Genomic DNA, 57492 nt, shown 5'->3' on the forward strand with positions numbered 1-57492 from the left:
TCTGGTCCTGGAACCCCAACTCCGGTGACACGGGCGGAATCCTGAAGGACGACTGGGCGACCGTGGACACGGTGAAGGACGGGTATCTGGCGAGCGTCAAAGCTCCGCTGTTTCCGAGTGCCGGTACGGGCGGTGGCGGCGGCGGCTCTCCGGGGCCGGCCGCCTGCAGCGCCGCGTACACCGTCAGCAGCGACTGGGGGAGCGGGTTCAACGCCGGGGTGAAGGTCACCAACACGGGGACGAGCGCGATCAGCTCCTGGAAGGTGACCTGGACCTGGAGCGGGGCCCAGCAGGTGACGAACATGTGGAACGCGTCGTACACCCAGAGCGGTTCGACCGTGACGGCCGTGAACGCCTCCCACAACGGTGCGATCGCGGCGGGCGGTTCGGCCGACTTCGGGTTCGGGGGCGCACCCGGGGGCGGAGGTGTGCCGAGCGTGACGTGCACGGCGGCATGAACAAAGGGGCGCCCGGTGTCTGCCGGGCGCCTCCGTCGCCGTACTCGGATGGTTCAGCCGCGCACCGGCACGATCTGGTGGATCCGGCGTGGTTTGGGGGCGTCGAGCATGCTGACGCTGTTGTAGCGGCGGCCCCGGGAGAAGAGCACGGGAGCGGCGACGAAAGTGACGAAGATCGAGACGACGCTGACGGGGAACAGGGTCGGCAGCGACTGGCCCTCGGGCAGCGTCTTGCTGCCCTCGTGGATGACGTAGCCGAATGCCGCGAAGAAGAGGGGCACGCACACGGCGGCCAGGACCAGCAGGACGGTGGCGGTCCGGCGGGTGCGGGCCTCGTCGCGGACCTCGGCCAGCAGGGAGGCGTCGCACTGGGGGCAGGCCAGTTCCACGGTGTGCTTGCCGGACTGCGGCCGGCGTACCCGGAAGAAGTGGTCCCGCCAGGTGATGCGACGGGTCCGGGTGAGGAAGCCGGTCGTCCGGTCGCTGAGGATGTGGCGCACCGCGACCTGCACGGTGCCCGCTATCGGTCTGTTCATGCCACCGCCGTACCCAATGAAGAGGGCCCCGTCACCGACAGGGCCCTGCAACAAGCTGTTGGAACGACGGGGTTTACAACCGGCGTCTACAGCTTCTCGATCACGTAGTCGATGCACTTCGTCAGCGCCTCGACGTCCGCCGGGTCGACCGCCGGGAACATCGCGACACGGAGCTGGTTGCGGCCGAGCTTGCGGTAGGGCTCGGTGTCGACGATGCCGTTGGCGCGCAGGACCTTGGCGACGGCGGCCGCGTCGACCTCGTCGGTGAAGTCGATCGTCCCGATGACCTGGGAGCGCTTGGCCGGGTCGGCGACGAAGGGGCTGGCGTACTTGATGTCCTCGGCCCAGCCGTAGAGCGTGCGCGAGGAGGTCGCCGTGCGGCGCACCGACCAGTCGAGGCCGCCCTGGCCGTTGAGCCACTCCAGCTGCTGGTTCAGCAGGAAGAGGGTGGCGAGGGCCGGGGTGTTGTACGTCTGGTTCTTGCGGGAGTTGTCGATCGCCGTCGGCAGGCTGAAGAACTCCGGGACGTGGCGGCCGGACGCGTGGATGCGCTCGGCGCGCTCGATCGCGGCCGGGGAGAAGACGCCGATCCACAGGCCGCCGTCGGAGGCGAAGGACTTCTGCGGGGCGAAGTAGTAGACGTCGGTCTCGGCGATGTCGACCGGGAGGCCGCCGGCGCCGGAGGTGGCGTCGACCAGGACCAGCGCGCCCTCGTCCGCGCCCGCCACCCGCTTGATGGGCATGGCGACACCGGTGGAGGTCTCGTTGTGGGTGAAGGCGTAGACGTCCACGCCCGCCTCGGCCTCCGGCTGCGGGTGCGTGCCGGGGTCGCTCGCGATGACGGTGGGCTCGGCCAGCCAGGGGGCGAGCTTGGCGGCCTTCGCGAACTTCGAGGAGAACTCGCCGAAGTTGAGGTGCTGCGACTTGTTCTCGATCAGGCCGTGGGTCGCGACGTCCCAGAAGGCCGTCGAGCCGCCGTTGCCGAGGATCACCTCGTAGCCCTCGGGGAGCGAGAACAGCTCGGAGATGCCCTCGCGCACCTTGCCGACCAGGTTCTTCACCGGAGCCTGGCGGTGGGACGTGCCGAGGAGGGAGGTACCGGTCGCGGCCAGCGCGTCCAGCGCTTCCGTCCGCACCTTGGAGGGGCCCGCGCCGAAACGTCCGTCGGCGGGCTTGATGTCAGCGGGAATCTGGATCTCAGCCACGCAGTGAGGTTAGCCGTTTCGGGAAACGTGGGTGAAACGTGGTCCGTCGGATGAGACGGCGTGTCCACCGGGGTTTCAGCGGCTGCGCCCCGAGGGGTGGGTGCGGTCGTGGCGCGGCTGCGGGTGGGTGGGGGCTGGTCGCGCCCGCGCGGCGGAGCCGCATATCGGGACAGCCCCGCGCCCCTTGGGGGCTGCCGCCCCCAGAGCCCCGCTGGTTTGCTGGGGGTATGAGCGATCTCGAGGCTGCGCTGCGTGCTGTCGTCCGGGGTGAGGTGGGCTTCGACGTCACATCCCGGGCGTTGACGACCATGGACGCGTCCAACTACCGGCGTGTCCCTGTGGGGGTGGTGGCCCCGAGAGACGCGGACGACGTGGCCGCCGTACTGGAGGTCTGTCGAGCGCACGGCGTGCCCGTCGTACCGCGCGGCGGCGGTACCTCCATCGCCGGGCAGGCCACCGGTACCGGCGTCGTGTTGGACTTCACCCGGCATATGAACCGGATCGTGTCCCTGGACCCCGAGACCCGTACCGCCGTCGTCCAGCCGGGGCTCGTCCTGGACCGGTTGCAGGAGGCCGCCGCCCCGCACGGGCTCCGCTTCGGCCCCGACCCCTCCACGCACAGCCGCTGCACGCTCGGCGGGATGATCGGCAACAACTCGTGCGGCTCGCACTCGGTGGCGTGGGGGACGACCGCGGACAGTGTGCGGGAGCTCGATGTGCTCGGCGCGCGCGGCGAGCGGCTGCGGCTCGGTCCGGGGTGGGCCGGGGCGCCGGACAGGCTGCGGGCGCTGGTGGAGGGGGAGTTGGCGCGGCTGCGGACCGGGTTTCCCGAGCTGCCCCGCCGTATCTCCGGGTATGCGCTGGATGCCCTGCTGCCCGAGAAGGGCGCGGATGTCGCCCGTTCCTTCTGCGGGAGCGAGGGCACGCTCGGGGTGCTCACGGAAGCCGTCGTACGGCTCGTGGAGGCACCGGGTGCGCGTGCGCTGGCCGTGCTGGCCTACGCCGACGAGAGCGCCGCCGCCGAGGCCGCGGCCGGGCTGCTGCCGTACGGGCCGCTGACGGTGGAGGGGATGGGGGCGGATCTGGTGCCGTCCACGGCCGGGCTGCCGCGGGGCGGCGCCTGGCTGTTCGTGGAGACGGGAGGGGAGACCGGGGCGGAGGCTCGCGCGCGTGCGGAGGCGGTCGTGCGGGCCGCCGATGTCGTCGACTCGCTCGTCATCACCGATCCGGCCGGGCAGCGGGCGTTGTGGCGGATCCGGGAGGACGCCAGTGGTACGGCCACGCGGATGCCCGACGGGAGCGAGGCCTGGCCGGGGTGGGAGGACTGCGCGGTCCCGCCCCCGCGGCTCGGCTCGTACCTGCGCGACTTCAGGCGGCTGCTGACCTCCCACGGGCTGCGCGGCACTCCGTACGGGCACTTCGGGGACGGCTGCATCCACGTCCGTATCGACTTCGACCTGCTGAGCGAGGCGGGCGTCGGCCGTTTCCGGCGCTTCTCGGAGGAGCTCGCGGACGTGGTCGTGGCGCACGGCGGATCGCTGTCCGGGGAGCACGGGGACGGACAGGCGCGGGCGGAACTGCTTCCGAAGATGTACGGCGAGGACATGGTCGCCCTCTTCGGGCGCGTGAAGGGCGTCTGGGATCCGGACGGCCTCCTCAACCCCGGCATGCTGGTCCGTCCGGCTCCGCTGGACGCGAACCTCCGCTTCTCGGTCCTGCCCCGGGAACCGGTCGACGTGGCCTTCGGGTACCCGTCGGACGGCGGCGACTTCTCGGCGGCGGTGCGGCGCTGCGTGGGCGTCGCCAAGTGCCGTACGACATCCGCGTCCGGCGGGTCCGTCATGTGCCCGTCCTTCCGGGCGACCGGCGAGGAGCAGCACTCCACGCGCGGGCGTGCCCGGCTGCTGCACGAGATGCTGGCCGGTGAGGTCGTCACCGACGGCTGGCGGTCGGTGGAGGTGCGGGACGCGCTCGACCTGTGCCTGTCCTGCAAGGGGTGCCGGTCCGACTGCCCGGTCGAGGTCGACATGGCCACGTACAAGGCGGAGTTCCTGCACCACCACTACGCGGGGCGGCGCCGCCCGGCCGCGCACTACAGCATGGGCCGGCTGCCGGTGTGGCTGCGGCTGGTCGACCGCACACGCTCCGCCCGGCTGGTCAACTTCCTCGCCTCCGTGGGCCCGTTGGCGGCGCTCGCCAAGCGGCTGGGCGGGATCGCGCCCGAGCGGGAGCTTCCGCGGCTGGCTTCGGAGACGTTCAGCCGCTGGTGGCGGCGCAGGACCAGGGAACAGCTCCGGGAAACGGCGGCCCAGTGGAAGGGGACGGGCGGGCCGCCCGACCGACTGGACGAGGGCGCCCTGGCCGGAGGCGAGGCCGACGTCATCGAATCCGCCGACTCCGAGACCGACGTCATCGAATCCGCCGACTCCGAAGCCGACGTCATCGAATCCGGCGACTCCGAAGCCGGCGAAACCGAATCCGACGACTTCCCGCCCTTCGTCGCCCTCTGGCCCGACACCTTCACCGAGTACCTCGCACCCGAGGTCGGCAAGGCGGCCCTGCGGGTGCTGGAGGCGGCCGGGATGTCGGTGATGCAGACGCCGCGGATGAAGGGGAAGGTCGAAGGGTCCGACGACTACCAGGAGTGGGGGTACAGCGTGAACCTCCTGACGAGCCGCCGTGCCCGCGTCTGCTGTGGGCTGACGTACCTCTCGACGGGCCAACTCGACCAGGCCCGCAAGGTGTTGCGCCGCACCCTGGACCTGCTGAGCCTGTTCCTGGACCCCAGGCTGGGCGACCATGCCCCGGCCTTCGTCGTCCTGGAGCCGAGCTGCGCGGCGGCGCTGCGCACGGACCTGCCGGAGCTGCTGCACGACGACCCGCGTGCCGCCCGCCTCGCCGCCTCGGTCATGACCTTCGCGGAGGCGCTGGAGCGGTACGCCCCCGACTGGGTGCCGCCCGCCCTTAACCGCGCGGTCACCGGCCAGACCCACTGCCACCAGCACGCCGTCCTCGGGGACGGCGCGGAGCGCCGTCTGCGGGAAGCGGCGGGACTCACGGGAGAGCTGGCGGGCGGGTGCTGCGGTCTCGCGGGCAACTTCGGCTTCGAGAAGGGCCATTACGAGGTGTCGGCGGCCTGCGCCGAGGACCAGTTGCTGCCCGCGGTACGCGGCGCGGCGGACGGGACGGTCGTCCTGGCGGACGGCTTCTCCTGCCGGACGCAGTTGGAGCAGCTGGCGGGGGCCCGGGGGAGGCATCTGGCGGAGGTGCTGGCGGAGGCGCTGGAAGAAGGCCCGCCGGCGCATCCCTGAAATCCGCCGGTTTTATAAGCCGGTTCTCAGGTTCATAAGCGAACTCTCAGGCTCGGCGGCCGCACTCAGGTTTTACCCAGGTTTTCACAGCTCTTGCTTGCCGCCGAGTCGCCGACTTTGCCGTTCTTTGGGTTTCGGGGCGTGTAGGTTCTTCGATGTCGGGTTCCGGACGCGGAATTCAGCAATACCGGCATCACAAGTACAGTGCGAATCAAGGAGTCGGAAATGAGCCTCAAGAAGCTCGCCCCGCTGCCCCCGAAGCCCAAGAACAAGCAGCTTCCCCCGCCGCCCCCGCCGAAGCCGAAGAAGAAGCACCCCAAGCCCCCGGTCCCGAAGCCGATCCCCGGCGGCGACGACCACTGAGTGCTCTGAAGAGGGCCGACGTCAGCCGTCGGCCCTCTTCATTCGTTGGATTCCACGGCGGAATTCCTGTGGGCGGGTACGGAATGGAGGGGGACGGGATGAAGGGGGCGGGATGGTCATGCGTGAAGGCGAAGTGAATTCCTCGTCTGGCCATGAGGGGGATGACGAAGAGGATGAATTCGAATACGGCACCCCCGCCATTCCCGCCCGCACCGCATTCCGCCGTTTCTGGCCGCTGACCAGGGGCCTCAGAAAGTGGCTGCTGCTCGTCTGGGCCTGCACGGTCCTCGCCGCACTCGCCGAGACCGAGGCCATCCTCGTCTTCAGTGACCTCACCGACAACGCCCTGCAGAAGGGTTCGCCGGCCGCGTTCTGGACGCCGGCCGTGAAGTGGCTGGGCGTGGCGGTGGTGGGCGCGGTCGTCGCGTACGCCGGCAACTCCCTCGCCGCCTGGATCACCGAGCGCTTCGTGATGAGACTGCGTGACCATGTCTTCGACCACGTACAGAAGCTGCCGCCGCACTTCTTCCAGAACCACCGCCAGGGCGATCTGCTGTCCCGTCTGACCAGCGACGTGGAGTCGATCGAGACGATGGTCGTCTCCGGGCTGGTCGGCGCGGCCTCCGCCGCCTTCTCCGCCCTCTTCTACGCGGCTGCCGCCTTCTGGCTGCGCTGGGACCTGGCCGCCGCCACCTTCGTCCTCGCCCCCCTCTTCTGGCTGGCCGCCCGCCGCTTCTCCGGTTCCATCAAGGACGTGTCGAGGCAGGGCCGGGTCGCCGACGGCGCGATCACCTCGGTCGTGGAGGAATCCCTTTCCAACATCGTCCTCACCCAGGCCTACGACCGCCGCGACGCCGAGCGCCGGCGCCTCGGCGAGGAGGCGAACGCCTGGTTCCGCGCCTCCGTCCGCTCCACCCGCCTCAACGAGGCCTACGAGCAGCTCGTGGCGGTCATCGAGACGGTGTGCGTCCTCGCGGTGATCGGCATCGGCGCCTGGGAGATCTCCACGGGCCGGATGACCCTGGGCCAGCTGCTCGCCTTCGCGGCCTTCCTCGGCTACCTCTACCCGCCGGTCCGGGGCCTGGCCCAGCTCGGCCTGACGGTCACCGCGGCCACGGCGGGCGCGGAACGCCTGATCGAGATCCTCGACGTACGCCCGTCCGTCGAGGACCCCCGGCACGGCGGCACCGACATCGGCCGCCCCGACGGCACGGTCGAGGTCCGCGACGTCGGCTTCACCTACCCCGGCGCCGACACCCTCGCCCTCCAGGGCCTGTCCTTCAAGGTCGACCCCGGCGAACTGGTGATCGTCACCGGCCCGAGCGGCGCGGGCAAGTCGACGGTCTCGAAACTGCTGCTGCGGTTCTACGACCCCGACGCCGGGGACGTACTCCTGGACGGCGTGCCGGTCCGCGACCTCCCCCTCGCCCGCCTGCGCGAGTACGTCACCCTCCTCCCGCAGGAGACCCTCGTCCTGCACGACACCGTCCGCGCCAACATCGCCTGCGGCCGCGCCGGCGCCAGCGAGCAGGCGATCGAGGAGGCGGCGCGGGCGGCCGACGCGCACGAGTTCATCCTGCGGCTCCCCGAGGGCTACGACACCAAGGTCGACCCCAACTCGGCGCGGCTCTCCGGCGGTCAGCTGCAACGCCTCGCCATCGCCCGCGCGATCCTGCGCGACGCCCCGGTCCTGGTCCTCGACGAACCGACGACGGGCCTCGACGCGATGGCCGCCCGCCGCGTGGTGAAGCCCCTGCGCCGCCTGATGGCGGGCCGTACGACCATCATGATCACCCACGACCTCAACCTCGCCCCCGACGCCGACCGCATCCTGGTCGTCGACCACGGCCGGATCGTCGAGACCGGCCGGCACGAGGAACTCCTGGCGCGCGGCGGGGCGTACGCACGCCTCCACCGCTCCCAGAACAACGCCGTGACGGACACGGCGGAGCTGCGGTTGCCGCTGTTCGCGGAAGGAACGGAAGGATTCGCCGAGGCCCCGGCGGCCGTCGGGCAGGCTGCGTACGGCTACCAGGCGTACGAGGGGCAGCAGGCGTACGAGGGGCAGCAGGGGCAGCAGGGGTACGAGGGGCACGAGGGGTACGGATCGTACGGGGCGTGGCAGGGGCCGTCGTACGCCCACGACCAGTACGTCAACGCGGCGGTCCCCACCACGCTCCCCGACGGCCGCCCCCTCTTCCGTGACGAGGAGCCCTGGCCCGGCATCTGAGGCCGCACTGTCCACCATTCAGGACAGCTGCAAAACGGGTTCACACGCCTGACCGAGTCCACTACCCTGGACCTGGCAGTGCATCACGATGAACAAGTCGTGAACCCCGAGCCGAGCACCTGGACCGCCCGTGACCACCCCGAGCACGACCACGACCACGACCACCAACACCTCACCGGCAGCGGTGCACTCCCCGACCGCCCCGCACCGCCGGGGCTCCCTCGGTCCGGTCGGCCTGGTCCTGGCCGGTGGTGTGTCCGTGCAGTTCGGCGCCGCGCTGGCGGTGAACCTGATGCCGCGGGCGGGCGCGCTCGGCGTGGTCACCCTGCGCCTTCTCGCTGCGGCCGTCGTCCTGCTGTTGGTCTGCCGCCCCCGGCTGCGCGGCCACTCGCGCACCGACTGGGGCACGGTGATCGCCTTCGGTATCACGCTGGGCGCGATGAACGGCCTCTTCTACCAGGCGGTCGCGCGCATCCCGCTCGGCCCGGCGGTCACCCTGGAGGTCCTCGGCCCGCTCGCCCTGTCGGTCCTGGCCTCGCGCCGCGCGGTCAACGTCGTCTGGGCCGGACTCGCCCTGGCCGGCGTCTTCCTGCTCGGCGGCGGAGGCTTCGACGGCCTCGACCCGGCCGGTGTCGCCTTCGCGTTGGGCGCGGGCGCCATGTGGGCGGCGTACATCGTGTTCAGTGCGCGGACGGGCCGACGGTTCCCGCAGGCGGACGGGCTGGCGCTGGCCATGGCGGTCGGGGCGCTGCTGATGCTGCCGCTGGGCATCGCCGAATCCGGGGCGAAGCTCATCGACCCGACGACGGTCGCACTGGGCTCGGCGGTGGCCGTCATGTCCTCGGTGCTCCCGTACACCCTGGAACTCCTGGCCCTGCGCACCCTCCCCGCCTCCACCTTCGCGATCATGATGAGCCTGGAGCCGGCCCTCGCCGCGACCGCCGGCTTCCTCATCCTGGGCCAGTCCCTCTCCACCTGGCAGGCCGCCGCGATCGCCCTGGTCATCGCGGCGAGCATGGGGGCGGTGCGGACGCAGGTGGGGCGGGGGAAGGCGCCGGTGCCGGAGGCCTGACGGCCAGGTGCCAGGGGCCCGACGGCCGGGGCCGGATGCGTTCAGGCGGCGGGCTTCTCCCAGACCGACACGTGCTGTCGGCTGTCGCTGGTGAAGGGGTCGCGGGTCCAGCCGTCCCAGCGGTCGCGCAGCCGCATCCCGGCCAGCCGGGCCATGAGGTCGAGCTCCGAGGGCCAGACGTAGCGGAAGGGCACGGCGAGATACGAACCGTGGCCCTCCCCGTCGACCCGCACATGATGCGAGCTCATCGACTGGGTGGCGACGTCGTAGAGGTCGAACCCGAGCCGTCCGTCTCCCACGTGGAACGGTACGGCGTTCTGTCCGGGCGGCAGCCGGCGCAGATCCGGGACGCCGACCTCGACGACGAAGCAGCCGCCGGGTTCCAGATGCTCGGCGACATTGCGGAAGCAGTCGACCTGGGCGTCCTGCGAGGTCAGGTTCATGATCGTGTTGAAGACGAGGTAGGCCAGCGAGAACCGGCCCTCCGCCTTGGCCGTCGCGAAGTCCCCGATCGTCACGGCGATCCCGTCACCCCCGGGCTTGGCCCGCATCCGCTCGACCATCGCCCGGGACATGTCGATGCCGTGCACGTCCACACCGCGCCGCGCGAGCGGCAGAGCGACACGTCCCGTCCCGATGCCGAGTTCGAGCGCCCGCCCGTTCCCACTCCCGGCAAGCTCCGCCAGCAGCTCGACCGCCGGATCCAGCCGGTCCGCCGTGAACATCTCCGCCGACGACTCGTCGTACCCCGCCGCGACGGACTCCCCGAAGTAACCGTCCTCATCGATCACCGGAGGACCGTACTGCGGGGGCGGTGGGCGGCGCGCCTCAATTTCAGCGGTCCGCTTTCAGTCGTCCGCTTTCAGCGATTCACGGTCAGCAATTCGCGCTGTAACGGACACAACCGGCGGCGGGGAGTGGTCGTGGTCCCACTCCCGCTGCGCGGCCGTCAGCGCTCCGCCGGCCAGGAGGGCCACCAACAGGTGCGTGATCACGGTCCAGCGGGCACGGAAGACACCCGCGACAACTGCCAGGACGAGTACGGCGATCAGCAGGGCCCGTAAACGCTCCATGTGCGCGAGACCGGCCGCGTCGATCCGCGCCCGGTCGCCCTGCGCCGCCCATACCTCCAGGCCGTAGCCGTATATCCAGTCCAGCACGAGCCACCCGGCCTCCAGGAGGAACAGGGGAATCGCGAGGGCGAGGTCCACGCCCAGCCGTGTTCTGCGCGACCAGGGGCGCAGACGGCGGTCCGGGGCTACGAGGGTGTCGGTCATGGGTGCAGCGTGGCGCGCCGGGTGGTGGCGCGCATGAGCACCCGTACTCAGCCGCGAGGATTCTCGGCGGCACCTCGGACGAAGGCGGCGGGGGTGAGGGTGAGGGCCCCGGCGGAGGGGTTCTCGGAGTCGCGGACGGCTATGCGGGGGGTGAGGTCGGCGACCTCGACGCAATCACCTCCGGTGTCGCCGCTGTGGGACGACTTACGCCAGCGGGCTCCGGTCAGGTCCTGGCTGTTGTGCATACAGAACACGATCGAGCCGAGCGCCGCCTGGGTCAGCCCCCCCTGCCTCCCGAGCGCGCCGTAGCTCGTAGCCGTAGTACTCCAGCGGCGACGCACTGGGATCAAGTTCGCGGATATGCACGGCGACCACCTCCGCTCACCGAGGGTAGCTATATGAACACGTACAGATCCCGTTCTGTGGAATACAAATTAATGCAAGCACGCTTGCTTGTTTCTGAACCCCCTGCCATGCTCGCCCCATGGCCGACCCGACGCCCGTCATCGACGACCTGCGTGCGGAGAGCGAGGAACTCGACCGGCTCGTGGCCGAGTTGAGCCCGGAGCAATGGGCGCTCGCGACCCCCGCACCAGGCTGGACCATCGCCCACCAGATCGCCCACCTCGCCTGGACCGACCACTCCTCCGTGCTGGCCGTGACCGACCAGGACGCTTTCGCCCGTGAGGTCGAGAAGGCGCTGACCGCGCCCGGGGACTTCGTGGACAACGGCGCGGAGGAGGGGGCGGGGAAGCCGCCCGAGCAGCTGCTCGCGGACTGGCGGGCCGGGCGTCGGGCTCTGGCGGACGCCCTGCGGTTGGCGCCGACGGGAGCGCGTTTCCCCTGGTACGGCCCCCCTATGTCGGTCGCCTCCATGGCCACCGCCCGTCTCATGGAGACCTGGGCGCACGCCGGGGACGTGGCGGACGCGCTGGGCGTGGCACGCACGCCCACCGACCGGCTCCGGCACATCGCCCGCCTCGGCGTCCGCACCCGCGACTTCGCCTTCGGCGTGCACGGACTGCCCGTGCCGTTCGAGGAGTTCCGTGTCGAACTGACCGCCCCGAGCGGTGAGTTGTGGGTGTACGGGCCTGAGGACGCCGACGACCGCGTCACCGGCCCCGCCCTCGACTTCTGCCTCCTGGTCACCCAGCGAGCCCACCGCTCCGACCTGGCTCTGCAGGCGACCGGCCCCGACGCCGACCGCTGGCTGGACATCGCCCAGGCCTTCGCGGGCCCGCCCGGTGACGGACGTCCGCCGAAGGGGGGCAGCGCATGACGACCCTCCGCATCGGCAACGCCTCCGGCTTCTACGGCGACCGTTTCGACGCCGTGCACGAGATGCTCACCGGCGGCGAACTCGACGTCCTCACCGGCGACTACCTCGCCGAACTCACCATGCTGATCCTGGGCCGGGACCGGCTGAAGGACCCCGCCGCCGGATACGCCCGCACCTTCCTGCGCCAGCTGGAGGCGTGCCTCGGGCTCGCGCACGAGCGCGGCGTCCGCATCGTCAGCAACGCGGGCGGCCTCAACCCGGCCGGACTCGCCGACGCCGTACGGCAGTTGGCCGACCGTCTCGGCCTTCCCGTCCGCGTCGCCCACGTCGAGGGCGACGACCTCACCACCGCCCACCCCGGCAGCCTCGCCGCCCACGCCTACCTCGGCGGCTTCGGGATCAGCGAGTGCCTGCGGGCGGGCGCCGACGTCGTCGTGACCGGGCGCGTCACGGACGCCGCGCTGGTCACCGGGCCCGCCGCCGCCCACTTCGGCTGGGGGGCGGGAGAGCACGACCGGCTCGCGGGCGCCGTCGTCGCCGGGCACGTACTGGAGTGCGGGACGCAGGCGACCGGCGGCAACTACGCCTTCTTCCAGGAGCGGGCGGCCGATGTCCGGCGGCCCGGCTTCCCGCTCGCCGAGATCCACGAGGACGGCACCTCCGTCATCACCAAACACCCCGGCACCGGCGGCTTCGTCGACGTCGGCACGGTCACCGCGCAGCTGCTGTACGAGACGGCCGGCGCCCGGTACGCGGGACCGGACGTGACGGCCCGCCTGGACACCATCCGCCTCGCCCAGGACGGCCCCGACCGCGTCCGCATCGAGGGCGTGCGCGGCGAGGCCCCGCCCCCCACCCTGAAGGTCGGCCTCAACCGGCTCGGCGGCTTCCGCAACGAGGTCGTCTTCGTCCTCACCGGCCTGGACATCGAGGCCAAGGCCGCGCTCGTGCGGGAGCAGATGGAGCCGGCGGTGAGCAAAGTCACCGACGCACGCTGGGAGTTGGCCCGTACCGACCGGCCCGACGCGGCCACGGAGGAGACGGCGAGTGCGTTGCTGCGGCTCGTGGTGCGGGACCCGGACGAGGGCGTGGTCGGGCGGGCGTTGAGCGGAGCCGCCGTCGAGCTGGCGCTGGCAAGCTACCCCGGCTTCCATGTGCTGGCGCCACCCGGGAAGGGCGCACCTTATGGGGTCTTCGAGGATGTGTACGTCCCCCATGGTGTCGTCGACCATGTGGCGGTCCTCCACGACGGGCGCCGGGTTCCGGTGGCCCCGGCCCACGACACCCTCGTACTCGACGATCTACCGGAGCCGCCACTGCCGCAGCCGCTGCCGCCGGGACCCGTCCGGCGTGCCCCGCTCGGCCTGGTCGCCGGTGCCCGCAGCGGAGACAAGGGCGGAAACGCCAACGTCGGCGTCTGGGCCCGGACCGACGAGGCCTGGCGGTGGCTCGCCCACGAGCTGACGGTGGACCGTTTCCGTGAGCTGCTGCCCGAGGTGCGCGACCTGCCCGTCACCCGCCACGTCCTGCCGAATCTCCGCGCCCTCAACTTCGTCGTCGAGGGCGTTCTCGGCGCGGGCGTCGCCGCCCAGCACCGTTTCGACCCGCAGGCCAAGGCCCTCGGTGAATGGCTGCGCTCCCGCCACCTGGACGTCCCGGAGGCCCTGCTGTGACGATTCTGCCGACCACCCTGGACACCACCGGCCCGGACTACCGGGCCCACCGCGAGGCCATGCTCGCCAAGCTCGCCGACCTCGACGCCGAGCACGCCAAGGCCCTCGCGGGCGGCGGTGAGAAGTACGTGGCCAGGCACCGCAAGCGCGGCAAGCTCCTGGCCCGCGAGCGCATCGAACTGCTCCTCGACCCGGACACGCCCTTCCTGGAACTGTCGCCGCTCGCCGCCTGGGGCAGCGAGTACGCGGTGGGCGCCTCGCTGGTCACCGGTATCGGAGTCGTCGAGGGCGTGGAGTGCCTGATCACCGCCAACGACCCGACCGTACGCGGCGGCGCCAGCAACCCCTGGTCGCTGAAGAAGGCCCTGCGCGCCAACGACATCGCGCTCGCCAACCGCCTGCCCTGCATCAGCCTGGTCGAGTCGGGCGGCGCCGATCTGCCCTCCCAGAAGGAGATCTTCATCCCCGGGGGCGCCATCTTCAGGGACCTGACGAGGCTGTCGGCGGCCGGAATCCCCACCATCGCCGTCGTCTTCGGGAACTCGACCGCCGGAGGCGCGTACATCCCCGGCATGTCCGACCACGTGATCATGGTCAAGGAACGCGCGAAGGTCTTCCTCGGCGGTCCGCCCCTGGTGAAGATGGCGACCGGCGAGGAGAGCGACGACGAGTCGCTCGGCGGCGCCGAGATGCACGCGCGCGTGTCGGGCCTCGCGGACTACTTCGCCGTCGACGAACCGGACGCGCTGCGCCAGGCCCGACGGGTCGTCGCCCGGCTCAACCACCGCAAGGCGTACGGCGATCCAGGACCCGCCGAGCCCCCCAAGTACGACGAGGACGAGCTGCTGGGCATCGTCCCGGGGGACCTGAAGACCCCCTTCGACCCGCGCGAGGTCATCGCCCGGATCGTCGACGCCTCCGACTTCGACGAGTTCAAGCCGTTGTACGGGACCAGCCTGACCACCGGCTGGGCCACGCTCCACGGCTATCCCGTGGGGGTGCTGGCGAACGCCCAAGGGGTGCTGTTCAGCGAGGAGTCGCAGAAGGCCGCCCAGTTCATCCAGCTGGCAAACCAGCGCGACATCCCGCTCCTCTTCCTCCACAACACCACCGGCTACATGGTCGGCAAGGAGTACGAGCAGGGCGGCATCATCAAACACGGCGCGATGATGATCAACGCGGTCTCCAATTCGAAGGTGCCCCATCTGTCCGTGCTGATGGGCGCCTCGTACGGCGCCGGTCACTACGGCATGTGCGGCCGCGCCTACGACCCCCGCTTCCTGTTCGCCTGGCCCAGCGCCAAGTCGGCCGTCATGGGCCCGCAGCAGCTCGCCGGCGTCCTCTCCATCGTCGCCCGGCAGTCGGCCGCCGCGAAGGGACAGCCGTACGACGAAGAGGGGGACGCGGCCCTGCGCGCCATGGTGGAGCAGCAGATCGAGTCCGAGTCGCTCCCGATGTTCCTGTCCGGGCGGCTCTACGACGACGGCGTCATCGACCCGCGCGACACCCGCACGGTCCTGGGCCTGTGCCTGTCGGCCCTCCACACCACGCCGTACGAGGGTGCGCGCGGTGGCTTCGGCGTCTTCCGGATGTGAGGCTCATGATTACTTCTGTCCTGGTGGCGAACCGCGGCGAGATCGCCTGCCGTGTCTTCCGCACCTGCCGTGAGTTGGGAATCCGGACGGTCGCGGTGCACTCCGACGCCGACGAGAACGCCCTCCACGCGCGCGTGGCCGACACGGCGGTACGGCTGCCCGGCGCGGCGCCCGCGGACACGTATCTGCGCGGTGACCTCATCGTGAAGGCCGCCGTCGCATCCGGCGCGGACGCCGTCCACCCCGGCTACGGCTTCCTCTCCGAGAACGCCGACTTCGCACGCGCCGTCATCGGCGCCGGCCTGACCTGGATCGGACCGCCCCCCGAGGCCATCGAGGCGATGGCGTCCAAGACACGCGCCAAGGAACTCATGGGCATCGCGTCCCTGGAGCGAGGGCGGATCACCGAGGCCGACCTGCCCGTCCTGGTGAAGGCGGCAGCGGGCGGCGGAGGACGCGGGATGCGTGTCGTGCGCCGCCTGGCGGACCTCGACGCCGCCCTGGAGGGCGCACGGGCCGAGGCCGCGAGCGCCTTCGGCGACGGCGAGGTCTTCGTCGAGCCCTACCTGGAGCACGGCCGCCACGTAGAGGTCCAGGTCCTCGCGGACGGACACGGCACGATCTGGACCCTGGGCACCCGCGACTGCTCCCTCCAGCGCCGCCACCAGAAGGTCATCGAGGAGGCACCGGCACCCGGCCTCCCGGACAGCCTCACGGAAGACCTGTACGCACTGTCCGTACAGGCCGTGTGCGCAGTCGCCTACGAGGGCGCCGGCACCGTCGAGTTCCTGGTCGCAGACGGCCGCGCGCACTTCCTGGAGATGAACACCCGCCTCCAGGTCGAACACCCCGTCACGGAAGCCGTCTTCGGTATCGACCTGGTGGCCCTGCAGATCCGGATCGCCGAAGGCCACGCCCTCGAAACCGACCCCCCACGCGCGCGTGGCCACGCCATCGAGGCCCGCCTCTACGCCGAGGACCCGGCGAACGACTGGACCCCCCAGACCGGCACCCTGCACCGCCTGACCGCCCCCGAAGGCATCCGCCTGGACACGGGCTACGGCGACGGGGACGCCATCGGCGTCCACTACGACCCCATGCTCGCGAAAGCCGTCGCCCACGCCCCCACCCGCGCGGAGGCCGTCCGAGGACTGTCGGGAGCCCTGGAGCGCACCACGATCCACGGCCCGGCCACCAACCGCGACCTCCTCGTCCGCTCCCTGCGCCACAAGGAGTTCACGTCGGCCGCCATGGACACGGCCTTCTACGACCGCCACCTCCCCGAACTGATCACCCCGGCCCCCGACCCGCACTCCCCCCTGGCCGCAGCCCTGGCCGACTCCCGGTCCCGCCCCTCCCGCTTCGGCGGCTTCCGCAACCTCCCCTCCCAACCGCAGACCAGGCGCTACGCGACGGCAGGCGAGGAACACGAGGTCCACTACCGCCACACGCGCGCGGGCCTGGAGGCGGACGGGGTACGGGTCGTGCACGCGGCGCCGGACCTCGTCGTACTCGAAGTGGACGGCGTGCAAAGGAAGTACGAGGTCGCACGGTACGGCGACGACGTGTACGTGAACACCACCCGCCTGACCGCCCTGCCCCGCTTCCCCGACCCGACAGCCCAGCACGCCCCGGGCTCCCTCCTGGCACCCATGCCGGGCACGGTCGTGAAGATCACCGAGGGCCTGACCGCAGGAGCGGCCGTACGGGCTGGAGAGCCCCTGCTCTGGCTGGAGGCGATGAAGATGCAGCACAAGATCACAGCGCCGGTCACAGGCACGCTGAGCGCTTTGCACGTGGTACCTGGCCAACAGGTAACGGTCGGCGAATTGCTGGCGGTAGTACAGCCCACCTAGAGGCGCGGGGAACTGCGCGCCCAGCCACATCCCACCCGCACCCGGCAGGAGTCCCCATGCCCCCCACCCTGGAATCCGAAGAACACAAAGCCCTCCGATCAGCGGTCGCCGCCCTTGGCAAACGCCACGGCCGCACCTTCGACCGAGAGGCCCTCTGGGCAGAGGCAGCCAAGCTCGGCTACCTGGGCGTCAACCTGCCGGAGGCACACGGCGGCGGAGGCGGCGGCATCGCAGAACTCTCCATCGTCCTGGAGGAGTTGGGCGCCGCAGGCTGCCCCCTGCTCATGATGGTCGTATCGCCGGCCATCTGCGGCACAGTGATCGCCCGCTTCGGCACCGAGGACCAGAAACGCACCTGGCTCCCCGCCCTGGCGGACGGCACCCGAACCATGGCCTTCGGCATCACAGAACCTGACGCCGGTTCCAATTCGCACCGCATCACGACCACGGCCCGCCGCGACCCCGACACCGGCGACTGGCTCCTCACCGGCCGCAAGGTCTTCATCTCGGGCGTCGACATCGCCGACGCCACCCTGATCGTCGGCCGCACCGAAGACGCCCGCACCGGCACCCTCAAGCCCTGCCTCTTCATCGTCCCGAGGGACGCGCCCGGCTTCACCCGCCGCCAGATCGACATGGAACTCCAAGCCGCGGAAAAGCAGTTCGAGCTCACCCTGGACGACGTCCGCCTCCCCGCGGACGCCCTCGTCGGCGACGAGGACGCCGGCCTCCTCCAGCTCTTCGCCGGCCTCAACCCCGAACGCATCATGACCGCCGCCTTCGCCATCGGCATGGGCCGCCACGCGCTCGCGCAGGCGATCGCATACGCCCGCGACCGCACCGTCTGGAAGACCCCCATCGGCGCCCACCAGGCCATCGCCCACCCCCTCGCCCAGGCGCACATCGACCTCGAACTCGCGCGCCTGATGATGCAGAAAGCGGCATACCTGTACGACGCCGGAGACGACGTCGGCGCAGGTGAGGCCGCCAACATGGCCAAGTACGCGGCGGGAGAGGCCTGCGTCAGGGCCGTCGACCAGGCCGTGCACACCCTCGGCGGCAACGGCCTCACCCGCGAATTCGGACTCGCCAAGTTGATAACAGCCGCACGCGTGGCTCGTATTGCTCCGGTGAGCCGGGAGATGATTCTCAACTACGTCTCCCACCAGACCCTCGGCCTGCCCAAGTCGTACTGACCGCCGCCCCGGCCGCCTTGGAGGAACCGTGTTCCGCAGCGAGTACGCAGACGTCCCGCCCGTAGCACTCCCCATCCACGAAGCGGTGCTGGGCCGGGCCGCCGAACACGGTGACGCGCCCGCCCTCATCGACGGAACCGACGGCACCACCCTCACGTACGACCAACTGGACCGCTTCCACCGCCGCGTCGCGGCAGCGCTCGCCGAGGCCGGCGTACGCAAGGGGGACGTACTCGCCCTGCACAGCCCCAACACCGTCGCCTTCCCGACCGCCTTCTACGCCGCCACGCGCGCGGGCGCCTGCGTCACCACCGTGCACCCACTGGCCACCGCCGAGGAGTTCGCCAAGCAGCTGCGGGACTCGGCGGCCCGCTGGATCGTCACCGTGTCACCCCTGCTGGAGACGGCACGCAGGGCCGCCGAACTCGCGGGCGGCGTCGAGGAGATATTCGTCTGCGACAGCGCGCCCGGACACCGGTCGCTGATCGACATGCTGGCGTCCGCCGCCCCCGAGCCGGCCGTCGACATCGACCCGGTGACGGACGTCGCGGCACTCCCGTACTCCTCCGGGACGACCGGCATCCCCAAGGGCGTCATGCTCACCCACCGCCAGATCGCCACCAACCTCGCCCAGCTCGAACCCCTCATCCCGGCCGCCCCCGGCGACCGCATCCTCGCCGTCCTGCCCTTCTTCCACATCTACGGCCTGACGGCCCTCATGAACGCACCCCTCAGGCAGGGCGCCACGGTCGTCGTCCTCCCGCGCTTCGACCTCGAAACCTTCCTCGCGGCCATCCAGAACCACCGCATCACCAGCCTGTTCGTGGCCCCGCCCATCGTCCTGGCCCTGGCCAAACACCCCCTGGTCGCCCAGTACGACCTGTCGTCCCTGAAGCACGTCATCAGCGCCGCCGCCCCCCTGGACGCGGCACTCGCCGCCGCCTGCTCCCAACGCCTCGGCCTGCCACCCGTCGGCCAGGCCTACGGCATGACGGAACTGTCACCGGGCACCCACGTCGTCCCCCTCGACGCCATGCACGACGCACCCCCCGGCACCGTCGGCAAGCTCATCGCGGGCACCGAGATGCGCATCGTCTCCCTCGACGACCCCGACAACGACCTCGGCATCGGCGAGTCCGGCGAGATCCTCATCCGCGGCCCCCAGATCATGAAGGGCTACCTCGGCCGCCCCGACGCCACCGCCGCGATGATCGACCCGGACGGCTGGCTGCACACCGGAGACGTGGGCCACGTCGACGCCGACGGCTGGCTCTTCGTCGTCGACCGCGTCAAGGAACTCATCAAGTACAAGGGCTTCCAGGTGGCCCCCGCCGAACTCGAAGCGCTCCTCCTCACCCACCCGGGCATCACCGACGCGGCCGTCATCGGCGTCTACAACGACGACAACAACGAAGTCCCGCACGCCCACGTCGTCCGCCGGCCCACCGCCACCGACCTCTCCGAAGGAGAGGTCATGATGTACGTCGCCGAACGCGTCGCCCCCTACAAACGCGTCCGCCAGGTCACCTTCATCGACAGCGTCCCGCGGGCCGCCTCCGGCAAGATCCTCCGCCGCGAACTGCGGGAACCGCGGGAACCCAAGGAGCGCACATGACGTTGATCGGACGCACGCGCGCGCGGGGCATCGAAACCCTCAGCCTCGACTCCCCGGCCAACCGCAACGCTCTCTCAGCAGCGCTCGTGGGCGAACTCACCGGCGCACTGACGGACTGCGCCAAGGACACCGGCGTACGCGCGACCGTCCTCACCCACACCGGCAACACGTTCTGCGCGGGCGCCGACCTCCGCGACCCACCGCACCCGGACGCACTCGTCCACCTGCTCCGCCAGATCGTCGAACTACGCAAACCGGTCGTGGCACGGGTGACAGGCCATGTGCGCGCAGGCGGCCTGGGCCTGCTGGCCGCCTGCGACATCGCCGCCGCCTCCACACCGTCCACCTTCGCGTTCACAGAGGTACGGATCGGAGTGGCCCCCGCCGTCATCTCCCTGCCGCTGCTGCCCCGCACAGACCCCCGGGCCCTCGCCCGCTACTACCTCACCGGCGAGCGCTTCGAGGCACCCGAGGCCGCCCGCATCGGCCTCCTGACCGCCGCGGGCGACGACGTGGACGCCGTACTGGAACCCATCCTGGACGGCCTTCGCCGAGCCGCCCCCCGGGGCCTGGCCGAGACGAAACAGCTGCTCACAGCTAGGGTGCTGGAGACATTCGACCGGGACGCGGCCGACCTCACCGCACTCTCGGCCCGGCTGTTCGCCTCCCCGCAGGCCCGCGAGGGAATGACGGCCTTCCTGGAACGACGGGATCCCACATGGGTGCTGTGACCACCGACAACAGCGTCGACCGCGCCGACCGCGTGCCCAAACAGGACCGCAGCCGAGCCACCCGCCAGCGCCTCCTGGAAGCCGCCGTCGCCTGCCTCGCCGAACACGGCTGGGCCGGCTCCACCGTCTCCGTCGTCGCCGAACGCGCCGGCGTCTCCCGCGGCGCCGCCCAGCACCACTTCCCCACCCGCGAGGACCTCTTCACCGCAGCCGTCGAATACGTCGCCGAAGAACGCTCCACAGCGCTCCGCGCCCTCTTCCCCCAAGGCGCGGCAGGCGACCGACGCGCGGTCGTCGCGGCCCTCGTCGACCTCTACACCGGCCCCCTCTTCCGCGCCGCCCTCCACCTCTGGGTCGCCGCCTCCAACGAGGACCAGCTCCGCCCCCGCGTCACAGAACTCGAAGCCCGCGTCGGCCGCGAAACCCACCGCATCGCCGTGGACCTGCTCGCCGCCGACGAGTCCCGCCCGGGCGTCCGGGAAACCGTCCAGGGCCTCCTGGACATGGCGCGCGGCCTCGGCCTCGCCAACCTGCTCACGGACGACGGGGGGCGCCGGGAGGGGGTTGTGGCGCAGTGGGCTGCGCTGCTGGACGAGGCCCTGGACTGAACTCCGGGGCCCACGGCACGCAGCCGCCCGCGCCGCTCAAGCACCCCCTCAGTGGGCGATGCCGTCAAACCCCTCGATGTCCGAAGGCCGCCGCACACCCGGCCCCACATACCGCGCCGACGGCCGCACCAGCCGCCCCGTCCGCTTCTGCTCCAGGATGTGCGCCGACCACCCCGCGGTACGGGCACAGCTGAACATCGACGTGAACATATGGGCCGGCACCTCGGCGAAGTCGAGCATGATCGCCGCCCAGAACTCGACGTTCGTGGCAAGCACGCGATCCGGGCGCCGCGCGTGCAACTCCTCCAGCGCCGCCTTCTCCAGCGCCTCCGCCACCTCGAACCGCGGAGCACCGAGCTCACGGGCCGTACGCCGCAACACGCGCGCGCGTGGATCCTCGGCGCGATACACCCGGTGCCCGAAGCCCATCAGCCGCTCCCCCTTGTCGAGGGCCTGCTTGACGTACGCCTCCGCGTCCCCGGTCCGCTCGATCTCCTCGATCATGCCCAGCACCCGGGAGGGCGCACCTCCGTGCAGCGGCCCGGACATCGCGCCCACGGCACCGGAGAGCGCGGCAGCGACATCCGCGCCCGTGGAGGCGATGACACGGGCCGTGAAGGTGGACGCGTTCATGCCGTGCTCGGCGGCGGAGGTCCAGTAGGCGTCGACGGCGGCGACGTGCTTGGGGTCGGGCTCGCCCCGCCAGCGGATCATGAACCGCTCGGTGATCGAGTGGGCCTTGTCGATCTCACGCTGCGGAACCATGGGCCGGCCCTGGCCGCGGGCCGACTGGGCGACGTAGGAGAGAGCCATGACCGCGGCTCGGGCCAGGTCGGCGCGGGCCTGCTCGGCGTCGATGTCGAGGAGGGGCTTGAGACCCCAGACGGGCGCCAGCATGGCCAGCGCCGACTGGACGTCCACCCGGATGTCACCGGAGTGCACGGGGATCGGGAACGGCTCGGCGGGCGGCAGACCAGGGTTGAAGGCGCCGTCGACGAGCAGCCCCCAGACGTTCCCGAAGGAGACGTGACCGACCAGGTCCTCGATGTCGACACCCCGATACCGGAGGGCGCCGCCCTCCTTGTCGGGTTCGGCGATCTCCGTCTCGAACGCGACGACTCCCTCGAGTCCGGGTACGAAGTCGGACATCAGGCGGCTCCTCGTGATGTGTACGGCAGAAGTGGCGGCTCGGCCGCTGGATCCCCGGTCGGTTCGTGCGACTCGTGGTCCTTGGCGGCCACCGTGGTGATGCCCCGTGCGGCTGGTCGCTCAACCAGAACGCACCAGCACGATATCCCCGAGTGCCAGTTTTGGGGAGGCTTTGCGGCACTCAGTGCCACAGGTACTCGTCGTCCGCGACGCGCGCCCCATGCCGAAATCATGACGGACACCATGCCGAACGGCACCCGCACATACGGCAGGATGACCGCGTGACCGACCGAGACGCCGTCCCCCTCGATCCCGCCTCGATGCGCAAGCACTACCGGGCCGAGGGCCTCGCCGAGTCCGATCTGGCCGCCACTCCGGTGGCGCAGTTCGCGCGCTGGTTCCAGCAGGCCGCGACCGAGGCCCACCTCTTCGAACCGAACGCCATGGTCGTCTCCACGGCCAACGCCGAAGGCCACCCCGGCTCACGCACCGTACTGCTCAAGCACTTCGACGAGCAGGGCTTCGTCTTCTACACCAACTACGACTCCCGCAAGGCCCGCGACCTCGCCGAGAACCCGTACCTCTCGCTCCTCTTCCCCTGGCACCCGATGGCCCGCCAGGTCATCGTCACGGGCATCGCCCGCCGCACCGGCCGCGACGAGACCGCCGCCTACTTCCGCACCCGCCCGCACGGCTCCCAGCTCGGCGCCTGGGCCAGCGCCCAGTCGAGCGTGATCTCCACCCGCGCCGACCTCGACGCCTCGTACGCCGAACTGGCCGCGCGCTACCCGGAGGGCGAACAGGTACCGGTCCCCCCGAACTGGGGCGGTTTCCGGGTCGCGCCGCAGGCGGTGGAGTTCTGGCAGGGCCGCGAGAACCGGCTCCACGACCGGTTGCGTTATGTGGCGGAGGCGGACGGGGGCTGGCGGGTGGAGCGGCTCAGCCCCTGAGACCGCCGGAACGCAGACGACCCGCGAGCTCGGGTCCCCCTGCCTTGCGGCGGGGGAGCCGGCCGGACGTACCGGCGAGCTCGCGGGTCGGGTGACTGCGTTGGATTAGGCCGGCTGCGTGTTGCTCGCACACGCTGGTCCGGCACCGCACTGGGTGTGGTGGCGGGCCGCTAGCCCGCGGTCACCTCGCGCGTCCGGGTTTCACTCATTTACCCGATCACCTCCTTTCTGCTTAGGCCACACACTAAGCAGCGGGTTGGCGACGCTCAAGCGATTTTTGGAGCTATTGGCGGCGCGGCTTCCGGACGGACGGTGTAGCCGTACCCGTCGCCTCGCTGCAGGAGTCGCAGGTTCCAGTGGGAGACGTTGAACCTTCCGGCAGGAGTCGTGAGGCTGTGCTGCCCTCTGGCTCGGACGGAAATCCGTCCGGTCCAGGTCCCGGCCCAGAGCGTCTAAGCGGGCGGAAGCCGCCTCTTCGTGCGAATTGCTCCGATTTCTCGAATGCGCAGCCGATCTCGCTGCTAGCGCGCCTGGCACAATCCGCTACCACAAGTCGCCCCTGATCACCTAGCTTTTCGACCATGACGGAGCGACGCGCGATCCTCGGTGGATCGACCTTCGAGGAGCAGATCGGTTACGCCAGGGCCGTGGTCGACGGGGACTGGGTGCATGTGTCCGGGACCACGGGGTTCGACTACGCGACGATGACGATCTCTGACGATGTCGTCGAGCAGGCCGAGCGGTGCATGGGGAACATCGAGGCGGCGCTCGCTGAGGCGGGGTGCGGGCTGGGCGATGTCGTACGGGTGCGGTATCTGCTGCCCGAGAGGGACGACTTCGAGCCGTGCTGGCCGGTGCTGCGGCGGGCGTTCGGGGAGGTGCGGCCGGCGGCGACCATGATGGTGTGCGGGCTTGCGGATCCTCGGATGAGGATCGAGATCGAGGTGTACGCGCGGCGCGGGGCGCTGCGGATCGAGGCCGTGCACGGAGAGGCCGCGCTGGAGCAGTGGCGGTTCGTCCACAACGAGACGGTGCCGCCCGCCGCCATGTCCCTGGACGAGGCGCGGGAGCGACTCGGGCGTTATCGGCTGGAGAACGCGTATCTGGGGGAGGTTCTCGTCGGGTGTTCGACCGTGCGGCCGCCGGAGGGCGAGCAGGGGGTGGCCACGGTGATCGCTCGTGTGTTGCCCGGGTTCCGGGGGCGGGGGTTCGGGAGGGCGTTGTACGAGAAGGGGCTGGCGCACGCGCGTGTGCTGGGTGCCGGGGTCATCGAGACCTGCGTGCTGGCGGCCAATGAGGATGGGCTTCGGTTCGCCGGGAAGTGCGGGTTTGTGGAGACCGAGCGGTATGTGCTGGACGGCGAAACCGATCTGTGGATTGATCTTCGGCTGGTGGTGGCCGGATCATAGGTGTTGACGGGCGTTACAACGATTCCTTCAATCTTGGGGGAACTCGGTGTGTGCTGCGTCACGTTCCAGTTAGATGATGGCGAGTGAGCGAACCGACGCGCCGTACGTGCGGACGCAGCTTGGCAGGGGGTCCAGGTGAGTGCTTCCCGGCGTAGTGGGACCACCGACGAGCTGGGGCCGGACGAGCCCGAGCGGGTGGGTCCGGTGGGCCCTGACGGCTCCGATCTGCTGGCCGCGCTGCTCGACGGGATGGATGCGGCGCTGTGTGCCTTCGACGCGGGCGGTGTCGTCACCCATTGGAATCGTGAGGCGGAGCGGATTCTGGGGTGGACCGCGGCCGAGGCGGTGGGGCGGCACGGGTTCGCGGGGTGGGCCGTGCGCAGTGCGGATGCCGAGGACGTCGAGGGGCGGCTGATGTCCGCCATGGAGGCTCCGGGTCGGCAGGTGCACGAGTTCGCGCTGCTGACGAAGGACGGCGGGCGGGTGCTGGTGCGGACGCAGTCCGCGGCGGTGCGCGGGCCGGACGGGAAGCCCGCGGGTGTGTACTGCGCCTTCAGTGAGGTGCACACGCAGATCGATCTTGAGCGGTCGATCGCGCTGAGTGAGGCGTTGTTCGAGGACGCCAGCTGGGGTGTCGTGCTGGTCGATGCCGATCTGCGGCCCGCGGTGGTGAATGCCCATGCGGCGCGTGCGCTCGGTATCGGGCGTACGTCGGCGTTGGGGCGGCCGCTTGGGGAGTTGCTCGCCCAGGGTGTGGAGGAGCTGGAGAGCGCGCTCACCCATGTGCTGGCGGAGGGCGCGCCGCCGGCGCCGGCCGAGATCTGGGTGAGTGTGCGGACGCCGGAGGGCGAGCAGCGGCGCTGCTGGCGCTGCGGCTTCGTGCGGCTGGCGTCGCCGCTCGCGGAGGAGCCGGTGCCGTTGGGTGTCGCCTGGCTCTTCCAGGATGTGACGGAGGGCAAACAGGGCGAGCAGGAGTCGGCGCTGCTGCGGTTCCGGACCAATCAGCTGCACCGGGCGGCTCGGGCGGCCGCGGAGTGCGAGGACCCGGGTGAGGCGGCGACCGTCCATCTGGACTTCGCGCTGGCCGGGTTCGCCGACCATGCGGTGATCGACCGGGTGGCGGGCGGTGCGGTGGCCGACGGGGCGGCGGAGGGGCCGGTACGGCTGGTGCGGATCGCCGCGACGCCGTCCGGGGCGCCGGGGCCGAGTCTGCTGACCGGGCAGGCGGGGTTGCCGGTGCGGTACGGGCAGGGGCATCCGGCGTCGCAGTGCGTGGAGCGGACGGGGTCCGTGCGGGCGAGCGTGGGGGCGGTGCCGGCGGAGCAGGCGCGGGAGTGGGCGCTGGCTCGGCAGTGGCCTGGGGATGCGGTGCACGCGTTGTGCGCGGTGTTGCGGAGTCGGGGGCGGACGTTGGGGGTCGTGACGTTTCTGCGGGGGAGTGGGCGGAGTCAGTTCGAGCGGGTGGATGCGGTGTACGCGGAGGATGTGGCCGTTCGGATCGCCGCGGCGCTGGATCTGGCGGGGGCCGTGGGGCGGTAGGACGGCCCGGCACCGAAACGGTGCGCCGGTTCCTGCTGTCTGGCTGTCCGGTTCCTACTGCTGGTAGAAGATCCGGTCCCCGTACTCCCGCATCACCCGGCTGTTCCACTCGTGGCCGCCGTCCACGTTCCCGGATCGCAGAAGGGGGGGCTCGATGCCGAGGTCGGCGAGTGTGGCCGCCGCGGTGGCCATGACGGCCTGGAGGATCGCGCTGGTGACGACCGTCGAGGCCGGAGCGAAGGGGGCCGGGATGGTGTCGAGGGTGAGGGTGGCGTCGCCGATGGCGATCTTGGAGTCGAGGACGATGTCGCAGTGGTCGCGCAGGTAGCTGCCGGAGGTGTGCCGGGACCGGGTCTCGGTCGCGTACGCCACTGAGGTCACGCCGATGACCTTCACGCCGAGGGCGCGGGCGTGCATGGCCATTTCGACGGGGAGGGCGTTGCGTCCGGAGAGGGAGATGATCACCAGGGTGTCGCCGGAGCGGAGCGGCGAGGAGTCGAGGACGGCGGTTGCGAGGCCGTCGACGCGTTCCAGGGCGGAGCCCAGCGTGGCCGGCATCACGTCGACGCCGACGACGCCCGGTACGGCGAGCAGGTTCATCAGGGCGAGGCCGCCGGCGCGGTAGACGACGTCCTGTGCGGCGAGGGAGGAGTGGCCGGCGCCGAAGGCGAAGAGCCGTCCGCCGTCTGCGACGGTGTCGGCGAGCAGGGCCCCGGCCGCCGTGATGGACTGTGCCTCCTCGTCCCGGACCCTTTGCAGGAGGTCGATCGCGGCGTCGAAGAACTGGTCGGCCGGTTTGCCGTCGCTCATGCGGGTCCTTCCGGGGCGGTGTGGGGCGTCCGGGCGCGGAGGTGTCGCGGATCACCGTGCGGTCTGGACCAGTGCCGTGTCAATACGGGGGTGAGGGCCGGGGCGTAACGCCGTGGTTTCCCCGGCGCGGCACGGTTGTCGGTGGTATGCGTCAGAATTGAATCCAGGGCCAGCGCACACGCCGTGAAGCTGTCGTGCTTCCGGCAGTACTCATCGAGGGGCACGTATGTCCGGACTGATCGACACCACGGAGATGTATCTCCGCACCATCCTCGAGCTGGAGGAGGAAGGTGTGGTCCCCATGCGCGCCCGGATCGCCGAGCGGCTGGACCAGAGCGGGCCGACCGTCAGCCAGACGGTGGCGCGGATGGAGCGGGACGGCCTCGTGTCCGTCGCGACGGACCGCCATCTGGAGTTCACGGACGAGGGCCGCCGGCTCGCCACGCGCGTGATGCGCAAGCACCGGCTCGCCGAGTGTCTGCTGGTCGATGTGATCGGCCTGGAGTGGGAGCAGGTGCACGCGGAGGCGTGCCGCTGGGAGCACGTGATGAGTGAGGCCGTGGAGCGGCGCGTGCTGGAGCTGCTGCGGCACCCGACCGAGTCGCCGTACGGCAACCCGATCCCGGGTCTGGAGGAGCTGGGCGAGAAGGACGGCGCGAACCCGTTCCTGGACGAGGGCATGGTGTCGCTGGCGGACCTGGACCCCGGGGTGGAGGGCAAGACGGTTGTCGTGCGCCGTATCGGTGAGCCGATCCAGACGGATGCGCAGCTGATGTACACGCTGCGGCGGGCGGGTGTGCAGCCCGGTTCGGTGGTGAGTGTGACGGAGTCGGCGGGCGGTGTGCTGGTGGGCAGTGGCGGTGAGGCGGCCGAGCTGGAGGCGGATGTCGCCTCCCATGTGTTCGTCGCGAAGCGCTGACCGTCGGCGGCCCGTCGGCGGGCGTGCTGCTCCTCGTCGCGCCCCTGGCCTCGTAGGGGCCGTCAACTCCGGTTGTTCCAGGGGAGGTTGAGGTGCCCTGCGGCTTTGTCGCCGATCTCTTCGGCGCCAGGATTCGGTGCGTGGAAATCGCAGCGCTCGGACGTTTCGCGTGCGAGGCTGTCGCGTGAGGCATATGACCTGAGGGGGCCGGGAGGATGTGCCGCAGACGTGTGGAGGGCCCCGGCGCCGTGTGGCGCCGGGGCCTGTCCTCCCCTGTGCTGACCCGGAGCCCCGAGCTCTCAGGGTCATCCCCTTCGGACCGTTTTCCCCGAGCGGTCCGCCTCCCGCTGAAGATCTCCCCTCGGCGGCGGCGATCATTCCTCGGGCGAGGTCACTCGTACGAGGGGTGTTCCTCGCAGGCACCATATTTTCGAATACCCATTCGATAGTCTTCTGTGACAGGTCACGCGGAATGTGCGCTTCAGGAGTGAGCGCACAAGAACTGAGCTCATCAGAACAGCCAGCTGCACGGCACGGCAGGACACGGTTCACAGGACCGGCCGGCTCGAGCGGGAGCGAGCGGTCCGAGCGGAGCTAGGGGGGTGCCAGGACCATGGCGCGACGCATCGATGTGACCGGGGCGGGCGGCGTACGCCTCGCGGCCTGGGAGTTCGGCGACCCTCCCAAGACCGACCCGGTCCAGCCCGTGCCCGAGGACATTCCCGGCGTGCTGTTACTGCACGGCCTGATGGGCCGCGCCTCCCACTGGGCGTCCACCGCCCGCTGGCTCTCCGGACGGCACCGCGCCGTCGCGCTCGACCAGCGCGGCCACGGCCAGAGCGACAAGCCTCCCCAGGCCTCCTTCACACGGGAGGCCTACGTCGAGGACGCCGAGGCCGCTCTCGAACAGCTCGGCCTCGCCCCGGCCGTCCTCATCGGCCACGCCATGGGCGCGCTGACCGCCTGGCAGCTCGCCGCGAAGCGCCCCGAACTGGTCCGGGGCGTGATCATCAGCGATATGCGGGCCTCCGCGCTGGGTGTCGCCTCGCAGCGTGAGTGGGCCGACTGGTTCAAGGCCTGGCCCGTCCCCTTCGCCACGCTCGCCGACGTACGCAAGTGGTTCGGCGAGGACGACCCCTGGGTGGAGCGGCCGAACCCGTCCCGCGGGGAGTTCTACGCCGAGGTGATGCACGAGTCGCCCGACGGCTGGCGCCCTGTCTTCGACTACGAGCAGATGCTCCGCTCCCGTGAGACCTGGGTGTACGACGCGCACTGGGAGGACCTTGCCGCTGTGCAGTGCCCGGCGCTGGTCGTGCGCGGGCTCGACGGGGAGCTGGGGCGGGCCGAGGCCCAGGAGATGGTGCGGGGGTTGCCTCTTGGCGAGTACGCGGAGGTGGCTGAGGCGGGTCACCTTGTGCACTATGACCAGCCGGAGGCTTGGCGGGCGGCGGTCGAGCCGTTTCTGGATTCGGTACTCGCTGCGTGAGGGTGGGCCGGGGCGCCCAGTAGCTCGGGGGGTTGTGTGCGCGGGCGGGTGCGGGTCGTCTGTGGTTGATCGCGCAGTTCCCCGCGCCCCTGACGGCGTTGCAGTGGTCGTGCGCCCGATGGGCGCCGTCAGCCCTTGCTCACCGCCGTAAGGATCTCCGGCAGGCGAGCCGCCGTGCGCGGTGCTGCCAGTCGTAGGCCCGCCAGTGTGATGCCCGCCCCGTATGCCGCGCCCGCCGGCAGCAGCAGCCAGCCCCACTGGCCGCCGTCCTGCGCCACGTTCGCCCAGATCGTGGCCACGATGACGGGGGCGGACAGAAGGGCTGCGGAGACCATGCCGCCGAAGATGGAGATCCAGGCGAGGCCGGCCTGGCCGGGGGCCACGTTCTTGTAGCCCTCCTGCGGGATGGAGTACGGGAAACGGGCGGAGGTCCATGCTCCGGTCGCGAGCATCGCGCCGAGCAGTGCGAAGGAGAGGCCGAGGACCTCGGGCAGGCGGGGCCAGTCGCCGAGCATCGCGGTGGTCACGACGGTCACGAGGGTGGCGTACGGCAGGGTGATCACCAGCAGGGCCAGGGCCCGCCCGCGCAGCTCGACGTAGGCGTCGTGCGCGGAGGAGATGGTCGTGGCGACCATCCAGAACGCGGACGTGTCCTGCCCGAACTGGTTGTACATCTGGATGCCGAGCATCCCCGCGGCGAAGCAGGCGAAGTAGATCGAGCCGGTGCCCTGAAGGGCGTTGAACACGGGCACGATCAGGCCGATGGCGAGCGAGGTCACCCAGGCCGCCTTGGTCTTGGGGTCGCGCCAGATGTAGCGCAGGCTGCGTTCCATGACCGTGCCGGTGCGGCCGGCGGGGAGCAGGCGGGCGAGGCCGCCGGCGGTCCGTTCGCGGGCGGCGGGTTCGGCGGCCTGGAGGGTGGAACCGTCGGGCGAGGTCATCAGCCGGGTCAGATGGCGTGACCACACGGCGAGCAGCAGCATCAACGCGCCTGCGGTCAGGGCCAGCTGGAGGGCGGCGACTCCGTACGAGCCGTCGCTCACCGAGTCCACCGCGCCGATGGCCGAGGCGGGCGGCACCCACTTCAGGACGTCCGCCAGCGGGTCGAGTTGCGAGAGCCCGGACGAACCCAGGTGCTGCGCCCCGAAGTTGACCAGCTGTGCACCGATCGCGATGACCAGACCGCTGAGCACCGCCAGATCACGGCCCTTGCGGCTGGTCAGCAGGCGGATGTTGGCGGCGGCGACGGCCCGCGCCAGGGCCACGCACACCAGCAGCCCGAGGACTACGGCGACGACGCCGACGGCGTACGCCGTCCCGCCGTGGGCGACCGCGATCACCGAACCGGCCAGCAGGAGCAGCGTGAACAGCGGCCCGATGCCCACCAGTGAGGCCGTGAGCAGCGCCCGCACCAGCGGGCGGGGTCGCAGCGGCAGCATCACCAGCCGCGTCGGGTCGAGCGTCTCGTCGCCGCTGGGGAAGAACAGCGGCATCACCGTCCAGCCCAGCGCCAGTACGGCCACCAGCAGCACGACCACGGACAGGGCGTGCCTGTTGCCGTGCAGGGCGATCAGCCCGAGCAGTTGCAGCGCCCCGAACAGCACCACGACGACGGCCGACGCGACATAGGCGGCCCGCCGCCCGCCGGACTGCCTGAGCCCGTTGCGCAGCAGCGACAGCTTCAGCCGTACGAAGACGGGAGTGAGGTTGGTTTCGCCCGTCATCGTGCGCCGCCGCCCAGCCAGTCCAGGTTCGACCCGGTGTCGCGGCCGCCCGCGCCGACGAGTTCGAGGAACGCCTGCTGGAGTGAAGCCGCCTCCCCGCGCACCTCGGCGAGCGTGCCGTGGGCGCGGATGCGGCCGGCGGCCATCACGGCCACCCAGTCGCAGAGCGACTCGACGAGTTCCATGACATGGGAGGAGAAGACGACGGTGGCGCCGGACGCCGTGTACCGCTCCAGGACCCCGCGGATGGTCTGGGCGGACACCGGGTCGACGCCCTCGAACGGCTCGTCGAGAAAGAGCACTTCGGGGTTGTGGAGCAGCGCGGCGGCGAGGCCGATCTTCTTGCGCATGCCGGTCGAGTAGTCGACGACGAGCTTGTGCTGGGCTCCGGCCAGGTCCAGCACATCGAGAAGCTGCGTGGCCCGCTTGTCGACCTCGGCCCCGGGCAGCCCGCGCAACCGCCCGCTGTACCCGAGCAGTTCACGCCCCGACAGCCGTTCGAAGAGCCGCAGCCCCTCCGGCAGCACCCCGATCCGCGCCTTCACCGCGACCGGATCCCGCCACACGTCGTGCCCGACGACCTCGACACTCCCCTGATCGGGCCGCAGCAACCCGGTCACCATGGACAGAGTGGTGGTCTTCCCGGCCCCGTTCGGCCCGACGAGCCCGATGAACTTCCCCGCGGGCAATTCCAGATCGATCCCGGCAACGGCAACCTGCTGCCCGAACCGCTTCCAGAGCCCCTGTACTCGTACGGCCGCTGTGCTCACCACTGCTCCCTCCGTTACTGAGCACCCTACGGGGGGCCAACTCCCTCAAGGGGCGCGGGGAACTGCGCGAGCGACCACCAACGACCCGCAGTCGCCGAACTACCGATCGCGCCCACACGCATAGGCAAGCGGAGAAATCAGTTCCTCCGCGTCCGGCAGCCACCGATTGGCGGGCGTGGGCCGACAGGCCCACTGAACGGCCCCCCGCGACCCGTACCGCGTAGGCGGCGCAGCCACATACGAGCCCTCCCCGAGGGCAACGAGATCCAAAGACGAGGGCGACCAGCCCAACTTCCGCACCAGGTCCGGCATCTTCACCGCCGCACCGGGCAGCACGAAGAAGTGCATCCGACGATCCGGCGTCAACGTCACGGGACCGAGCGTCAACTCCATGCGCTCCATGCGCGCCAGCGCGAGGAACCCCGCGGTCTCGGCGACCTCGATCGCGTCGAACGTACGCCCCGTCGGCAGCAGGATCGACGCCGTCGGCTGCTTCTGCCACATCCGGCGGGCGACCGTCGCACTGCCCGTCGCCAGCGCCTCCCAGTCCTCGCCCGCGGGATGCGCGCCGCGCGCGGCGCAGGCGGTGTCGCCGCAGGAGCAGTGCTGCACCCCGTCGACGGCTTCCAGCCAGGTGCCGGGGAAGACGTCCCAGTGGCGCTCCTCGGCGTAGCGTACGGCGGTCTCCTGCAGCGATTCCCAACGCTGCTTCGGAATCTGAACGGCTTCGGGGCCGGCGATCGTCTCTTCCACGGTGAACTCAACTCCCGTACCTACCTGGAGTTACGGGGGTAGCGCGCGCGGGGGAGGAGCATTGATTCCGTATCTGGGGCGCATGGATGCACGTGTGGGGGCGCGCGGGAGGAACCTCGGAGTGAGCTGGGTAGCCACGTCTGGGGTCGGCTTACGCCTTTACCCCGGCAATCCGCGCAAGCCTCGCATTTTACGTCTCTCGGCGGGGCATTGATCTTCACGGCCGGATCTTTTCGCTTCAGGGGTTGTTCCCAGGGGGTACGCCATGGCCGCAAGGCCTCTCGTCGCGCGACAGCCGAACGAACGGTTGCAGGCGCTCATCCAGGAGGCGGGGTGCTCGAACGCCGGGCTCGCCCGCCGGGTCAACATGTGCGGCGCCGAGCACGGCCTCGACCTGCGCTACGACAAGACGTCCGTGGCCCGTTGGCTGCGCGGGCAGCAGCCGCGGGGGCGCGCCCCGGCGATCATCGCGGAGGCGCTGGGCCGCAAGCTCGGCCGCACGGTCACGATCGACGAGATCGGCATGGCCAACGGCAAGAACCTCGCCTCGGGTGTCGGTCTCCAGTTCTCGCCGACGGTGCTGGGGGCCATCGAGCAGGTCTGCGAGCTGTGGCGCAGTGACGTGGGGCGCCGGGACTTCCTGTCCGGTTCGTCCGTCGCCGCGTCCGCGCTGGTCGAGCCGAGCCGGGACTGGCTGATCTCCTCGCCCGACTCGCAGGTGTCGCGCTCGGCGGGACCGCGGGTGGGGCAGTCCGACGTGGCGGCCGTGCGCGCGATGACGCAGGCGCTGGTGGATCTGGACCACCAGTACGGCAGCGGGCATGTGCGGCCGGTCGTCGTGCACTACCTGAACAGCGTCGTCTCGGGGCTGCTGGCGGGGTCGTACCGGGAGGCCGTCGGCCGTGACCTGTTCGCCGCGGTGGCCCGACTGACCGAGCTCGCGGGCTACATGGCCGTCGACACCGGGCAACCGGGCCTGGCCCAGCGGTACTACATCCAGGCGCTACGGCTCGCGCAGGCCGCCGGGGACCGCGGATACGGCGGGTACGTCCTCGCCGCCTCGATGAGCCACCTCGCCGCCCAGCTCGGGAACCCGCGTGAGATCGCGCAGTTGGCACGGGCGGCGCAGGAGGGGGCGCGTGGGCGCGTGACACCGCGCGCGGAGGCGATGTTCCATGCGGCGGAGGCGCGCGGGCACGCATTGATGGGCGACGCGCGGGCGGCCCAGGTGGCGTCCGGGCGGGCGGTCACGGCGCTGGAGTCCGCCGACTCCTCCTCCGGGGACGATCCGGCCTGGATCGCGCACTTCGACGAGGCTTATCTGGCCGACGAGCTGGCGCACTGCCACCGGGACCTCGGACAGGCCGAGGCGGCGGCGCGGCGCGCGCAGGAGTCGCTGGCCGGGCTCCCCGAGACCAAGGCGCGCAGGCGGGCCATCGGGTATGTGCTGCTGGCCACCGCGCAGGTGCAGCAGCGGGAGATCGAGCAGGCCTGCAACACGGGGCTGAAGGCCGTGGAGCTCCTGGAGTCCCTCCGCTCCAACCGGGGCGCCGAGTACCTGGAGGACTTCCAGCAGCGGCTGGATCCCTACCGGGACGAGCCGGTGGTGCGGGAGTTCGGGGCGCGGCTCGATCTGCAGGCGGCCGCGTGAACCTGTGGGAAACGGCCGGTTGCGGTTCGGGGGCGGTCGGAGTGGGTGACAGATACAGCGGTCTGTAGCGCAGTTTTGTTACTGCTGTCACAGGGAAGGAGGTTGCGTCCTCAGCTGCGTGGCACGCGGCTCGGGGGACCCGGTAGCGTGAGCCGACGATTCCGAAGGTCCCCCATTCGTAGGAGTCCCGGTGACGCAGAGTGGACAGGGCGAGGAGCCCTCGCCGCGCGAAGCGCGCGAAGGCATCGTGCTGCCCTCCGACGGCAGTGAGCCCCTGCTGCCGGGCATGCTGGGCGCGCAGGGCCCGACCCGCCCGCAGCCGGGCCCCTACGCCGGACCGCCACCCGGAAACTCCCCCGGGCAGCAGCCCGGTCCGTACAACGGCCCCCAGTCCGGCTCGTACAACGACCCTCAGGTCGGCCAGTACAACGGCCCGCAGACGGGCCCGTACGGCGGCCAGCAGCCCGGCCCGTACGGCGGCCCGCAGGCGCCGGCCCCGCCCGGCGGCCAGGCGTGGGGTACGCCGTGGGGCCCCGACCAGCAGCAGAGCCCTGCCCCGCCGCCGGGGCAGGGCTGGCCGGCGCCGCCGGCCCAGGCCTGGGAAACACCCGACCAGCAGCAGTCGCCGCCCCCCGACCAGTGGGGTGCGCCCGCGTCCGGGCCGCTGCCCCCCGGGGGCGCCCCGGCTCAGTCGTACGGCGGGCAGCCCGCGATACCGCAGCCACCGGCGAACGCACCCCTGCCGCCCGCCGACGCGTACGGCAGTTCCACCGCGGGGGCAGCCCTGCCGCCCGCCGGCCAGGGAGGACCGGCCGCGCCGCTGCCGCCCGCCGTCCCCGGTGGCTTCGGTGGTGCTCCACTGCCGCCCGCTGCGGACGAGGGGGCCACTCAGTACATACCGCCCGTTGCCGCTGTTTCCGAGGCTGAAGGGGCGACCCAGTACATTCCGCCCGTGGCGCCGGGGGCCTTGCCGCCCGAGGTGGGTGGCGGGTCGGTCTCCGGGGCGACGCAGTTCCTGGGGCGGGCGCCGCACGCGGCCGGGCCCGACTCCGAGGCCACGCAGTACATACCCCCCGTGGCCGGGCAGGCGCCGTACGGCATGCCGCAGGGCGGGGACCGGCAGCCCCCTGCCGAGTTCGACAACCTGTTCCGCAGCGGGCCGGGCGGCGAGAGCCCCGCTCAGGCCACGCAGCAGATGCCGCGCTTCCAGCAGCCGCCCCCGCCGCCCCCGCAGGCCGCATACCCCCCGCCGGTCGGCGACGGCAGCAACGACCGCAGCGGCCGGAGCGGGGCGCGTGTGCCGGTCATCGCCGCCATCGGTGTCGGCATCGTCGTGCTCGGCGTCGGCGCCGGTGCGCTGCTCAGTGGCGGTGGCGGCGGCAGCAAGGACAAGAACCAGACCGTCTCCGCCACGGCCCCGGCGAGCGGCGGCTCCGCCTCGTCCGCCGCCGATCCGGCGAAGCAGCAGGCCGTCGCCCTGGACAAGCTGCTGGCCGACAGTGGCAACAGCCGGGCCTCGGTGATCCAGGCCGTGGCCAGTGTGAAGGGGTGCAAGGACCTCTCCCAGGCCGCCTCCGACCTGCGCGGCGCGGCCAAGCAGCGCACCGACCTGGTCACCCGGCTGTCCGGCCTGTCCGTCGACAAGCTCGCGAACCACGCCGCGCTGACAGCCGCACTCACGAGGGCGTGGCAGGCGTCCGCGGCGGCCGACAACCACTACGCGGCCTGGGCCGACCAGGTCGGCGGCAAGAAGGGCTGCAAGAAGGGCCAGGCCCGCGCCACCGGCCAGACCGCGGCCGGCAACCGCGAGAGCGGCACGGCCAGCCAGCAGAAGGTCAAGGCGGCCCGGCTGTGGAACGCCATCGCGAGGACGTACGGCCTGAACCAGCGCCAGCCGGTTCAGCTGTGACGCGAGAGAGGTGAACCCGCGGACGTGAGCCTCAGTTCACGTCCGCGGACTCCAGCGTCTTCGTCGCGTCCACGAACCCCTTCTTCGCCGCCACGAGTTGGCCCTGACGCACGACCTGGAGCGTCACGTCGGCGTTGACCATGCGGGAGAAGCCGATGGCGGCCAGCGGGCTCTCGGCGGACCACCGCAGCGTCGGCGTCAGTCCGCCCGTGGTGACCTTCAGCCCGTCGTCGAGGGCCTTGCGCACCGTGTCGGCGCTGACGTCACCGCTGCCCAGCGACGCGACGACGGACCGGAACACCGTGTAGGCGATCCACGTCGTCTGCACCCCGGTGTCCGAGGCGTCGATGCGGTTGTCACCGAAGGCCTGCTCCTGGATCACCTTCTTCATGGCGTCCCAGCGCGGGTCGCTCGACACCGGGTACCAGCCGGTGACGTACGAGCCCTCGTACGGCCCCGACTGCCCGCCGGACTCGTTGATCACCGTCTGGTCGACGCTGTCGAGCGTGGCGGCGGTCCTCACCGCGGGATAGCCCTCGCGGTCGCGCCGGAAGGAGTCCATGAAGGTGTCCGTGCGGTCCCCGAGCGCGGGAATCACGCACCCGTTCTTCGCCTGGTTGCCGGTCGTGGCGGTCAGCGCCTGTTGCGAGGGCCCCGAGTACTCGGTGGTGTCGTCCGCCGCCCGCTGGTCGATCGCGGGACGGTGGCCGCCCGTCTTCAGGCCGGAGTCGAGCATGGCGGGCAGTTCGTCGCCCGCGATGCTGTCGGGCCGTACGAGCGCCACGGGACCGCAGCCGCCGGCGAGTTCCTTGCCGAGGCCGGCCAGCAGGGCGGGCTGGCCGCCGTTGACCGGGTAGGACATGGGGCTGGTGAACTCGGCGGTCGTGACGCCGTAGCCGCCGATGTAGGGGATGCCGGCGCCCTCCAGCTCGGGGAGGTAGGCGTCGCCGTACTGGCTGTAGGAACCGACGACCGCGACGACGTTCTCCTTGACGGCGAGGCGGGCGCACTTCGCGGCGGCCACGCTGTCGTTGTGCTCGTTGCAGGTCAGGACCTTCAGCTTGCGGCCGTTGATGCCGCCCCGGGCGTTGATCCAGCGGGCGTAGGCCTGTGCGAAGGCCGGCATGCCGGGCTTGTTGGTCGCGCTGGTGTCCGAAGGGGCCCAGGTCATGACGGTGATCGGGTCGTCCCCGGAACCCGCCGTGGTACCGGGGATGACCCCGCAACCGGCGGCGAGCGAGGCACATGCGACCAGTGCCCCCGCCGAGAGGGCGGTGGATCTGAAAGTCCGGGTGCGTGTGGGGGGGAAGGTGCTGCGATTGCGTCGCCTGCCGGTCATGGGCACACACGCTTCCGCCACATCGCCAACCCGGGGGTGACCTTCGGTTATCGGTCGGTGACGGCAAGGTGAATTGCGGGGGCCGGTGAGCCGCCCGAGCGGGAGAACGTACGATCGATGACCGTGCAAGGTTCGGAGAACTCTTCCCGTCGCGGCCGTCGCTCCTCCACCATGGGCGACATGCCACTGAACGACATGCCGTGGTGGCGCTGGCGCAGTAACGTGCGCTCCGCGCTGCACATGCTCTCAGACCCGGCGTTCCAGCAGAACGTCTGGCTGGCCGGCGCCGACGGATACGGGGACGTGACCGACGCCGTGTACCGCCTGGTCGAGGACACCTGGCTGGACAACTGGTCCGCCGAGAAGTACGTGGGCACGATATTCCGGGACTCCCAGGAGGCGGCCCTCGTCGACACCGCCGTGCTGCGGGTGCTGCGGATCATGCACCAGGTCGGGCCCGACGCCCCGGTCTCGGCGTACGTCGAGAACCACGCCTGGCCGGAGGCGGTCCGGGCGGCCCGGGACGCGCACGTGCGCATGGCGATGGCCGACGGGGAGGACCCGGACGCGCCGCCGCGCACACTCGAGGTGCTGCGGATCATGACCAGGTCCGCTTAGCGGACCCCGGTCCGCGCCGGGGCCCACTTATGGGACCCTGTCCTGCATGAACGAGCAGTCCACCCGAGCCGCGGCGCCCGACGACCAGTACGTCCTCACGCTCTCCTGCCCCGACAAAAAGGGCATCGTGCACGCCGTGTCGAGCTATCTCTTCATGACCGGCTGCAACATCGAGGACAGCCAGCAGTTCGGCGACCACGACACGGGTCTGTTCTTCATGCGTGTCCACTTCTCCGCGGAGGCGCCGGTCACGGTGGACAAGCTGCGGGCGAGCTTCGCGGCGATCGGTGACTCCTTCCACATGGACTGGCAGATCAACCGGGCCGACGAGAAGATGCGCATCGTCCTCATGGTCAGCAAGTTCGGGCACTGCCTGAACGACCTGTTGTTCCGGGCCCGGATCGGCGCGCTGCCGGTGGAGATCGCGGCGGTGGTGTCCAACCACACGGAGTTCGCCGAACTGGTCGGCTCCTACAACGTTCCTTTCCACCACATTCCGGTGACGAAGGACACGAAGGCGGACGCGGAGGCGCGGCTGCTGGAGATCGTCCGCGAGAACGACGTCGAGCTGGTGGTGCTGGCCCGTTATATGCAGGTGCTGTCCGACGATCTGTGCAAGCAGCTCAGCGGGCGGATCATCAATATCCACCACTCCTTCCTGCCGAGCTTCAAGGGTGCGAAGCCGTATCACCAGGCTCACACCAGGGGCGTGAAGTTGATCGGTGCGACTGCTCACTATGTGACGGCGGATCTGGACGAGGGGCCGATCATCGAGCAGGAGGTCGAGCGGGTGCGGCATGACGTCACGCCGGACCAGCTCGTCGCCGTGGGGCGCGATGTGGAGTGCCAGGCGCTGGCGCGTGCCGTGACGTGGCATGCCGAGCGGCGCATTCTGCTCAACGGGCGTCGGACGGTCGTGTTCGCCTAGTAGCTCGGGGGAACTGCGCGAACGGCCCCCACGCAACCGCAGCCGCCGACGAAACCGAAACGCACCCTCACATCCGGCTCAAAGCAGCTGCAGCGAACAGCACGTCCCTGATCGCCTCGCGGTCACCGTCCTGACCCGCCGCCGCTTCCGCCGGAGGCACATGGCCCGCCGCCAGGCGGCAGAACTCCGCGCCGTCCAGGGCCACGTGGGCCACCTCGTGCGCGGCGGAGCCGACCGCCGCGGGGGAGTCGAGGGGGATCAGCCACTCGCCGCCGCCCATCCCTTCGATCTCCAGCCGCAGGCTGCGGCCCGGTTCGCCCGCCGGGACCAGGTGTCGGTGGTGGGGAGGCGAGGCCAGGCCGGCCCGGCGGCGGGTCGCGAGTACGTCCGGCAGGACTCGCGCCGCCAGGTCGATCATGCGGTGCATATGGCGTGGGGCAGGCGGTTCGTACGGGTAGTCGACGGCCTCCGCGATGTCCTCGGCATGCACCCAGCACTCGAAGGCCCGGTCCAGCAGCGCGTCCTGCAGCGGCAGCTCGAAGTCGCCGTAGGAGACGGCCGGCCGGGCCGGCCCCGAGTCGTTGATGAAGGACGCCGTGCGGACGAGACCATGGGTCTGATCTCGCCAGGGGGCCCGTACGGAACGGTTGGGCGGGTAGTGCGAGGTGCGCCAGTACGCCTCGGTGCGGGCCCGGGGGGTGGGGTCCGCCTCGGCGATGTCGCCCAGCGGGTCGTCCATGCCGAGGGCGACCGCGACCAGGCCGTCGACCGACAGCAGGTGGGCGATGACCCCGGCGACCGTCGTACGACGGGTCATCGGGCCCTCGCCCTCGAACCAGCGCAGCCGCACGGGCGCGTGCCACTCGGCGTCCCCGATGTCCTGCAGCAGAGCGTCGAGCCGGGCGGTCTCCGCGTCGTACGGAGCCGCCCACTCGGGCACCGGGATGCGGGGCGGGCGCCGGTCGAGGCAGCCGTCCAGAACACGGGTGCGCAGGCCCGGGTCCAGGTCGAGGCTCTCCGGCTGGTGCAGCAGGCCGACCGCCTCGCGCAGTCGCAACGCCTCGTCGGCGCAGGAGCCGCAGTCGCCCAGGTGCTCCTCGACGGCCGCCGTCTCGTCCGCCGAGCAGGCGGCCAGCGCCCAGGCGCCGAGGAGCGATTTGAGGACGCGGTGCTCCAGGACGAGCGGGGCGGGCTGCGGCGCCGGGACCCCCAGGTCCTCCAGGGTGGGCAGTGGCCGCCCGCCGTCCTCCACGGAGGCGCGGGGCATGGGTATGCGGGGTGGCCGGCCGGGGCCGTGGCCGGTGTCGTCGCCGTCGTCGTTGCCGTCGCCGTTCGCGGGTCCGCCCGGGATGCCGTACCCCTCCTGCTGCTCGTCCTTGTCGTCCCTGTCGCCCTGGTCGTCGAGGTCTCCGAAGCCGCCCTCGCCCGCCGGGCCGTTCCTGCCGCCGGGGGCGTCCTCGTCGTCGAAGCCCCCGTGGCCGAAGCGGTCCGCGTTGCCTGCGTCGTTCACACGGCACCCCCGTAACCGGGCGGTGCCCCGGGTGCGCCGGCGTCGTGGGCGGTGGCCAGGAGCTGCAGGCCCAGGCGGAGCCGGCGGCGGGCCTCGTCCTCGGTGACGCCGAGGTCGGCGGCGGTCTGGCGGTAGTCGCGGCGCTGGAAGTAGGCCAGGTCGAGGGCGGCGCGCAGCGGAGCGGGCATGGACGTGACGATGTAGTCGGCGCGGGCGGCGACCGAGGCCCGGCGCACCTTGCGCTCCAGCTCCTCGGCGGAGCCGCCGGAGCCCTGGGCCAGGGCGGCGGTCTCGGTGGCGCGCAGCCGCTGCACGGCGAGGCGGTGGGTCAGCGTGGCGACCCAGGAGCGCAGGGGGCCCTGCTTGGGGTCGTACGCCTCGGGGTGTTCCCAGACGTGGACGAAGACGTCGCGCGTGATGCCGTCGGCCGCGCGCTCGTCCCCGAGGACGCGGTGGGCCAGGTTGTGCACCAGGGAGGCGAACCGGTCGTAGAGCTCGCCGAGGGCGGCCGCCTCACCGCGTGCGAGTCGCTGCTGCATCTTGCGGTCCCAGCGGGGCGGCGCGTCCTTCTTCGTCATACGGCCCCCTCACCCCTGCCCGTTCCTCGGCCCGGCCTGCGTCCATCGTCTCCTCGAATGTAGTCGGCACCTACGACAGTGCACGTCGCTTTGTCGCAATGTGTGCGGCCGTCGTTCTGTGCCTGCCTACCCGCTCGACCTCTGATCAGACCTGATCGAACAGGATCGAAGTCGACTAAAACAAGCCTCTTCCGATCAGTTTCCGTTTCTGGGGCTGTGTTTCAGGGAACGGCCGCTGGGCAGCCGCGCTGCAAGGAAGCGTAGGTACGGCTTCCGTTTTGCGGGGGCTCCGGCGAGCGAAGGGCATGGTGGTGGCGTTCTATGTAACCGGCGGCGAGCAGGGCGACTGGACCGTGCTCCGTGTGTCGGGCGAGCTGGACCTGGTGACGTCTCCGGCGCTGCGTCAGCGGGTGCACGACGTGGTGGCCGAGGGTCGCCACGGCCTCGTCCTCGACCTCTCCGAGGTCTTCTTCTGCGACTCCAGCGGTGTCGGCGTGCTCATCGCCGCCCGCCGGCTCATCCGTTCCTGCCAGGGCACCCTGCGCCTGATACTCCCGGCCCAGGGCGCGGTCGAGGGATCGCACGTCAACCGCGTCCTGGGCGCCCTCGGCGTGCGTCGTCTGTTCGACGTGTACGCCGACGTGGCGTCGGCGGTCGCGGAGGAGGCCGACCCGCTGTCCGCCTGACCTGGGCGGCAGCTGTGACCAACGCGGTACGGCTCACCTCTGTGTGCCACACAGTTGTCCCGAAATTCCCCCGGTCTTGGCACAAGGGCCGCTTTCCCGCGCCCGGGCGGCCTTTCACGTCGTACGCTCCGACGAGATGCACCCGACATGACGTAAGGCGGCCCGAAAGAGATGGTCAGCAGCGAGTACGAGCGCAGGATCGCCGCCCGGTTCGCCACCTTCGACCAGGACGGCAACGGCTACATCGACCGCGAGGACTTCAGCGGGGCGGCCAAGAAACTGCTCACCGAGTTCGCCGTCGCGGCCCGCTCCGACAAGGGCCAGGCGCTGTACGGCGGTGCCGAGGCGTTCTGGCAGGGCATGGCCGGCATAGCGGACCGGGACGGCGACCAGCGCATCGACCGCGAGGAGTTCGTGAACGGCGCGGTCAAGCGCCTGCGCGACAACCCCGAAGGGTTCGCGGAGATCGCCCGCCCCTTCCTGCACGCGGCCCTCGACCTCGCCGACACCGACGGCGACGGCGCGGTCACCGTCGAGGACACCGCGCGCGTGCTGAGGATTCTGGGGGTGCCCGAGGACATCGCCCGGAGCGTCGCCGCCGCGCTCGACACCGACGGCGACGGCAGGGTCGGCGAGACGGAGATCGTCCCGGCGTTCGCCCGCTACTTCACGGTCCCTGAGTAGGTCCTTGGGTGAGGCCCTGCCCCTGAACAGAGCCCTGCCCCGGAGCGGTGCCCCGCGCGTAGCGCTCCCGCAGCCTGTACTTGAGCACCTTCCGCAGCGTCTCGCCCCGCGGAAGGGCGTCCACCACCTCCAGCTGCTCCGGCAGTTTGTGCACCGACAGCCCTTCCGCGCGCAGATACGCCGCCACCGCGCCCAGGGTCAACTCCGCGGCCCCTTCCGGCTGTTCCACCACCACGCACACCCGCTCCCCGCGCTCGGCGTCCGGCAGCCCGATCACCGCGACGTCCCCGACCGCCGGATGGGCGGCCAGCAGGTCCTCGATCTCCTTCGCCGAGATGTTCTCGCCCTTGCGGATGATCACGTCCTTGAGCCGCCCGGTGAGCACCAGATGGCCGCTGTCCGTGACGAACCCCAGGTCACCGGTGCGCAGAAACCCCTCCTCGTCGAAGGCTTCCGCCGTCTGCGCCGGATCCAGATAGCCCTGGCAGACGGCCTCCCCGCGCAGCCGCACCTCCCCGTCCACGATCCGTATCTCCATCCCGTCCGGCGGCCGCCCCTCCGTCGTCGCGAGGTTCTCCACGGTGTCGTCCGGAGCGCCCATGGTGATCATCGGCACCTCGGTCATGCCGTACCCGTGGGTGAGCTGCACCCCCATCTCCCGTACGACGGCGTGGTACACCTCCGGCGGCTTCGGCGCCCCGCCACCCGCGAGCAGCCGTAGCGAGGGAATGACCTTCCGGCCGGGCTGCTTGCGCTGTTCCGCCAGGAACATCGAGTAGAACGCCGTCGACCCGCCCGCCACCGTCACCCCGTGCTTCCGGTATCCCTCAAGCGCGCCCGGCAGTGCGAACTGCTCGAACATCACGGCCGGGAAGCCGTACAGCAGGAGCATCACCGTGTAGTCGGGCCCGGCTATGTGCGCGTACGGGAAGGCCATCGAACCCACGTCGTTGGCCGACAGCCGCAGTGCGTGCGCGAGGCACGACCCGCCCGCGATCAGCGAACGGTCCGTGTGCAGCACGCCCTTGGGGTCGGAGGTCGTACCCGAGGTCCAGTAGATCCAGCGTACGGAGGTGCCGTCGGCGGGCGGCGGGGGCAGCACCCTCGGATCACCGTCCGGCAGCACGTCGTACGCCTCGAAGACCCCCTTCGCGCCGAGCCTCCGCGCCATCCCGGTGTGGTCGAAGCCCCGCCACTCACCGGGTACGGCGAAGAACTCGGCCTTGGACTCCCGCAGGGCGAAGCCGACTTCGCGGTCCCGGTAGAACGGGATGACCGGAGTCTGTACGGCACCCAGGCGGGCCAGCGCGAAGGACAGCAGCGCCGTCTCGATCCTGGTGGGCAGCTGCCAGGCGACCACCGTGCCGGGACGTACGCCCATGTCGTACAGACCGGCCGCTACGCGCTCGGCACGCGCGCGTAGCTCGCCGAAACTCAGCGAGCGGTCGTCCTGGAGGAGCACGGGCCGGTCGGGGGTGAGGTCGGCGCGGCGGGCGACCAGGTCCCACAGGGTGCGGGATGCGCTCAGTGCGTGGGCGGTGTCGGTCACGGCGGCCCCCTCGTGGAGTGACACGGACTGGTACAGAGCTGACGGGCAGTCAGATAGTGCGCAGAGCGTAGGGCTCGGCGCCTTGTCGGTCCAGGGGTGCGGGACCGGCGCCTCTGATCGGCTGAGCCCGTGTGAGCGTGTCCCTCCGGACGCCTCCCCTCCCGCTCGTGACGCTGTCATCCGATCAGCGACATCCCCGCGAGAAGGTCACATATTCGATCCCCGCGCTTACGTACGTCGCCGAGGTCGGCATGGGCGCGTGACGGGGCGCCGATGGATGACGCACCACTTCCGATCCCAAAGGAAATGTGTGAACCTCCGCATAGAGCAGTACCTGACGACCCATCAGATCCGTGCATCAGGCGGAGGGGATCATGACCGAACTGCCCCGCATCATCAGCGTCGACGACCATGTGATCGAGCCCGCCCACCTCTTCGAGACCTGGCTGCCGGAGAAGTACCGCGACCGGGGCCCGCAGGCCCTCACCGCCGGGATCGGCGAGCTCGCCTACGTCGCCGGCAAGTACCAGATCACGATGGACCCGGAGGGCCAGCCGACGGACTGGTGGATCTACGAGGACCTGAAGTTCCCTTACAAGCGCAACATCGCCGCCGTCGGCTTCGACCGCGACGAGATGACCCTGGAGGGCATCACCAGGGAGGAGATGCGGCGCGGCTGCTGGGATCCCAAGGCGCGCCTGGAGGACATGGACCTCAACCATGTCGAGGCCAGCCTCTGCTTCCCGTCCTTCCCCCGTTTCTGCGGGCAGACCTTCGCCGAGGCGCACGACAAGGAGGTCGCGCTGGCCTGTGTGCGCGCCTACAACGACTGGATGGTCGAGGAGTGGTGCGGCGACAGCGGCGGCCGGCTCATCCCGCTCTGCCTGATCCCGCTGTGGGACGTCGAGCTCGCGGTCGCGGAGATCCGCCGCAACGCCGCGCGCGGGGTGAGGGCGGTGACCTTCTCCGAGATCCCCACCCACCTCGGCCTGCCCTCCATCCACTCCGGCTACTGGGACCCGTTCTTCGCGGTCTGCCAGGAGACCGGGACGGTCGTCAACATGCACATCGGCAGCAGTTCCCAGATGCCCGCCGCCTCGCCCGACGCGCCCCCCGCCGTCCAGGCGTCCCTGAGCTTCAACAACGCCATGGCCTCGATGATGGACTACCTGTTCAGCGGGGTCCTGGTGAAGTTCCCGCGCCTCAAACTCGCCTACTCCGAGGGCCAGATGGGCTGGATCCCGTACGCCCTGGAACGCGCCGACGACGTCTGGGAGGAGCACCGCGCCTGGGGCGGGGTGCGGGACCTGATCCCGGAGCCCCCGTCGACGTACTACTACCGGCAGATGTTCTGCTGCTTCTTCCGCGACAAGCACGGCGTGGCCTCGCTGGACGTGGTGGGCCGGGACAACGCCACCTTCGAGACCGACTACCCGCACGTCGACTCGACCTTCCCGCACACCAAGGAGGTCGCCCTCGACCATGTGAAGGGCCTCGACGACGAGACGGTGTACAAGCTGATGCGGGGCAACGCGATCCGCATGCTGGACCTGGACCTCGACCGCTGATGGACCTGTCGTACACGCCCGAAGAGGAGGAGTTCCGGGCGCGGCTGCGGGAGTGGCTCGGCAAGGTGCTGCCGACGCTGCCGCCGAAGCCCTCCCCGGACGACTGGCCCGCGCGCAGGACGTACGACCTCGGCTGGCAGCGGATGCTGTACGACGCCGGGTACGCCGACGTCCACTGGGACGCCTCCCCGACCGTCCGGCTGATCTTCCTGGAGGAGACCGAGAAGGCGGGCGCACCCTATGTGGGGGCGAACTTCGTCGGACTGCTGCACGCCGGGCCGACCATCGCCGCCGAGGGGACGCCCGAGCAGCGGGAGCGCTGGCTGCCGCCGATGCTGCGCGGCGAGGAGGTCTGGTGCCAGGGCTTCAGCGAACCGGACGCCGGCTCCGACCTCGCGGCGCTGCGCACGCGCGCGCGTAGGGACGGTGACGACTATGTGGTGAGCGGGTCCAAGATCTGGACCTCCCATGCCGAAGTGGCCGACTGGTGCGAGCTGTTGGTCCGTACGGGTCCGGCGGCGCCGAAGCACCGCGGGATCAGCTGGCTGGCCATGCCCATGTCCTTGCCCGGCATCACCGTACGACCGCTGCGGACCCTCGCCGGGTCGGCGGAGTTCGCCGAGGTGTTCCTCGACGAGGTCCGCGTGCCGGTCGCGAACCGGGTCGGCGATGAGAACGACGGCTGGCGCGTGACCATGGTGACGCTGTCCTTCGAACGCGGTACGGCGTTCGTGGGTGAGGTGGTCGCCTGCCGGCGCGTGCTGGGCGAACTCGCCGCGGAGGCGCGGAGGCGCGACTGCTGGGACGACCCGGTGCTCCGGCGCCGTCTCGGGAGGCTGAATGCGGAGTTCCGGGGGCTGTGGCGGCTGATCCAGTGGAACGTGAGCGAGGCGGAGGGCGGTTCCGGGGTCCCCGGGGTCGGGGGTTCGGTTTTCAAACTGCGGTATTCGCATGCACGGCAGGAGTTGTACGACGTTGCGGCGGACGTCCTCGGTGAGGACGCACTCGATCTCGATCGGCCGTGGGTTCCGGACCGGCTGTCGTCGCTGGCGTACACCATCGCGGCCGGTACCTCGCAGATTCAGCAGAACATCGTGGCCGAGCGGATTCTGGGGTTGCCGAAGGGGAGGTGAGCGGTGCGGTTTCAACTGACCATGGAGCAGCGGGCTTTGCGGACTGCTGTGCGGGGTGTGATCGGTCGTGGGCCGTCTGCGGGTCGGTGGGGGCCGGCCGCGCAGTTCCCCGCGCCCCTTGAAGGCGGTGATGCCCGGCCCCGTCTCGACCGTGCCCTGTGGCGGGCCCTCGGAGAGCTCGGGTTCTTCTCCTTGCGGTTGTCCGAAGCGGATGGTGGGGCTGGACTCGGGCTCCCGGAAGCGGCGTTGGCGTTCGAGGAAGCCGGGCGGGCGTTGGTTCGCGGGCCGCTCGTGGCCACTCATCTCGCGGCCGGGGAGGTGCCCGGGGCGGCCACCGGGGAGGTTGTCGTGGCCGCCGCGGACGGCAGGCTCGTGGAGTGGCTGGCCGAGGCCGACGTCGTGCGGCGTGGTGCCGAGGGGGCCGTACCGTTGCGGTCGGTGGATCCGTTGACGCCCCTGCACCGGGTGCCCGCGCCGGCGCCCGCCGATCCCGTCGCCGGTCTCCTCACTGCTGCCGAGCAGCTCGGTACGGCCACGCGTGTGTGCGAGCTGGCCGTGCAACACGCCCGGACGCGCGAGCAGTTCGGGCAGCCGATCGGGGCCTTCCAGGCGGTCAAGCACCTGTGCGCACAGATGCTGGTGCGCGCCGAGGTGGCCCGCGCCGCGGTCTACGCGGCGGCCGTCACCGCCGACCGGACCGACATCGCCGCGGCCCGGCTGCTCGCCGACGAGGCCGCCGTGCGCGGCGCCCGCGACTGCCTCCAGGTGCACGGCGGCATGGGCTTCACCTGGGAGTCCGAGGTGCATCTGCATCTGAAGCGGGCATGGGTGCGGGCACAACGTGGCGGAGGGGTCACGGAGAGTGAGGAGCTGCTGGCGGCCGATCTGGTGGCCTGAAGGGCGCCGGCCTGGGATGTCGCGGAAGCCGCCCCCGCAGTTGTCGCGGATTGTGGCATACCGGAATTACGGAGCGTTGATATCGGGTTGTGTCCTATGCGTGACCCGTCACGTCCTGGAGTCGGCGTCCCGCTCCGGTACCTTCTGTGGGATGCGAGTGGTTCCGAGCACGAGCCGTGCCGGTGTTGCCCCCGGGGTGATGCCGCAACCGGCCTGTTCGAGTCCCCGCAATGAGCGTCGCACAGTATGCCGCACGGGTACTCCTTCGCGCTGGAATATGCCCGAAGCGCTTGTTGGCGTGACTGTACGTCAACCATGCTGTCTCTTAAGGGATTCACGTTCCGTGACCCTTGCTCTGGGCTCTGCACTGGCCATTGTTCTGGTCATGCAGAAAATGGCTACGATCGTGGCCCTCGTTGCGGCGCGCGCGTGGCGCGAGGTCATGTGTCCGCCGGTTCGGATGGTGTGAGCGGTGCAGGTGCTTCAGGTGCAGCTGGAAGTCCGGCCCGACCCCGCTGAGGTGGGGCGAGCCCGGAGGTGGGCGCGTTCCCGCCTCGCGGGGTCCGGGATAGAGGCCGACGAGCCGCTCGCCGAGACGCTGATCCTGCTCGTCTCCGAACTGGTCACCAACGCCGTTGTGCACACCGGCTGTCCGGCCGTGCTGCGACTCTCCCTGCCCGGTGTGGCCGAGGAGTCCGCCATCGTCCGCCTGGAGGTGGCCGACACCAGCGACCGGGCCCCGGTGCCCCGGTGCGCCGACGGTGACGCGACCGGCGGCCGCGGCCTCGCCCTTGTCGACGGTCTCGCCGACCGCTGGGGCTGGAGTCCCGAGGGTGCCGGTAAACGCATCTGGTGCGAACTCGACCGCTGCGTACAGACCCGGCAGGCCGCGGAGGCCTGTGTGGGCGGCGCAACGGCGTACGAGGGGCTGGCGTTCGAGGCGGTGTGACCGGCGCACGGGTACCGAGGATCCGTCAGCTCCGGTGCACGGTCGCAGAAACCGCTCGCACGCCCCGCCCGGCTGAGGCGATGCGCCGGGATGTGCTTCCGTGCGCGCCCGCGACAAATTGGGCTTAAGTAATAAATCCCCGTACGGGTGTTGACGCATCGTGTCCGTTTGATCACGCTTGTGGTCAGCGATTCGCCGTGAGGGGACGACGAGGGCTTCGGTGACGGGAGCCCTCGGCGAGTGTGGATCGTGATTCGGCGTCGGTTCCCTCCGGGCCAGGGGGGCCGTGGGGGTCCCCCCGCTCGAGCGAATTCGAGAGTGGGGAGGGTGCGCCGAGTCGGTCGGCGGCGCGTGGTGCCGTGCTCGGGGCGGGAGCACCGCGTCGCCGGCCGACGGCCCTGAGGGCCTGTGTCCGAACAGGCCCTCACAGGATGGCGACGGGGGCCACCGGAGTTCCCGTCGCGCCGACGAAGGGCTCGGGCATCGCGGACAGCAGGAACGCATACCGGCCAGTTTCTCCACAGGCTGTGGACAACTCTTCGAGATTCCAGTTCTGGCCCTGCAGCATGCCCATCTCCACCAGGTCGAGCGCGTGCACGGGCAGCCACAGGTCCTCGATCTCCGGCGGAAAGATCTCGAAGGTGAGGGTGTCGTTCGCGACGGCGGCGACATCGCGCGCGTGGAACCACTCCGGGGTACGGATCGACAGGCCCGGGGAGGGGTAGCCGTACGCGTGCCTGTCCCCGGCGAGACAGACCTGGATCTGCCCGGTCCGTACGAGCACGACGTCCCCGGCACGCACGCGCGTGCCGGCCATTTCCTCGGCGGCCTCCAGGTCTTCAGGGGTGACCGCGTGGCCGCCCTCCAGTCGGTCGGCACCACGCGCGCGTGCCACGTCCAGCAGCACCCCGCGCGAGACGACGTGGCGCGCCTTGTCGATGCCGCTGAACTCGGCGCCACCGTGCGGGGTGATGGTGCCGGCGGGGCGGCCGTTGTAGAGCCGGCCCGAGTGCGAGACATGGGTCAGCGCGTCCCAGTGGGTCGCGGCCTGCAGCCCCATGGTCACGGCGTCGTCGCTGCACGCCACCGACCCCGGGCCGAACAGCTCCTGGTTGATCTGCACCATCGCGTGCAGCGGATTGACCCGCCCCGGGATCATCCCGGTCTGTACGCCGTCCTGTTGCAGGGGCAGCGCGAGGGGGACGCGGCGGCCCGTGCGGACGGTCGCGGCGGCCTCGCGGACAACCTCGTCGGTGATCAGGTTGAGGGTGCCGATCTCGTCGTCGGCACCCCAACGGCCCCAGTTGCTCACGCGCTTGGCGATCTCGTCGAACTCGGCGGGCATCGACATCGGCTCTCCCCGGGGCTTGTCTCCAGGCATCTGACGGGTCATAAAATCTAACGGTCCGTCAGAAACCGCGGGAAGGGGCCGGACGTGGGGAACTTCTTGGCAGGCAAGGTCGTCGCCGTGACGGGCGCCGGACGGGGCATCGGCCGTGCGGTGGCACTGGCGGCGGCGGCCGAGGGGGCGAAGGTCGTCGTCAACGACTACGGGGTGGCCATCGACGGGGCTTCGCCCACCAGCGAGGTCGCCGAAGCCGTCGTCAAGGAGATCGAGGCCGCGGGCGGGGACGCCGTCGCGGTGGCCGACGACGTGTCCACGATGGCCGGCGGGCAGCGGGTGGTCGACGTCGCGGTCTCGTCGTACGGACGGCTCGACGGTGTCGTCTGCGTCGCCGGGATCCTGCGTGAGCGGATGCTGTTCAACATGTCCGAGGAGGAGTGGGACCCGGTCGTGGCCACCCACCTGAAGGGCACGTTCACGGTGTTCCGGGCGGCCTCGGCGGTGATGCGGGGGCAGCGGGCGGGGACGCTGATCGGGTTCACCAGCGGCAATCATCAGGGGTCGGTCTCGCAGGCGAACTACAGCGCGGCGAAGGGCGGGATCATCTCGCTGGTACGGAGCGCTGCGTTGGGCCTGCACAAGTACGGGGTGAGTGCCAACGCGGTGGCGCCGGTCGCCCGTACCCGGATGTCGGCGAATGTTCCTGTGGAGCTGACGGAGATCGGGGAGCCGGAGGATGTGGCTGCCCTGGTCGTCTATCTGCTGTCCGACCGCGCGAAGGAGCAGGGGATCACCGGGCAGGTGTACACGGTTGCCGGGCCGAAGCTGGCGGTCTGGGCTCAGCCGCGGGAACTGCGCTCGGCTTATGCCGAGGGTGCTTGGACGCCTGAGCGGATTGCGGAGTTTCTGCCGGGGTCGGTGGGAGTGGATCCGATGCCGATGCTTGAGCGGTTGGCGGCGATGGAACGGGCCGCTGCGCGGGGTGACAGGCCGAACGCCTGAGAGCTCGCGGGGACCTGTTGGGTGGCGGCTGCGGGTTTGTTGTGGTGGCCGGTCGCGCAGTTCCCCGCGCACCTGGGGAAGTCGCCCTGAACGGCGTTGAGAGGAGGCACCGTGGACTTCGGGTTCAGTGCTGAGGACGAAGCGTTCCGGACGGAAGCGAGAGTGTGGTTGTCCGGACACGCCGAGAGCGCGCGGGACCGCCGTGCGTGGGAGCGTGCCCTCGGTGAAGCCGGCTGGATCGGGCTCGGGTGGTCCGAAGGGGGATACGGGAACCGGACCGGCACGCTCACCCAGCAAGTTGTCTGGGCCGAGGAGTACGCGCGGTCGGGCGCGCCTCCGCGGTCGGGGCACATCGGGGAGAAGCTGCTCGCGCCCACCCTTCTCGCCCATGGGACGGAGGAGCAGAAGGCCCGCTTTCTTCCTCCCGTCGCCGCCGGTGATGAGCTGTGGTGTCAGGGGTACAGCGAACCCGGTGCCGGTTCCGATCTGGCCGGGGTGCGGACCGCGGCCGTACCTGACGGGTCGGGGTACCGGATCAGCGGGCAGAAGATCTGGACGTCGCTGGCGCACGAGGCCGACTGGTGCTTCGTGCTCGCCCGTACCGAGGCGGGATCCCGTCGTCACCACGGGCTGAGCTTTCTCCTTGTCCCCATGGACCAGCCGGGGCGGATCGAGGTGCGGCCCATTCGGCAGCTGACCGGGACCAGCGACTTCAACGAGGTCTTCTTCGACGGTGCACGCGCGCGCGTGGAGCACGTCGTCGGGGGTGAGGGGAGCGGCTGGAAGGTCGCGATGAGCCTGCTCGGGTTCGAGCGGGGGGTGTCCACGCTGGCCCAGCAGATCGGGTTCGCCGAGGAGCTGAGGCGGGTGCTGCGGGCCGCCGTGGACACGGGGGCGGTCACCGATCCCGTCGTGAGGGAGCGGCTGGTGCGGCAGTGGGCCGAGCTGCGGGCCATGCGGTGGAACGCCCTGCGGACGCTGGGGAGGTCGGGCGACGCGGGGGCGTCCAGCGTGGCCAAGCTGTTGTGGGGCGGCTGGCATCAGCGGCTCGGGGAGCTGGCGATGCAGGTGCGCGGGGCCGCGGCGGGGGTCGGGCCCGTGGACTGGTCGCCGTCGGCGTCGTACGAACTCGACCTGTTGCAGCATCTGTTCCTGTTCTCCCGGGCCGACACGATCTACGGCGGTTCGGACCAGGTCCAGCGCACGATCATCGCCGAGCGGGTGCTCGGCCTGCCCAGGGAGCCCAAGGGGGTCTTCTGATGCGCGGTGTGGTGTTCGACGGCAAGCGGCTCGAGGTCGTGGACGACCTGGAGGTGCGGGAGCCGGGGCCGGGGGAGGTGCAGGTCGCCATCTCGGCAGCCGGGTTGTGCCACAGCGATCTGTCTGTGGTGGACGGGACCATACCTTTCCCCGTTCCCGTGGTGTTGGGACATGAGGGGGCCGGGGTGGTGGAGGCCGTCGGCGCCGGGGTCACGCATGTGGTGGTGGGTGATCATGTCGCGCTCTCCACGCTCGCCAACTGCGGTACGTGCGCGGAGTGCGACCGGGGGCGGCCGACGATGTGCCGGCAGGCGATCGGGCGTCCCGGGCAGCCGTTCGTCCAGGGCGGGCGGCGCGTCTACCAGTTCGCCTCCAACTCCGCCTTCGCGGAGCGGACCGTGGTGAAGGCGGTGCAGGCGGTCCGGATTCCCCAGGACATCCCCCTGCCGGCCGCCGCGCTGATCGGGTGCGGGGTGCTGACCGGGGTGGGGGCCGTCCTCAACCGGGCGAGGGTCGACCGCGGGGACAGCGTGCTGGTCATCGGCACCGGCGGTATCGGGCTCAACGTCATCCAGGGCGCCCGGATCGCGGGTGCGCTGCGGATCGTCGCCGTCGACGCGAACCCGGCGAAGGAGGCGGTGGCCCGGCAGTTCGGGGCGACGCACTTCCTGACGTCGACGAAGGAGGTGAAGGAGATCCTGCCCCACGGGGCCGACCACGCCTTCGAGTGCGTCGGACGCGTGGAGCTGATCCGGCAGGCGATCGATCTGCTCGACCGGCACGGCCAGGCGGTGCTGCTGGGTGTGCCCGCGGCGACCGCGGAGGCCTCCTTCCTCGTCTCCTCCATGTACCTCGACAAGTCCATCCTGGGCTGCCGGTACGGGTCGTCCCGCCCGCAGCGGGACATCGCCCTGTACGCCGACCTGTACCGCGAAGGACGGCTGCTGCTCGACGAACTGGTGACGGAGACCTATCCGGTCGAGGACTTCGAGAAGGCGAAGGCCGACGCGGAGGCGGGGCGGGTCGCCCGTGGGGTGCTCACTTTCTGACGCCGCGCAGACGGCGCCGAGTTGTCCACAGGCCGGGGAAATCGGGTGGGCCGGTGTCAGTGGCGCCGCCTACGGTCGTTCGCATGAGCTACCGCGACATCGCCTCCCCACAGGTCCTGGCCTGGGCCTGCACGTCCGTCGGCGCCCGTATGCCGGTGGCGATGGCGCCGCTGGCCCTGGTCTTCCTGGTGCGCGAACGGCCCGGGGGGTATGCGCTGGGCGCGGCCGTCGCCGCGGTCTATGTGCTCGGCGAGATCATCGGCGCGCCGGTTCTCGGCATGCGGCTGCGTCCCGATCGCGCCCGCCCTCACCTGGCGGCGGGGCTCGGCGTCGGAGCGGGCGGTTTCGCGGGACTCGGTGTGTTTCCCGACGCGCACCCCCTGGCCCTCGGCGCGTTGGCGTTCCTCGCCGGTGCCGCACCGGCCGCCGCGGCCGGGGGATTACGTGCGCTGCTCACCGGTCTGGTTCCCGAACGGGCCGTGTCACAGGCGCTGTCCACCGAGTCGATGCTGGTGTCGGGCATCTGGGCCGTCTCCCCGTCCGCCGTCACCGGCCTCGCCCTCGGCGTCGTACCGCGCGCCCCGTTGCTGCTCGCGGCCGCCCTGATGGCGTCGTCGGTCGCGGGCCTGTGGCTGCTGCCGGCCGGCTGGGACACGCAGAACACAGGGGAGGGGGACGGTGGGGAGCGGGCGGAGAAGTCCCCACTCCGCTTGCTTGCCGGTGCCTGGCCGCTGTTCGTCACCGGGGCGGCGGGCCTCGCCCTGCTCGGTCTCGCCGAGCTCGTCCTGCCCGCTCTCCTGCAACAGCGGGGCACAGGTGTCGGCTGGTCCGGGCCGATGCTGACCGGACTGGCGGTGGGCGGCGGGCTCGGCGCGTTTCTGCACGGCCTGCGCGCCTGGCCCGGGCTGCTGCGCACCCGCAGCGCCGTACTGATGGTCGCGGTGATGGCGTGCGTGACGCTCGTCGCGCTGATACCGGACCCGGCGGGGATCGCGGGCGCGCTGGTCGTCGGCGGCATGCTCCAGTCGGCGGTGCTGCTCGTCCGCACCCTGTCACTGCGTGAGGCGCTTCCGCCCGGCGCCCAGGCGGCCGGCTACTCGGTCATGTACGCGGCTTCGGGGGCGGGTTATGCGGTGACGGGCTCTCTCGCCGGCGGTCTGCTGCGGGTGACGGCGCCCTCCACGGCCATCCTCTGCGGTGTGGCCCTGACCCTGGCGCTGACCGCGGTCGGCTGGTGGGGCGAGGTCCGCCGGGCGCGGAGGTCACCTCACGGCGCCGACACCGCCGTAATGCCCGGAACTGCCGGTGGACCCGCCGCCGCGGCCCTCCCCGGCGCGGAAAGTACGGCGATACGCGGTGGGTGTGACCCCGAGGACCGTCTGTAGGTGCTGGCGCATCGACTGTGCCGTGCCGAAGCCGGCCTCCTGGGCCACCTGGTCGACGGACAGGTCGGTCGTCTCCAGCAGGTGTCGCGCCCGCTCCACGCGCTGCTGGGTGAGCCACTGTCCGGGGCTGACGCCGACCTCCTCGCGGAAGCGGCGGGTGAAGGTGCGTACCGACATGGACTCCTGCGCGGCCATGTCGCGGAGCTGGATCGGCTCGTGGAGCCGGCCCAGGGCCCAGGCGCGCGCACCCGTCGTGGTCGCCAACTGCGGCTCGGGCAAGGGGCGTTGGATGTACTGCGCCTGGCCGCCGTCACGGTGGGGCGGTACGACGGTGCGGCGGGCGATCTCGTTGGCGACGGCGGTGCCGTGGTCGCGGCGCACCATGTGCAGGCACAGGTCGAGGCCGGCCGCGACGCCGGCCGAGGTCAGGATGTCGCCGTCATCGATGAACAGCACGTTCGGATCGACGTCGATCTTCGGGAAGAGGCGCTGCAACTGGTCGGTCTCCGCCCAGTGCGTGGTCGCGGGGCGGCCGTCGAGATAGCCGGCCGCGGCGAGCACGAACACGCCGGTGCAGATGGAGGCGAGCCGGGTGCCGGGGCGGATATGGGCGAGGGCGGCGGCCAGTTCGTCGGTGAGGACGCCCTGCTCGAAGACCGGGCCGAGTTCGTACGAGGCCGGGACGATGACCGTGTCGGCGGTGGCCAGGGCCTCCGGTCCGTTCTCGATCTGGATGGCGAAGTCGGCGTCGGTCTCCACCGGGCCCGGTGGCCGGATCGAGCAGGTCACGACCTCGTAGAGGTGCCGGCCGCGGGCGTCCTTGGGGCGGCCGAAGATGCGGTGCGGGATACCCAGCTCGAAGGGGAGCAGGCCGTCCAGGGCGAGGACGACCACGCGGTGCGGGCGGAACTCCGGGTCAGCCGGCTCACTGCTCATGGCCCGATCCTAGCGAATGCTGTCCTTCGGGCCAGTGGATGCGCTCGGTTCCGGCCTGGATGCTCTATGTCGTGACCCAGACAACCGAACCCGCAGCAGTCGAAACGGCCCCCGAGTCCGGCCGTTCCCCTCGCACCCGCATCCACCGGGCGTGGTTCGTCGCCGCCGTCACCTTCGTGACGATCATCGGCGCGGCCGCCTTCCGCTCACTCCCCGGCCTGCTCATCGACCCGCTGCACCAGGAGTTCGGCTGGTCGCGCGGCACCATCGGTGCCGCGGTCTCCGTGAACCTCGCGCTGTACGGACTCACCGCCCCGTTCGCGGCGGCGCTGATGGACCGCTTCGGCATCCGCAAGGTCGTGGCCGTCGCGCTGACCGTGATCGCGGTCGGCTCGGGCCTGACGGTGTGGATGACGGCCGCCTGGCAGCTGCTGCTGTGCTGGGGTCTGCTGGTCGGCCTGGGGTCCGGGTCGATGGCGCTCGCTTTCGCCGCGACCGTGACCAACCGCTGGTTCACCGAGCGCCGCGGCCTGGTCACCGGAATCCTCACCGCCGCCTCGGCCTCCGGCCAGCTGATATTCCTGCCGCTGCTTTCGTGGATCGTCGAGAGGCACAGCTGGCGTCCGGCGGCCGTCACGGTGGCCCTCGCGGCCCTCGCGGTCGTCCCCTTCGTCTGGCTGCTGCTGCGCGACCACCCGGCGGACGTGGGCCTGAAGCCGTACGGCGGCAAGGAGTTCGTGCCGAAGCCCGAGCCCGCGGCCGGGGCCGCCCGCCGAGCCGTGACCGTGCTGTTCTCCGCGTCCCGCACCGGCACCTTCTGGCTGTTGGCCGGCACCTTCGCGATCTGCGGCGCCTCCACCAACGGCCTGATCCAGACCCACTTCGTGCCCGCCGCCCACGACCACGGCATGCCCGTCACGGCGGCGGCCTCCCTGCTCGCGGTCATCGGCGTCTTCGACGTGGCCGGCACGATCGCCTCCGGCTGGTTCACGGACCGCTTCGAACCGCGCCGACTGCTCGCGGTCTACTACGCCCTGCGCGGTGTCTCGCTGCTCTTCCTGCCGATGCTCCTGGCCCCGAGCGTCCACCCGCCGATGCTGTTCTTCATCGTCTTCTACGGCCTCGACTGGGTCGCCACCGTCCCGCCGACGGTCGCCCTGTGCCGGGAGCAGTACGGCGACGACAGCGCGATCGTCTTCGGCTGGGTCCTCGCCTCCCACCAGGTCGGCGCCGCACTCGTCGCCTTCCTCGGGGGTGTGGCGCGTGACGTCTTCGGCTCGTACGACATGGTCTGGTACGCCTCCGGCGCACTGTGCGCGGTGGCGGCGCTGATGGCGCTGGTGATCCGGCGGCGACCGGCCGCTCCCGTACTCGCCGTATCCTGACCACTCATCTCAACTCACCCGCCCGGAAAGGGATGTTCATGACACTCGGCATGGTTCTCGGCGATGTGGTCCTCGTGCCCGCCCACGTTGGATCACGAGCCCGAGGAGCATGTCGTGTCTTCCTCCTCCACGGTCCGCTGGACCGAGGATCAGCAGCACCTTTCCGCCCGCTGGCACTCTGAGAGCGCACTGCCCCCGCCCCGGCGGGCGGCCGTCGCCGACGACCGTACGAAGGCCGCCACCGCCCACCGGCTGGCCTGCGAAGGCACCGCCCTGGTGTGGCGGGGCGACTTCCACAACGCGCGTCTGCTGCTGCGCGCGATGGAGCGCCGCGTCGACCGCAAACGCCCGGCGCCGGGCCTCACCCCGGCCGAGACGTTCCACCTCCAGCGCAGTTTCCGCGCCCACCGGGCCCGCGTGCTCGGCAGACTCCTGGTGGTCCTGGAAGACGACCACAGCCTGGCGCTGCGCCGCGCCCCCGACGTCCGCCATGCGTGCATGCAGGCCTACGGTCCGCCGGGCGGCGGTCGTACTGCCGTCTCCCTCAGGGAACTGCTGGGTGTGCTGGGCGCCCGGCAGTGGCGCGAGAAAGGCGTCGAGGTCCCGGCCCTCGGCGC

49 protein-coding genes and 1 pseudogene (2 of these 50 cut by a window edge) are annotated in these 57492 nt (G+C 71.1%); 33 read left to right on the forward strand and 17 right to left on the reverse strand.

Going from position 1 to position 57492, the window contains the following annotated elements; genetic code table 11:
- A protein-coding gene (locus LJ657_RS32650) for a cellulase family glycosylhydrolase (protein ID WP_232652501.1) crosses the window boundary here: on the forward strand, window positions 1-458 show its 3' portion. Its footprint begins 1051 nt before the window's first position; the window shows 458 of its 1509 coding nt (coding positions 1052-1509); its start codon lies beyond the left edge, outside the window; its stop codon occupies window positions 456-458.
- 53 nt (window positions 459-511) lie between these two features.
- On the opposite strand, the gene LJ657_RS32655 is transcribed toward LJ657_RS32650, so the two are convergent.
- A complete protein-coding gene (locus LJ657_RS32655; protein WP_232652502.1) occupies window positions 512-994 on the reverse strand; it encodes a hypothetical protein in 483 nt (160 codons plus the stop codon).
- A gap of 86 nt (window positions 995-1080) precedes the next feature.
- Window positions 1081-2199, reverse strand: a complete 1119-nt coding sequence (gene serC / locus LJ657_RS32660; RefSeq protein WP_232652503.1) for a phosphoserine transaminase — start codon at window positions 2197-2199, stop codon at window positions 1081-1083.
- Window positions 2200-2426: 227 nt separating this feature from the next.
- Here serC and LJ657_RS32665 point away from each other — a divergent pair, with 227 nt between their 5' ends.
- The 4 genes from LJ657_RS32665 (at window position 2427) to LJ657_RS32680 (ending at window position 9175) form a co-directional block, all read left to right on the forward strand.
- Window positions 2427-5510, forward strand: coding sequence for an FAD-binding and (Fe-S)-binding domain-containing protein (locus LJ657_RS32665; RefSeq protein ID WP_232652504.1), 3084 nt, complete (start codon window positions 2427-2429; stop codon window positions 5508-5510).
- Window positions 5511-5735: 225 nt separating this feature from the next.
- Window positions 5736-5873: a hypothetical protein gene (locus LJ657_RS32670; RefSeq protein WP_232652505.1), complete on the forward strand. Its 138-nt coding sequence runs from the start codon at window positions 5736-5738 to the stop codon at window positions 5871-5873.
- 118 nt (window positions 5874-5991) lie between these two features.
- Window positions 5992-8103, forward strand: a complete 2112-nt coding sequence (locus LJ657_RS32675; protein WP_232652506.1) for an ABC transporter ATP-binding protein — start codon at window positions 5992-5994, stop codon at window positions 8101-8103.
- A gap of 130 nt (window positions 8104-8233) precedes the next feature.
- On the forward strand, window positions 8234-9175 hold the full coding sequence (locus LJ657_RS32680; protein WP_232652507.1) for an EamA family transporter: 942 nt from the start codon (window positions 8234-8236) through the stop codon (window positions 9173-9175).
- 41 nt (window positions 9176-9216) lie between these two features.
- On the opposite strand, the gene LJ657_RS32685 is transcribed toward LJ657_RS32680, so the two are convergent.
- From LJ657_RS32685 to LJ657_RS32700, 4 genes and pseudogenes are all read right to left on the reverse strand, one after another.
- On the reverse strand, window positions 9217-9966 hold the full coding sequence (locus LJ657_RS32685; RefSeq protein ID WP_232652508.1) for a class I SAM-dependent DNA methyltransferase: 750 nt from the start codon (window positions 9964-9966) through the stop codon (window positions 9217-9219).
- A gap of 57 nt (window positions 9967-10023) precedes the next feature.
- Window positions 10024-10452 carry a DUF6234 family protein gene (locus LJ657_RS32690; RefSeq protein WP_232652509.1) on the reverse strand — a complete coding sequence of 143 codons (429 nt, stop codon included), beginning with the start codon at window positions 10450-10452 and terminating at the stop codon, window positions 10024-10026.
- A 47-nt stretch (window positions 10453-10499) separates the two neighbouring features.
- Window positions 10500-10697, reverse strand: coding sequence for a DUF397 domain-containing protein (locus LJ657_RS32695; RefSeq protein WP_232652577.1), 198 nt, complete (start codon window positions 10695-10697; stop codon window positions 10500-10502).
- Window positions 10698-10818, reverse strand: a pseudogene (locus LJ657_RS32700) (XRE family transcriptional regulator); the annotation flags it as partial. It abuts the gene before it with no gap.
- A 118-nt stretch (window positions 10819-10936) separates the two neighbouring features.
- Here LJ657_RS32700 and LJ657_RS32705 point away from each other — a divergent pair.
- From LJ657_RS32705 to LJ657_RS32740, 8 genes are read left to right on the forward strand one after another with little or no spacing between them, the layout of a single operon-like run.
- Window positions 10937-11731, forward strand: a complete 795-nt coding sequence (locus LJ657_RS32705; protein ID WP_232652510.1) for a TIGR03084 family metal-binding protein — start codon at window positions 10937-10939, stop codon at window positions 11729-11731.
- On the forward strand, window positions 11728-13404 hold the full coding sequence (locus LJ657_RS32710) for an acyclic terpene utilization AtuA family protein (protein ID WP_232652511.1): 1677 nt from the start codon (window positions 11728-11730) through the stop codon (window positions 13402-13404). Before LJ657_RS32705 ends, LJ657_RS32710 begins: the two co-directional genes overlap by 4 nt.
- Window positions 13401-14999 carry an acyl-CoA carboxylase subunit beta gene (locus tag LJ657_RS32715; RefSeq protein WP_232652512.1) on the forward strand — a complete coding sequence of 533 codons (1599 nt, stop codon included), beginning with the start codon at window positions 13401-13403 and terminating at the stop codon, window positions 14997-14999. Before LJ657_RS32710 ends, LJ657_RS32715 begins: the two co-directional genes overlap by 4 nt.
- 5 nt (window positions 15000-15004) lie before the next feature.
- Window positions 15005-16855: an acetyl/propionyl/methylcrotonyl-CoA carboxylase subunit alpha gene (locus LJ657_RS32720; RefSeq protein ID WP_232652513.1), complete on the forward strand. Its 1851-nt coding sequence runs from the start codon at window positions 15005-15007 to the stop codon at window positions 16853-16855.
- A gap of 56 nt (window positions 16856-16911) precedes the next feature.
- Entirely contained in the window at window positions 16912-18051 is a 1140-nt protein-coding gene (locus LJ657_RS32725) for an acyl-CoA dehydrogenase family protein (RefSeq protein WP_232652514.1), read from the forward strand.
- Between the two features lie 28 nt (window positions 18052-18079).
- Window positions 18080-19666 carry a 4-coumarate--CoA ligase family protein gene (locus LJ657_RS32730; protein WP_232652515.1) on the forward strand — a complete coding sequence of 529 codons (1587 nt, stop codon included), beginning with the start codon at window positions 18080-18082 and terminating at the stop codon, window positions 19664-19666.
- The gene (locus LJ657_RS32735; RefSeq protein WP_232652516.1) at window positions 19663-20397 is read left to right on the forward strand and encodes an enoyl-CoA hydratase family protein; all 735 of its coding nucleotides are present in this window, start codon (window positions 19663-19665) and stop codon (window positions 20395-20397) included. Before LJ657_RS32730 ends, LJ657_RS32735 begins: the two co-directional genes overlap by 4 nt.
- On the forward strand, window positions 20385-21005 hold the full coding sequence (locus tag LJ657_RS32740) for a TetR/AcrR family transcriptional regulator (protein ID WP_232652517.1): 621 nt from the start codon (window positions 20385-20387) through the stop codon (window positions 21003-21005). The genes LJ657_RS32735 and LJ657_RS32740 overlap by 13 nt, the downstream gene beginning before the upstream one ends.
- A 48-nt stretch (window positions 21006-21053) precedes the next feature.
- Here the strand turns inward: LJ657_RS32740 and LJ657_RS32745 are convergent, their stop codons facing one another.
- Complete coding sequence (locus LJ657_RS32745; RefSeq protein ID WP_232652518.1) at window positions 21054-22154, reverse strand: citrate synthase 2; 1101 nt, start codon at window positions 22152-22154, stop codon at window positions 21054-21056.
- A 281-nt stretch (window positions 22155-22435) separates the two neighbouring features.
- Here LJ657_RS32745 and pdxH point away from each other — a divergent pair, with 281 nt between their 5' ends.
- From pdxH to LJ657_RS32760, 3 genes are all read left to right on the forward strand, one after another.
- The gene (pdxH, locus tag LJ657_RS32750; protein WP_232652519.1) at window positions 22436-23104 is read left to right on the forward strand and encodes a pyridoxamine 5'-phosphate oxidase; all 669 of its coding nucleotides are present in this window, start codon (window positions 22436-22438) and stop codon (window positions 23102-23104) included.
- A 581-nt stretch (window positions 23105-23685) separates the two neighbouring features.
- Window positions 23686-24513, forward strand: a complete 828-nt coding sequence (locus LJ657_RS32755) for a GNAT family N-acetyltransferase (RefSeq protein ID WP_232652520.1) — start codon at window positions 23686-23688, stop codon at window positions 24511-24513.
- 135 nt (window positions 24514-24648) lie between these two features.
- The gene (locus tag LJ657_RS32760) at window positions 24649-26052 is read left to right on the forward strand and encodes a PAS domain-containing protein (RefSeq protein WP_232652521.1); all 1404 of its coding nucleotides are present in this window, start codon (window positions 24649-24651) and stop codon (window positions 26050-26052) included.
- Between the two features lie 54 nt (window positions 26053-26106).
- Here the strand turns inward: LJ657_RS32760 and LJ657_RS32765 are convergent, their stop codons facing one another.
- On the reverse strand, window positions 26107-26862 hold the full coding sequence (locus LJ657_RS32765; protein ID WP_232652522.1) for an SIS domain-containing protein: 756 nt from the start codon (window positions 26860-26862) through the stop codon (window positions 26107-26109).
- Window positions 26863-27088: 226 nt separating this feature from the next.
- Here LJ657_RS32765 and LJ657_RS32770 point away from each other — a divergent pair, with 226 nt between their 5' ends.
- Both LJ657_RS32770 and LJ657_RS32775 read left to right on the forward strand, forming a co-directional pair.
- Window positions 27089-27781 carry an iron-dependent transcriptional repressor DtxR gene (locus LJ657_RS32770; protein WP_232652523.1) on the forward strand — a complete coding sequence of 231 codons (693 nt, stop codon included), beginning with the start codon at window positions 27089-27091 and terminating at the stop codon, window positions 27779-27781.
- Between the two features lie 613 nt (window positions 27782-28394).
- Window positions 28395-29267 (forward strand): alpha/beta fold hydrolase, encoded by an 873-nt coding sequence (locus LJ657_RS32775; protein WP_232652524.1) that lies wholly within the window; start codon window positions 28395-28397, stop codon window positions 29265-29267.
- A gap of 128 nt (window positions 29268-29395) precedes the next feature.
- Here the strand turns inward: LJ657_RS32775 and LJ657_RS32780 are convergent, their stop codons facing one another.
- The 3 genes from LJ657_RS32780 to LJ657_RS32790 form a co-directional block, all read right to left on the reverse strand.
- Window positions 29396-30991: a transporter gene (locus tag LJ657_RS32780; protein WP_232652525.1), complete on the reverse strand. Its 1596-nt coding sequence runs from the start codon at window positions 30989-30991 to the stop codon at window positions 29396-29398.
- Window positions 30988-31764 carry an ABC transporter ATP-binding protein gene (locus LJ657_RS32785; protein ID WP_232652526.1) on the reverse strand — a complete coding sequence of 259 codons (777 nt, stop codon included), beginning with the start codon at window positions 31762-31764 and terminating at the stop codon, window positions 30988-30990. The genes LJ657_RS32780 and LJ657_RS32785 overlap by 4 nt, the downstream gene beginning before the upstream one ends.
- 96 nt (window positions 31765-31860) lie before the next feature.
- Entirely contained in the window at window positions 31861-32514 is a 654-nt protein-coding gene (locus LJ657_RS32790) for a bifunctional DNA primase/polymerase (protein WP_232652527.1), read from the reverse strand.
- A 265-nt stretch (window positions 32515-32779) separates the two neighbouring features.
- Here LJ657_RS32790 and LJ657_RS32795 point away from each other — a divergent pair, with 265 nt between their 5' ends.
- Window positions 32780-34165, forward strand: a complete 1386-nt coding sequence (locus tag LJ657_RS32795; protein WP_232652528.1) for an NsdA family TPR-like regulatory protein — start codon at window positions 32780-32782, stop codon at window positions 34163-34165.
- A gap of 190 nt (window positions 34166-34355) precedes the next feature.
- On the forward strand, window positions 34356-36074 hold the full coding sequence (locus LJ657_RS32800; RefSeq protein WP_232652529.1) for a hypothetical protein: 1719 nt from the start codon (window positions 34356-34358) through the stop codon (window positions 36072-36074).
- Window positions 36075-36105: 31 nt separating this feature from the next.
- Here LJ657_RS32800 and LJ657_RS32805 read toward each other — a convergent pair whose 3' ends face one another.
- On the reverse strand, window positions 36106-37413 hold the full coding sequence (locus LJ657_RS32805; protein WP_232652530.1) for an ABC transporter substrate-binding protein: 1308 nt from the start codon (window positions 37411-37413) through the stop codon (window positions 36106-36108).
- A 117-nt stretch (window positions 37414-37530) separates the two neighbouring features.
- Here LJ657_RS32805 and LJ657_RS32810 point away from each other — a divergent pair, with 117 nt between their 5' ends.
- On the forward strand, window positions 37531-38031 hold the full coding sequence (locus LJ657_RS32810; protein WP_232652531.1) for an SCO4402 family protein: 501 nt from the start codon (window positions 37531-37533) through the stop codon (window positions 38029-38031).
- Window positions 38032-38077: 46 nt separating this feature from the next.
- The gene (gene purU, locus LJ657_RS32815) at window positions 38078-38959 is read left to right on the forward strand and encodes a formyltetrahydrofolate deformylase (RefSeq protein ID WP_232652532.1); all 882 of its coding nucleotides are present in this window, start codon (window positions 38078-38080) and stop codon (window positions 38957-38959) included.
- Window positions 38960-39026: 67 nt separating this feature from the next.
- Here purU and LJ657_RS32820 read toward each other — a convergent pair whose 3' ends face one another.
- Both LJ657_RS32820 and LJ657_RS32825 read right to left on the reverse strand, forming a co-directional pair.
- A complete protein-coding gene (locus tag LJ657_RS32820; protein ID WP_232652533.1) occupies window positions 39027-40469 on the reverse strand; it encodes a maleylpyruvate isomerase N-terminal domain-containing protein in 1443 nt (480 codons plus the stop codon).
- Entirely contained in the window at window positions 40466-41047 is a 582-nt protein-coding gene (locus LJ657_RS32825) for a sigma-70 family RNA polymerase sigma factor (protein ID WP_232652534.1), read from the reverse strand. Before LJ657_RS32825 ends, LJ657_RS32820 begins: the two co-directional genes overlap by 4 nt.
- A 305-nt stretch (window positions 41048-41352) precedes the next feature.
- On the opposite strand from LJ657_RS32825, the gene LJ657_RS32830 reads away from it, so the two are divergent.
- Together LJ657_RS32830 and LJ657_RS32835 are read left to right on the forward strand one after the other, a co-directional pair.
- A complete protein-coding gene (locus tag LJ657_RS32830) occupies window positions 41353-41733 on the forward strand; it encodes an STAS domain-containing protein (protein ID WP_232652535.1) in 381 nt (126 codons plus the stop codon).
- 171 nt (window positions 41734-41904) lie between these two features.
- Window positions 41905-42417: an EF-hand domain-containing protein gene (locus LJ657_RS32835; protein ID WP_232652536.1), complete on the forward strand. Its 513-nt coding sequence runs from the start codon at window positions 41905-41907 to the stop codon at window positions 42415-42417.
- Here LJ657_RS32835 and LJ657_RS32840 read toward each other — a convergent pair.
- Window positions 42401-43966, reverse strand: coding sequence for a class I adenylate-forming enzyme family protein (locus tag LJ657_RS32840; protein ID WP_232652537.1), 1566 nt, complete (start codon window positions 43964-43966; stop codon window positions 42401-42403). The two genes, LJ657_RS32835 and LJ657_RS32840, sit on opposite strands and share 17 nt — an antisense overlap.
- A gap of 374 nt (window positions 43967-44340) precedes the next feature.
- On the opposite strand from LJ657_RS32840, the gene LJ657_RS32845 reads away from it, so the two are divergent.
- The 4 genes from LJ657_RS32845 (at window position 44341) to LJ657_RS32860 (ending at window position 48513) form a co-directional block, all read left to right on the forward strand.
- Entirely contained in the window at window positions 44341-45534 is a 1194-nt protein-coding gene (locus LJ657_RS32845) for an amidohydrolase family protein (RefSeq protein ID WP_232652538.1), read from the forward strand.
- A complete protein-coding gene (locus tag LJ657_RS32850; protein WP_232652539.1) occupies window positions 45534-46667 on the forward strand; it encodes an acyl-CoA dehydrogenase family protein in 1134 nt (377 codons plus the stop codon). Before LJ657_RS32845 ends, LJ657_RS32850 begins: the two co-directional genes overlap by 1 nt.
- Window positions 46668-46670: 3 nt before the next feature.
- On the forward strand, window positions 46671-47564 hold the full coding sequence (locus tag LJ657_RS32855; protein ID WP_232652540.1) for an acyl-CoA dehydrogenase family protein: 894 nt from the start codon (window positions 46671-46673) through the stop codon (window positions 47562-47564).
- Window positions 47565-48051: 487 nt separating this feature from the next.
- Window positions 48052-48513, forward strand: a complete 462-nt coding sequence (locus LJ657_RS32860) for an ATP-binding protein (protein ID WP_232652578.1) — start codon at window positions 48052-48054, stop codon at window positions 48511-48513.
- Window positions 48514-48937: 424 nt separating this feature from the next.
- Here LJ657_RS32860 and LJ657_RS32865 read toward each other — a convergent pair whose 3' ends face one another.
- Window positions 48938-49864: a cyclase family protein gene (locus LJ657_RS32865; RefSeq protein ID WP_232652541.1), complete on the reverse strand. Its 927-nt coding sequence runs from the start codon at window positions 49862-49864 to the stop codon at window positions 48938-48940.
- 84 nt (window positions 49865-49948) lie between these two features.
- Here LJ657_RS32865 and LJ657_RS32870 point away from each other — a divergent pair, with 84 nt between their 5' ends.
- The 3 genes from LJ657_RS32870 (at window position 49949) to LJ657_RS32880 (ending at window position 53169) form a co-directional block, all read left to right on the forward strand.
- The gene (locus tag LJ657_RS32870) at window positions 49949-50860 is read left to right on the forward strand and encodes an SDR family NAD(P)-dependent oxidoreductase (RefSeq protein WP_232652542.1); all 912 of its coding nucleotides are present in this window, start codon (window positions 49949-49951) and stop codon (window positions 50858-50860) included.
- A 111-nt stretch (window positions 50861-50971) separates the two neighbouring features.
- Complete coding sequence (locus LJ657_RS32875) at window positions 50972-52120, forward strand: acyl-CoA dehydrogenase family protein (protein ID WP_232652543.1); 1149 nt, start codon at window positions 50972-50974, stop codon at window positions 52118-52120.
- The gene (locus tag LJ657_RS32880; RefSeq protein WP_232652544.1) at window positions 52120-53169 is read left to right on the forward strand and encodes a Zn-dependent alcohol dehydrogenase; all 1050 of its coding nucleotides are present in this window, start codon (window positions 52120-52122) and stop codon (window positions 53167-53169) included. The genes LJ657_RS32875 and LJ657_RS32880 overlap by 1 nt, the downstream gene beginning before the upstream one ends.
- Before the next feature lie 1262 nt (window positions 53170-54431).
- Here LJ657_RS32880 and LJ657_RS32890 read toward each other — a convergent pair.
- Complete coding sequence (locus tag LJ657_RS32890; RefSeq protein WP_232652545.1) at window positions 54432-55490, reverse strand: GlxA family transcriptional regulator; 1059 nt, start codon at window positions 55488-55490, stop codon at window positions 54432-54434.
- Window positions 55491-55561: 71 nt separating this feature from the next.
- On the opposite strand from LJ657_RS32890, the gene LJ657_RS32895 reads away from it, so the two are divergent.
- Window positions 55562-56875, forward strand: a complete 1314-nt coding sequence (locus LJ657_RS32895; protein WP_232652546.1) for an MFS transporter — start codon at window positions 55562-55564, stop codon at window positions 56873-56875.
- Between the two features lie 114 nt (window positions 56876-56989).
- A protein-coding gene (locus LJ657_RS32900; protein ID WP_232652547.1) for a methyltransferase crosses the window boundary here: on the forward strand, window positions 56990-57492 show its 5' end (the start). 628 nt of this gene lie beyond the right edge of the window; the window shows 503 of its 1131 coding nt (coding positions 1-503); it begins with the start codon at window positions 56990-56992; its stop codon lies off the right edge, out of view.

The sequence above is a fragment of the Streptomyces guryensis genome (assembly GCF_021261325.1).
Lineage (GTDB): Bacteria > Actinomycetota > Actinomycetes > Streptomycetales > Streptomycetaceae > Streptomyces > Streptomyces guryensis.

Bases quoted from the DNA above. Each gene is read 5' to 3' on its own strand.
- LJ657_RS32655 (WP_232652502.1), bottom strand. From the start codon at position 994: ATGAACAGACCGATAGCGGGCACCGTGCAGGTCGCGGTGCGCCACATC.
- LJ657_RS32665 (WP_232652504.1), top strand. From the start codon at position 2,427: ATGAGCGATCTCGAGGCTGCGCTGCGTGCTGTCGTCCGGGGTGAGGTG.
- LJ657_RS32670 (WP_232652505.1), top strand. From the start codon at position 5,736: ATGAGCCTCAAGAAGCTCGCCCCGCTGCCCCCGAAGCCCAAGAACAAG.
- LJ657_RS32675 (WP_232652506.1), top strand. From the start codon at position 5,992: ATGCGTGAAGGCGAAGTGAATTCCTCGTCTGGCCATGAGGGGGATGAC.
- LJ657_RS32690 (WP_232652509.1), bottom strand. From the start codon at position 10,452: ATGACCGACACCCTCGTAGCCCCGGACCGCCGTCTGCGCCCCTGGTCG.
- LJ657_RS32695 (WP_232652577.1), bottom strand. From the start codon at position 10,697: ATGCACAACAGCCAGGACCTGACCGGAGCCCGCTGGCGTAAGTCGTCC.
- LJ657_RS32705 (WP_232652510.1), top strand. From the start codon at position 10,937: ATGGCCGACCCGACGCCCGTCATCGACGACCTGCGTGCGGAGAGCGAG.
- LJ657_RS32710 (WP_232652511.1), top strand. From the start codon at position 11,728: ATGACGACCCTCCGCATCGGCAACGCCTCCGGCTTCTACGGCGACCGT.
- LJ657_RS32720 (WP_232652513.1), top strand. From the start codon at position 15,005: ATGATTACTTCTGTCCTGGTGGCGAACCGCGGCGAGATCGCCTGCCGT.
- LJ657_RS32725 (WP_232652514.1), top strand. From the start codon at position 16,912: ATGCCCCCCACCCTGGAATCCGAAGAACACAAAGCCCTCCGATCAGCG.
- LJ657_RS32735 (WP_232652516.1), top strand. From the start codon at position 19,663: ATGACGTTGATCGGACGCACGCGCGCGCGGGGCATCGAAACCCTCAGC.
- LJ657_RS32740 (WP_232652517.1), top strand. From the start codon at position 20,385: ATGGGTGCTGTGACCACCGACAACAGCGTCGACCGCGCCGACCGCGTG.
- LJ657_RS32745 (WP_232652518.1), bottom strand. From the start codon at position 22,154: ATGTCCGACTTCGTACCCGGACTCGAGGGAGTCGTCGCGTTCGAGACG.
- LJ657_RS32755 (WP_232652520.1), top strand. From the start codon at position 23,686: ATGACGGAGCGACGCGCGATCCTCGGTGGATCGACCTTCGAGGAGCAG.
- LJ657_RS32765 (WP_232652522.1), bottom strand. From the start codon at position 26,862: ATGAGCGACGGCAAACCGGCCGACCAGTTCTTCGACGCCGCGATCGAC.
- LJ657_RS32770 (WP_232652523.1), top strand. From the start codon at position 27,089: ATGTCCGGACTGATCGACACCACGGAGATGTATCTCCGCACCATCCTC.
- LJ657_RS32775 (WP_232652524.1), top strand. From the start codon at position 28,395: ATGGCGCGACGCATCGATGTGACCGGGGCGGGCGGCGTACGCCTCGCG.
- LJ657_RS32780 (WP_232652525.1), bottom strand. From the start codon at position 30,991: ATGACGGGCGAAACCAACCTCACTCCCGTCTTCGTACGGCTGAAGCTG.
- LJ657_RS32795 (WP_232652528.1), top strand. From the start codon at position 32,780: ATGGCCGCAAGGCCTCTCGTCGCGCGACAGCCGAACGAACGGTTGCAG.
- LJ657_RS32805 (WP_232652530.1), bottom strand. From the start codon at position 37,413: ATGACCGGCAGGCGACGCAATCGCAGCACCTTCCCCCCCACACGCACC.
- LJ657_RS32810 (WP_232652531.1), top strand. From the start codon at position 37,531: ATGACCGTGCAAGGTTCGGAGAACTCTTCCCGTCGCGGCCGTCGCTCC.
- purU (WP_232652532.1), top strand. From the start codon at position 38,078: ATGAACGAGCAGTCCACCCGAGCCGCGGCGCCCGACGACCAGTACGTC.
- LJ657_RS32825 (WP_232652534.1), bottom strand. From the start codon at position 41,047: ATGACGAAGAAGGACGCGCCGCCCCGCTGGGACCGCAAGATGCAGCAG.
- LJ657_RS32830 (WP_232652535.1), top strand. From the start codon at position 41,353: ATGGTGGTGGCGTTCTATGTAACCGGCGGCGAGCAGGGCGACTGGACC.
- LJ657_RS32835 (WP_232652536.1), top strand. From the start codon at position 41,905: ATGGTCAGCAGCGAGTACGAGCGCAGGATCGCCGCCCGGTTCGCCACC.
- LJ657_RS32845 (WP_232652538.1), top strand. From the start codon at position 44,341: ATGACCGAACTGCCCCGCATCATCAGCGTCGACGACCATGTGATCGAG.
- LJ657_RS32850 (WP_232652539.1), top strand. From the start codon at position 45,534: ATGGACCTGTCGTACACGCCCGAAGAGGAGGAGTTCCGGGCGCGGCTG.
- LJ657_RS32865 (WP_232652541.1), bottom strand. From the start codon at position 49,864: ATGTCGATGCCCGCCGAGTTCGACGAGATCGCCAAGCGCGTGAGCAAC.
- LJ657_RS32880 (WP_232652544.1), top strand. From the start codon at position 52,120: ATGCGCGGTGTGGTGTTCGACGGCAAGCGGCTCGAGGTCGTGGACGAC.
- LJ657_RS32890 (WP_232652545.1), bottom strand. From the start codon at position 55,490: ATGAGCAGTGAGCCGGCTGACCCGGAGTTCCGCCCGCACCGCGTGGTC.